Source organism: Streptomyces sp. NPDC048338 (assembly GCF_043201055.1).
Taxonomy (GTDB): Bacteria; Actinomycetota; Actinomycetes; order Streptomycetales; family Streptomycetaceae; genus Streptomyces.
The window spans coordinates 1,030-57,426 of the sequence record NZ_JBICYQ010000021.1 but is presented as its reverse complement, the minus strand read 5'-3'; the positions used below and the strand labels follow the sequence as shown (position 1 = coordinate 57,426).

Sequence of the window (56,397 nt, the reverse complement as noted above, 5' to 3'; positions counted from 1 at the left end):
CTCGCGCTCGGCGGGCACCGGCCGGGGCGCGTGTCCTCGGGGCGGCCCGGCATCGACGGGCGAGTGAGCCGTCAGCGTACGCGAGTTCAAGGCCCGAGCGCGTGGTGCAGCTCTCACCCCGGCGGGCCGCCGAGTGTGGCGTACGCCACTCCGTCCGGTCCGCGCGTCGCACGGAATTCCGTTCGGACAACCGTGTGAAGCAATTCCACGGCATACAAACAGACTTCCGAAAAACCCCCGGCGACAATAGGGCAGAAGGTCATCGGATTAGCCGACCGCGGATGGTGATATTCGCCGCGTTGAGACCTACTCCACATCACATCGTCATCACGAAGGCACGGGATCGCCCTGACTCGGTACTCACTCCCTGTAACGTCGATTGGGTGCGTACCGACATCTTTGCCCGGCTGGACCGGGAGCCGGAACCGCCGAAGATAGAGGTCCCGCGGATGACCCGCACGCGTCTCGCCCTCTTCGGCGGGACGTCGGCGTTCTATCTCGCGATCGTCGTCGCCGTACTGCTCTCCACCGGGCTGGTGACCCTCGACTGGAAGATCATGCTCTTCCGGCCGTACCAGCAGTGGCCGGAGATCCACGGTTTCCTCGACTACTACGTCGTCCTCGGCCAACGCGGCCCGACGGCCGTGATGGTGGCGGCCTGGCTGGGCTGGCGCTCCTGGCGCCAGCACACCCTGCGCCCCCTGCTGGCACTCGGCGCCGCCCTGCTGCTGCTCAACGTCACGGTCGGCGCGGTCAAGATCGGACTCGGCCGTCTCGGCCCCCACTACGCGACGCAGATCGGCTCCGCCGAGCTCTTCGCCGGCGGCGATATATTTCCGTCCGGACACACCGCCAACGCGGTCGTGACCTGGGGAATCCTGGCCTATCTGGCGACCACGCCGCGGGCCCGGCGCTATCTGTCGGCGCTGTCCGCCGTGGTCGCGCTGGGTGTCGGCCTCACCACCGTCTACCTCGGCACGCACTGGCTGAGCGACGTGGTGCTCGGCTGGGCCGCCGGCCTGCTGATCCTGCTCGCGCTGCCCTGGTGCGAGCCGGTGATCGCCCGGGCGGAGGCGCTGATCCTGGCGCTGCGCGACCGGCTCCGCGAGCGGCTGCGCGCCCGTCGCCGGCTGGTGCCGTCGCTGCCCGTCGCGACCGGTGGACCCCGTCCCGCCCTCTTCCCGCCGCGCGCGTCGGGGGCCGAGGAGCCGGTACGGGAGATCATCGGCGTGCACGGTGGCCGTGCCGGACGCGGAGAGGGGCGACTCGCTCCGCCGCTCAGCACGCCCCGCGCCCACACGGTGCGTTCCGAGCGGACTCCGGTCACTCCGGCCGGCAGTCGCCGCCCGGGCCACTCGCGGCCCCTCACGGGCGGCTGAGCGCCGCCACGACCGCAAGGGGAAGGGCCCCGGCTCCGGCCGGGGCCCTTCCCGCGTGTCCGGGGGCGCCTCCGCCCCGCCGGGCCCCCGGCCCGTGCCCGTCGGGGGTCAGCCGAGCCAGCAGCGGGTGACCGTCCCGCCGTCCACCTCGAAGTTGATGCGCCCCTCCAGGTACTCCATGGTGATGATCGATCCGGGCGGCAGCGAACGCACGACGTTCCAGCCGCGGCGCCTCGCGAGCTGTTCGGCGCGCTCCGCGTCCAGCCCCACGTAGGAGTCCGGGGAGCCGTCGTCGGTCGGTTCGTGAGAGGTCGGCTTCGGTGTCATGCGCCTCACGTTAGGCGGCGCCGGACCGTGACGGAAGCGTGGCCGGCGAGAGATGTCCCAGCAAGCCCGTGCACCGCGGCGGTCACGCTTGTGTCACAGGTTCTCGACATATGTTTGACACGAGCTTCGTCACTCGTTCGGGCAGTTTCCAGCCGATTCTCCGGCAATTCCCGGCCTCGTCCGTCACTTCCCGGAGGGGTTCACGGAATTCCGTCTCCCCGCCCGGCCAGCGAAATTGACGGGCCCACCCCGGGGATCCGGCATTCACGATTTCCTTACACGGTCCGCACACCGTCCGCCGTCCGGACCATGCCGCGGACTTCGCCTCCGTCGATCTCTCCCCCGGCGCGCGCATCATGTCCGGACGACCGGACCAGCGGAGGCAGCGATGGTGGGCACCGAGACCGCGAGCGCGGCCGTCGAATCGGCGCCCCAACGTCATGGGCGGGTCCTGATCGACTGGCTCACCACCACCGATCACAAGAAGATCGGCCACCTCTATCTGATCACCGCGTTCCTGTTCTTCCTGGCCGCCGGGCTGATGGCGATGGTGATGCGCGCCGAGCTGGCCCGGCCCGGGCTCCAGCTCGTGGACAACCAGCAGTTCAACCAGGCGTTCACCCTGCACGGCACGATCATGCTGCTGCTCTTCGCGACGCCGACCTTCGCCGGCTTCGCCAACGAACTGGTGCCGCTGCAGATCGGCTCCCCGGACGTCGCCTTCCCGCGGCTGAACATGTTCTCGTACTGGCTGTTCCTGCTGGGCGGCCTCATGGTCGTCGGCTCCCTGCTCGCACCGACCGGGCCCCCCGCCTTCGGGTGGACGGCCTACGCCCCGCTGAACGGTCTGGAGCGGTCCCCCGGCATCGGCGCCGACCTGTGGATCATGGGGCTGGCTCTCTCCGGTTTCGGGACCATCCTCACCTCGGTGAACTTCCTGGCGACGATCATCGGGATGCGGGCCCCGGGCATGACGATGTTCCGGATGCCGATCTTCACCTGGAACGTCCTGTTCACCGCGATCCTGGTGCTCCTGGCGTTCCCGGTCCTGGCGGCGGCGCTGCTGGTGCTGGAGGCCGACCGGCGCTTCGGCTCGGTGGTCTTCGACGCGGCGAACGGCGGCGCGCTGCTGTGGCAGCACCTCTTCTGGTTCTTCGGCCACCCCGAGGTCTACATCATCGCCCTGCCGTTCTTCGGCATCATCAGCGAGATCATCCCGGTCTTCTCCCGGAAGCCGATCTTCGGCTACGCGACGCTGATCGGCGCCACCATGGCGATCACCGGCCTCTCGGTGGTGGTGTGGGCGCACCACATGTTCGCCACGGGGGCGGTGCTGCTGCCCTTCTTCTCGCTGCTGTCCTTCCTCATCGCCGTACCGACGGGCGTGAAGTTCTTCAACTGGACCGGCACGATGCTGCGGGGCTCGCTCTCGTTCGAGACGCCGATGCTGTGGTCGGTGGGGTTCCTGGTGTCCTTCCTCTTCGGCGGGCTCACCGGGATCATCCTGGCCTCGCCGCCGATGGACTTCGCGGTCACCGACTCGTACTTCGTCGTCGCGCACTTCCACTACACGGTCTTCGGCACGGTCGTCTTCGCGACCTTCGCCGGCTTCCACTTCTGGTGGCCCAAGTTCACCGGCAAGATGCTGGACGAGCAGCTGGGCCGGATCCACTTCTGGACGCTCTTCGTCGGCTTCCACACCACCTTCCTGGTGCAGCACTGGCTGGGCGCCGAGGGCATGCCCCGGCGGTACGCCGACTACCTCGACGCCGACGGCTTCACCACGCTGAACACGATCTCGACCATCGGCGCGTTCCTGCTCGGCATCTCCACGCTGCCGTTCCTGTACAACGTCTGGCGGACCGCCAGGTACGGACCGAAGGTCGACGTCGACGACCCCTGGGGCTTCGGGCGCTCGCTGGAGTGGGCGACGTCCTGCCCGCCGCCCCGCCACAACTTCGACTCCGTCCCGCGGATCCGTTCCGAGGCGCCGGCGTTCGACCTGCACCACCCGGAGTTCGCGGCCCTCGAACGCGGCCGGGTCAGTCCGCCGGCCGCTCCGCTGCCCGGTCCAGGGCCCGGGACATCCGGTCCCTGATCACCCGCATCCGCCCGTCGAGCTCCCGCGGCTCGACCACCTCGAACTCGAGGCCCATCAGGGTCACGTGGAAGACCAGGTAGTCGAGACTGCCCGCGCCGGTGCGCAGGAGGCAGGCGTCGTCGCCGTCGGCCTCCAGGACGCCGTCCATCGGCCCGACCGTCCGGGCGGCCTCGGCCAGCGGCACATGGAGCCGGATCGTCGCCTCGGCGGCGTACGCCGAGGACGAGACGCCCTTCGAGACGTAGGCGGCGAGGTCCTCCGCCGGCGGTTCGCGCGGCGGGAAGCGCGGGCCGTGCGGCGGCCTCGGGTCGATCCGGTCGGCCCGGAACGTGCGCCAGTCGTCGCGGTCCACGTCCCAGGCGACCAGGTACCAGCGGCGTTCGGTGCACACCAGGCGGTGCGGTTCGACGGTGCGGCGGGTGGTGGCGCCGGTGTGGTCGCGGTACTCGAAGCGCAGCCGTTCGCCGTCCCGGCAGGCATGGGCGAGATCGGTGAGGACGGCCGGGTCGACCTGGGTCCGCGGGGTGCGCAGCATCGGCACGGTGAAGGCGTTCAGCGCGCCGACCCTGCGGCGCAGCCGGGCCGGGAGCACCTGCTCCAGTTTGGCCAGGGCGCGTACGGAGGTCTCGCCGATGCCCTCGATGCCCTGTCCGGCGGCGGTGCGCAGTCCGACGGCGACGGCGACGGCCTCCTCGTCGTCGAGGAGCAGCGGCGGGAGCTCGGCACCGGCGCCGAGCTGGTACCCGCCACCGGTGCCGGGGCTGGCGTTGACCGGGTAGCCGAGCTCGCGCAGCCGGTCGACGTCGCGTCGCACGGTCCGCGGGGTGACCCCGAGCCGGTCGGCGAGGTCGGCGCCCGACCACTCGCGGTGGGCCTGCAGCAGCGAGAGCAGACGGAGCAGTCGTGCGGAGGTCTCCAACATGGGGCCGAGTCTGCCAGCAGTCGCGGACAGCTACGGTCCGCGATCCGGGGCGGGACGGGGGCCGGGGACGGCCCGGACGGGCGTGCCTGGCCGCCCTTCTCGGCCCGCCCGTCCGGCGGAACCGGGTGGCCCCGCCGAGGGCGGCCGGTGCTCAGCGGAAGCGGCGGACCAGCCGGCCGATCCGGGCCTTCAGGGAGTAGCCGGCGTCGATCACACCGCCGGCCGCGCGGTGCAGCGCGTCGCCCAGGCGGCCGTGGGCACGCCCCGCGTGGCCACGGGTGACCAGCTCCGTCCAGATCTCCTCGTGCCGGACGGCGATCCGGGCGGGGTCGAAGCGCTCCGACGACGTGCGCGCCGCCCGCGCGGCCTTCTCCCGCAGGCCGTCGTCGTCGATGAGGTCGAGCAGGGCCCCCGCGATCGCGGACACGTCGTCGACCGGTACCAGGCGGCCGTCGACGCCGTCCTCGATGATCTCGCGGGGTCCGTGGGGGCAGTCGGTGGAGACGACCGGAAGGCCGCAGCGCATCGCCTCGACGATGGTCATGCCGAAGGACTCGCGCTGCGAGGTGACGGCCGCGATCGAGCCCTTGGCCCACTCCGGTTCCATCGGGTTGGCGGTGCCCATCAGGAAGACGTTCCCGCCCAGCCCTCGGCGCTCGATCTGCCGGTCGAGCGTCTTCCTGAGGTTGTCGGAGGCGTCGCCGGTGCCGTAGATCCGCAGCTTCCAGTCCGGGCGGGCCGCGGCGACCTCGGCGAAGGCGTCGATGAGCACGTCGTAGCGCTTGACCGGGATCAGGCGTCCCGCCGCCACGACGACCTTGGCGGCCGGGTCGGCGGGCGGCACGCTCGGCGCGGGGACGCTGTTGGGCACGGCGTCGATGCGTACGCCCGGGAGCCGCAGCCGGTTGCGGTAGGCCCGGGCGTCGGCCTCGGTGACCGTGGTGAGGGCGTCCAGGAGGGCGTACTGGTGGCCGATCTCGCGCCGCAGCCGGTAGGTGTGTCCGTCGAGGATCAGGTGCTCCTGGCCGACCAGGACCGGGCCGCCGGGCCGGGCCTCCTTGGCGAGGTGGACGTTGAGCCCGGGGCGGGTGCCGACGACCACGTCCGCCTCGACCGCGCGCAGATGCTCCCCGATCCGGGCGTCGGTGAGGGCGCTGTACTGCTTCCAGCGGCCGTCGCCGCGCGGGAAGACCTTGGCCGGCCGGGCGAAGTCGGGGTGCCCGCCGTCGTATCCCGGACTCTTCTTCCGCAGGTCGACGAGATGACGCAGGGTCACCCCCTCGGGCACGTCCAGGATCGGCTCGTCGCGGTGCCGGAAGACCGAGACGATCTCGACCTCGTGACGTTCCGCCAGCTCCTGCGCGAGGGTGAACGTCGTCCGGATGGTGCCGCCGATGTGGTAGCCGTTGTGGAGCAGAAAGGAGATGCGCATCGTGCTACCGGTTCCCCCCGGTGAAGTGTGTGGTCGCAGGCGACTGTACTGAACTCCCCGTGCGGACTTCACGGTCGGTAGCCGAGCTGGGGGACGGTGGCGCAGTCGGTGTCCATGTCCCCCTGGGTGACCCAGCCGCGGTCGTCCTGCCAACGTGCCACGGACAGGCAGGTGTGACGGGTCTTCGGCGGCTCCGGCAGCTTCTCGAAGCGCACCGGAAGCAGCAGCCCACGGGCGGTGTACGGCTCCGCCCGGTTGACGAAGCGCTCGACGCAGGCACGGGTGAGGGGGCCCTCGGCGAGGCACGAGCGCGCCGCGTCGGTGAACCACATCGCGGCCGCCCAGCCCTCCACCTGCCATTGGGAGAGCGGCCCTTGCCCCATCGCCTTGCGGAACTCCCGTACCGCGGGATGGTTCTCGTCCGCGTAGTTGCGGCTGGAGCCCGTCACCCACAGGGCGTTCCGGCACACGGGTGACTTCGCGTAGTCGCGGGACACGGTGGAGGACCAGTTCTGCACGTTGGTCACCTTCGCCGTGACGTGGACGCCGACGTCGTCCATGGCCTCGCAGAGCCGGGCGTTGCCGTGCGTGTCCAGGGCGTCGAAGACGAGGTCGGCGCCCTGCGCCTTGAGATCGGCGGCCACCGCGCGGAAGTTGGGCAGCGCGAAGTCGACCTGCTCGTCGACGACCCGGTAGCCCTCGGCCCGCAGGCCCTGGGTGACCAGGCGCGCGTACGCGGCCGACGCGGCCTGGTTGTAGGAGACGACGGCGGCGGTGCGCGCGCCCGTCTCCCGCTCGAACCAGCGGTAGACCTCGGTGCCGCCGTACAGCACCCCGTTCCAGCCCGGCGCCGCCCCGGTGCGGGGCGCGGAGCTGCCGTAGATCCCGTACAGGTGCGGGTAGGTGTCGTAGGCGGGGGTGAGCGGCTGGCCGCCGATGTCGGGGACCCCGGCCCGGGAGACGAGCGGGGCCCCGGCGTAGTCGAACGCGGTCGTGGCGACCAGGGCGAACACCTTCCGCTCGTCGATCAGCCGGTGCACGCACTCGTTGTTGCCGACGCCGCTGCCGCCGTCGTCGCAGGTGACGACCTCGACCCGGCGGCCGTCCAGGCCACCGCGGGCGTTGAGGGCGTCGAACCAGGCGCGGGCGCCGTCGCGCGGTCCGGTGAAGGCCTCACCGCCGACGGGGCTGGTGGCGCTGCTGATGATCCCGATGCGGAGCGGCTCACCGTCGGAGGGGGAGGTGGCGGTGGGCCGCGTCTCGAACGCGCTCTCCGGCAGCCGGCTGCCGCAGGCCGTGGCCAGGGCGAGCAGCGCGGCCAGGAAGAGCGCCGCCGCCGTCTCAGCAGCCCGGAACGTTCGCACCGCTGAGCTCGACGAGACCGCAGAGGGTCTTCACGGAGACCTTCCAGACGTCGTCCTGCTGGACGGCGGTGCCCTTGGTGTCGGGGAGGGCGGGGGCGCCGCCGACGAGCAGGTCGTAGGTGACGTTCGCGCCGGTGGGCGAGGTGAACTCGACGGTCTTCACCGCGGCCGAGGTCATCGCCGCGTTCCGGTCGCCCGCGAAGGCGGCGAGGACCGGCATCATCTCGGCGCCGTTCTCCAGCAGTCTCGCCTTCTCGTTCACCGGCGTCTTCGGGTCGAAGAACGCCTTCCAGTTCCGGGTGATCTCCGCCTCGGCCGCCGCCGGGTCGGCCGGCCCGTCGCTCGCCGGGGGCGGGACGGACGCGGAGGGCGTGGGCGCGGTCGAGGGCGAGCCCTCGTCGTCGCCGCATCCCGCGAGCACCGGCCCGAGCACCAGCGTGGCGACCGCCGCGAGCGCCGCGAGGCGCGAGCGTCCGCCGAGAACCCTGAGAACCATCTGGCTCACCACCGGATGTCCGTCCAGGCCGGGCGGCCTGATGATTCCAGGGTGTGCCGGTTCGGGGCATAGTGCAAGGAAGAGGGCGTCCGGGGACGAGTCGAGGGAGGCCCCCGTGCCGACATCCCGGGTACTGCTGTGGGGCGGCCTCGTGGCGGCCGCTGCGGGTGCGGTGCTGTGCGTCCTGGGCTGGTACGGCGTCTCCGGGGAGCGGTTCGCCGAGCGCCAGCTGCCCTACCTGGCCTCGTGCACGGTGCCGGGGGCGGCGCTGATCGTGGCGGGCGCGGTCCTGGTCACCGCGGCCGGCCGTGTCCCGGCGCGCCCGCGCCCCTCTCCGTACACACCCGAGGACGCACCCGCGCCCTCCTCCGACGCGCCGCCGGTGCGCGTCCCGGGCGGGACGCTCGCGCACCGCCCGGACTGCCCGCTGGTGGCCGGCAGGGCCGAGGCGGAGCCGGTGGAGGACGCGGAGCTCGACCCCTGCCCGGTGTGTGAGCCGTGGCCTCGCTGACCTACGACCTCACGCTCGCCGGCCTCGCGATCGGTGCCGCGGCCGCGCTCACGGGCATCGGGCTGATCGTCACGTACCGCGCGACCGGGGTGCTCAACCTGGCGCACGGCGCGATCGCCATGGTCTGCGCCTACGTGCTGCGCCAGCTGGTGGTGGAGTGGGGGTGGCCGCTGCCGCCGGCGGCGCTGTTCACGCTGCTCGTGGTGGGGCCGGGCATCGGTCTGGTGCTGGACCGGGCGGTGTTCCGCCCGCTCGCGCGGGCCGGCTCGCCGCCGGCGCAGACGCTGGTGGCCTCCATCGGTGTCTTCGTGCTCCTCGTGGGCGCGGCCGCGCTGGTCTGGGGGTCGGGGGCCCGGTCCGACGCCCCGGTGCTGCTCGGGGACGATCCGTGGGCGCAGCTCGCGGTGGTGGTGGCGCTGGCCGCGGCGGTGGGTGCGGTCACCCGGTGGACGCGCTTCGGGCGGGAACTGCGGGCGGTGGTCGACAACCGGCCGCTGGCGGTGCTCGGCGGGATCGACGCGGACCGGGTGGCGGCGGTGGGCTGGGCGTTCGGCGCGTTCACCGCCGGTCTGACGGGGGTGCTGCTGGCCCCGTACGTGCGCCTCGATCCCTACGGGCTGCCGCTGCTGGTCGTCGAGGTGATCGCGGTCGCGGTGGTGGCCCGGATGCGGAGCCTGCCGGTGGCGATCGTGACGGCGCTCGCGCTGGGGGTGGCGCAGGCGCAGCTGACCCGGCTCCATCCGGAGGGCTGGGCCGGGCCGCTGGTGCAGGCGGTCGGGGCGAACCTGTTCGTGGTCGCGCTGCTGGTGGCGGCGCTGGTCCTGCCGGGGGTGGGCGGCCGCGGCCAGGACGTCCTGCCGGTCGCCTCCCGGCCGCCCGGAAGCGTGCCGCGCGGGGTGTGGCTGGTGGCGGGGGTGCTGTTCCTGCTGCCTCTGGGGTTCGCGGGCACGGATCTGCACACGGCGATCCAGGTACCGGCGCTGGCCGTGATCCTGCTGTCGCTGGTGGTGGTGACCGGGCGCGGCGGGCAGATCGCGCTCGGGCAGACCGCGTACGCCGGCCTGGGCGCCCTCTTCACGGCGCTGCTCGCGGCCGGGGGCCTGCCGGAGCTGCCCGCCCTGGTACTGGCGGTGCTGCTCGTCGCCCCCCTCGGGCTGGTCACGGGGTGGCCGGCGATCCGGCGGCACGGGCTGGCCCTGGCGCTGGCGACGCTGGCGGTCGGGGTGGCGGTGAGCCGCTTCGTCTTCGCGCAGCCGTACGCGACGTCCGGCCTGGAGCTGGGGCGTCCGGCGGGCTTCGAGGACGACCGCCGGTACTACGTCCTGGAGCTCGTCGTCCTCGCCGGCTGCCTCGCGGCCGTGGCGGCGCTGCGCCGGGGCCGTACAGGCCGGGCCCTGGCGGCACTGCGGGACCACGAGGCGGGTGCGGAGGCGTCAGGGGTGCCGGTGGCCGGTCTCAAGCTGCTGGCCTTCGTCCTGGGCGCGGCCCTGGCAGCCCTGGGCGGCGGGCTGCTGGGCATGGGGCTGCGCGCCTTCGACCCGGAGGCGTACGACCCGGTCCGGGGCCTGCTGTGGTTCGCCGCGATCGTGGTCCTGGGAGCGGACGGTCTCGTGTCGCCCCTGGCGGGCGCCGCCCTGCTGGTCGCCCTCGACGCGGGTACCCGCGGGGGCGTGGCGGCGGCCGTGGTGGGTGTCCTCGCCGCGATGGTGGGCCGCGTGCCGCCGCTGACCTCGTGGCTGCCGGACCGCCGGGAGGTGCCGGGCGGCGCGCGCGGGAGCCCGGGCCGGGCGGTGTCCGGGAGCCGTCCGCCCGCCGGATCCGTACGCACGCCGGAGGCCGGACGGGCCCGCGCCGAAGCCGTCCCCGCAGGCGACGCGAGGCCGCCACGCGCCGTCCGCCCCACGGCCGCGCCGCGCACCACCCGCCCGGTGGCCCGGCCCGGCCCGCAGGCCCGGCCCAGCGCCCCGCCCCGGCTGCGCGCGCACGACGTCAGCTTCTGGCATCCGGACGGCGTCCTCGCCCTGTCCGGGGTGTCCCTCGCCCTCGCGCCCGCCCGGATCACCGCCCTCGTCGGCCCCAACGGCGCGGGGAAGAGCACCCTCTTCGACTGCCTCGCCGGCACCCTCCGCCCCGCCGGCGGGCGTGTCACGCTCGACGGCACCGACATCACCGCGCGCGCCGCCCACGCCCGTACGAGACTGGGCATCGCCCGGACCTTCCAGCAACTCGCGGTCTTCCCCACCCTCACGGTCGAGGAGAACGTCCTGCTCGGCGCCGAGCAGGGCCGCCGCCGCGGCGACGTCGAGCAGAGCCTGCGGCTGCTCGGACTCGCGGGAGCGGTCCGCCACCGTCGGGCCGCCGACCTGCCCACCGGCATCCTGCGGCGGGTCGAACTCGCCCGCGCCCTGGCCGGCGGCCCGCACACGCTCCTCCTGGACGAGCCCGCCGCCGGGCTGGACGCCACCGAGACCGACGCCCTGGCCCGGATCCTCGCGGCCCTCGCGGCCGAGGGCCTCACCGTCCTCGTCGTCGAGCACGACCCGGACCTCGTCGCCGGCATCGCCCACGTCACGCACACCATGGAAGGGGGCCGGATCGTGTCATGAGCGTCGAGATCGCCCTGCGCCGCGCCCGGGTCCGCCACGGCCCCCTGGAGGCCCTCCACGGGCTCGACCTCCTCGTCCCCCGCGCCACCGTCACCGTGCTGACCGGCCGCAACGGTGCCGGACGCACGACCGCCCTGTGCGCGCTCGCCGGGACCGTCCCGCTCGCCTCCGGCCGGGTCCTGTGGCGCGGCACCGACGTCACCGGGCTGCACGCCCACGCCCGGGCCCGCCGCGGCCTGTGCTTCGTGCCGGACCTGAGGGGCGTGTACCCGTCGCTGACCGTCGCCGAGAACCTCGGACTGGCGCCCGGCGATCCCGCCGCGGCCCTGGCCGCCTACCCCGAACTCGGGCCGCTGCTGGCCCGCACCGCCGGCACCCTCTCCGGCGGGGAGCGGCGGATGCTGGAGGTCTCCCGGGCCCTGCTGACCCCCGCCACGGTGGTCCTGGTCGACGAACCCGACCTCGGCATGTCGCCCGACGTGTCCGCCCGTACCTACCGGCTGCTCGGCGCCCTGGCCCGGGAGGGCGGCGCCGCGGTCGTGCTCGCCGAGCAGCGGCTCCCGGCCGGGCTGCCGGACGGCACCCTGGTGCACGAACTGCGGCGCGGCTCGCTGGTGTCCAGCCGGGAGGCCGCGGAGCTCACCGGGCGGTGAGCGGCGCGAAGCGCAGCATCGTCCCGACCACGAGCCGGTTCGGATCCGCCCCGACCACCGCGCGGTTCGCCGTGTACAGGGCCTTCCAGCCGCCCTTGACCCCGAAGCGGCGGGCGACCGAGCTGAGCGTGTCGCCCTGCTGGACGGTGTGGACCCGCCCGCTCAGGCCGAACCGCTTCGAGCAGACCGGCCAGGCACCCCACCCCTGGGTGCGCAGCACCTCCTCGGCGACCCTGATCTGCTGCTGACGGGTCGCCAGGTCGGCGCGCCGGGCGTAGCGCAGTCCGCCGTGCTCCTCCCAGGTGGGCTGCCAGAACTGGAGGCCGCCGTAGTAGCCGTTGCCGGTGTTGGTGTTCCAGCGCCCACCGCTCTCGCACTCGGCGACGCAGCCCCACGGCCACTGGTCCTTGGCGCAGGCGTACGCCGGGGCCGTCTCGGCGGCCACGGCGGGCGCCACGGCCAGGCCCGGGAGCAGGTCCAGGGCCATCAGTACGGCGGAACAGGCACCGGCCGTCCACCATCGGATCGTCGACATCGGGGCAGGCTAGGCAAGGGCGCCGGGCGCCCGGGCCGTGCCGCGCGGGGCGGGCGGCGCACCCCACCCGGTCGGAGTCACGGCCGGGCGGGCCACCGCTGCGGGCGCCGCCCCGTCCATGACCGCCGGGACGCCGCCCGCCTCCCCGACGGCCCGGCGGGCGCGGTGCGGACGGCGGTCGAAACGGTGTCACGAGCGGGACTCGCGCAAGTTGTCGTACGCCGACGCGTGACCCCGGCCGAGCCTCTCCCGTTGAACTCGGCATGAGACGAGCCGGGAATCCGCCCGGTGTCGCACGCAACGACTCCAGGGAGCCCCCCGTGCCGCGCATGCTCGACGTCAGCGAGGACGTACGCGCCGAGATCGGCGACGAAGAAGCCGACCGGCTGGTCGCCGGCGACAACGCCCCGGGCAGCTACGACTGCACCTCCTGCCGCACGCCGGGCGACTCCGAGCAGGAGCGCACGAGCACGGTGCTGTTCGTCGGCGAGGAGACCGCCGTCCTGGCGTTCGCCCACGCCACCTGCATTCCGTCCCAGGTCGTCCAGGTCGCCGAGGAGCAGCTCCAGGGCGCCGTCCGTTCCATCACGGCCACGGACGCGGCGGACGCGCTGGGCGCGGCCCACCCGGAGCAGGCGGTCCTCGGTGTCACCAGCGGTCTCGTCCTGATCGAGGGCGAACTGCACCCGGCGCTGGTCGTCGAGCCGACGGCCCCGGTCGCCCGCCCGGGTTCGGACGGCGACAGCGACGAGTTCCTGCCGCTCCTGATCGAGCAGGGCTTCCTGCCGGTCACCGACCTGAACCAGCGGCCGGGCACGCTGCCGGGCTGGTCCGTGCTGGTCGCCATGGGCCAGCTCCACTCCGTGCTCCAGCCGGGCACGGGCGGCAGCGGCCAGGCCGCGTGGTGGCAGGCACACCAGCCGCTCCAGGTCACCGAGGGCTGGCGCGCCGCGGCGAACAAGTCGCACACGGTCCTGGTCTTCGCGGCCCCGGTGGGCTCGATCGGCCAGCAGCCGCGCGAGGACCTGCTGCGCGACGCGCTGGAGAAGGCGGCGGCCAACGGCCGTCTGGTGGCTGCCGCGATGCCGCTGGCCGGCACGTGACCGAGGGCGGGCGGCGCAGGTCGGGGCGGGCGTACGTCCCCGGGGTTCCGACGGTTCCGCACCCCCGGCACGCGGCGCTTTCCACGGGCCGCCCGCATCCGACGGGCGACGGGGTCGTTGGCACCTACGTGCACTCCTACGAACCCTTCCGCCCGCCGTCGGGTCAGATCCCTTCCATGCGCCCGGCACAGGACGTGATGCCCGACGGTCAGTCGGCCACGCCGATCTACGACGCGCTGTACTCGGAGTACCGCCGGTCGTTCCGCACCCTGCCGGGTGATCGCAGCGGCGAGGAGGATCTGGTGTTCCGGGCCTTCGGGACCCCGGTGGGCACGGGGCTGCACGGGCACGGGCACTCCCCCCGGCACGCGGCCCATCCGGTGGCCTGGTCGGCACAGCACCACCACGTCCCGGCGGCGCTGCCGCCCGGCCCCCGCAGAGGGCTGTAGGTCCGGGGACCACGTACGACGGCCGAGGGCCGGGGCTCATCGCCCCGGCCCTCGGCCGTCGTACGTGGTCCCTGGACGCCGCCTACTTCTTGCGGCCCCGCTTCTCGCGCACCCGGACCGAGATGTGGATCGGGGTGCCCTCGAAACCGAACTCCTCGCGCAGCCGGCGCTCGACGAAGCGGCGGTAGCCGGCCTCGAGGAAGCCGGAGGCGAAGAGGACGAAGCGCGGCGGCTTGGTGCCGGCCTGCGTGCCGAACAGGATGCGGGGCTGCTTGCCGCCGCGGATCGGGTGCGGGTGGGCGGCGACCAGCTCGCCCAGGAAGGCGTTCAGGCGGCCGGTGGGAACGCGGGTCTCCCAGCCGGCGAGCGCGGCCTCGATCGCCGGGACGAGCTTCTCCATGTGGCGGCCGGTGCGCGCGGAGACGTTGACGCGGGGCGCCCAGGCGACCTGCTGCATCTCGGTCTCGATCTCGCGCTCGAGGTAGTAGCGACGCTCCTCGTCGAGGGTGTCCCACTTGTTGTAGGCGATGACGAGCGCGCGGCCGGCCTCGACGGCCATGGTGATGATGCGCTGGTCCTGCACCGAGATGGACTCGCCGGTGTCGATCAGGACGACCGCGACCTCGGCCTTCTCGACGGCGGCGGCCGTCCGCAGGGAGGCGTAGTAGTCGGCGCCCTCCTGGAGGTGGACGCGGCGGCGGATGCCGGCGGTGTCCACGAACTTCCAGGTCGTGCCGCCGAGCTTGATCAGCTCGTCGACCGGGTCGCGGGTGGTGCCCGCGAGCTCGTTGACGACGACGCGGTCCTCACCGGCGACCTTGTTCAGGAGCGAGGACTTGCCGACGTTCGGGCGACCGATGAGGGCGATGCGGCGGGGGCCGCCGACCGCGGTGCCGAAGGTCTGGGCGGGCGCCTCGGGCAGCGCCTCCAGGACGGCGTCGAGCATGTCGCCGGTGCCGCGGCCGTGCAGCGAGGAGACCGGGTGCGGCATGCCGAGACCGAGGGACCACAGGGCGGTGGCGTCCGCCTCGCCGCTCTGGCCGTCGACCTTGTTGGCGCACAGCACGACGGGCTTGCCGGCCTTGCGCAGCAGGCGGACGACGGCCTCGTCGGTGTCGGTCGCGCCCACCGTGGAGTCGACCACGAAGACGACCGCGTCCGCGGTCTCGATCGCGTACTCGGCCTGCGCCGCGACGGAGGCGTCGAGGCCGAGCACGTCCTGCTCCCAGCCGCCGGTGTCGACGACCTTGAAGCGGCGGCCGGCCCATTCGGCCTCGTAGGTCACGCGGTCGCGGGTGACGCCCGGCTTGTCCTGGACGACGGCCTCACGGCGGCCGATGATCCGGTTCACCAGGGTCGACTTGCCGACATTGGGGCGGCCGACGACGGCGAGTACGGGGAGCGGGCCGTGGCCCGCCTCCTCGATCGCCGACTCGACGTCCTCGATGTCGAAGCCCTCTTCCGCGGCGAGCTCCATGAACTCCGCGTACTCGGCGTCGCCAAGTGCCCCGTGGTCGTGCTGGTCGTTCATGAAGTCCGTTCCTTGATCATTCGTGGTCGGTGGGTGCTGACCCACTACTCAGAGTCTCACTCAGCGCCCGGTGAGGCGCCTGGCGTTCTTCAGGTGGCCGGTGAGCCGCTCCTGAATGCGTACGGTGGCCTCGTCCAGCGCCTTGCGGGTGCGCCGGCCGGTGCCGTCGCCCGCCTCGAAGGCGTCGCCGAAGACGACGTCCACGCTGCTGCGCAGCGGCGGCAGCGCCTTGACCAACCGCCCGGGGCGGTCGGTGCTTCCCAGCACGGCGACCGGGACGATCGGCGCGCCGCTGCGGACGGCGAAGTAGGCCAGGCCGGCCCGCAGGGAGGCGAAGTCGCCCTCGCCCCGGGTGCCCTCCGGGAAGATCCCGAGGACGCCGCCGTGCTCCAGCACGCCCAGGGCGTTGGATATGGCGGTCCGGTCGGCACTCGACCGGTCCACCTTCAGCTGGCCGATGCCTTCCAGGAAGCGTCCGAGGGGGCCGACGAAGGCCTCCTGCTTGATCAGGAAGTGCACGGGCCGGGGTGCGGTGCCCATGAGCATGGGTCCGTCGATGTTGTGCGCGTGGTTGACGGCGAGGATGACGGGACCGGCGGCCGGCACCCGCCAGGCGCCGAGGACGCGCGGCTTCCACAGGCCGTACATCAGCCCGATGCCGATGCCGCGCCCGACGGCGGCGCCCTTCGCGGAGGGCAGGGTCACTTGACGGCCGTCCTCGTCTCCTCGACCAGGGTGACGACGCATTCGATGACCTGGTCCAGGGTGAGCTCGCTGGTGTCGACCTCGACGGCGTCGTCGGCCTTGGCCAGCGGGGACGTCTTGCGGCTGGAGTCGGCCGCGTCGCGCTTGATCAGGGCCTGCCGGGTGGCGGCCACGTCGGCGCCCTTGAGCTCGCCGGAGCGGCGGGCGGCACGGGCCTCGGGCGAGGCCGTGAGGAAGATCTTGAGGTCGGCGTCCGGGAGGACGGTGGTGCCGATGTCCCGGCCCTCCACGACGATGCCCTGCTCGGCACCCCTGGCGATGGTGCGCTGCAGCTCGGTGATCAGGGCCCGCACCTCGGGTACGGCGCTGACCGCGCTGACCTTGGAGGTGACCTCCTCGGTCCGGATGGGCCCGGCGGCGTCGACACCGTCCACGGTGATCGTGGGACGGCCCGGGTCGGTGCCGGAGACGATGACGGGCTTGGAGGAGGCGTTGGCCACGGCGTCCGCGTCGTCGACGTCGACCCCGTTGGAGATCATCCACCAGGTGATCGCCCGGTACTGCGCACCGGTGTCCAGGTAGCTCAGTCCCAGCTTGGCGGCAACCGCCTTCGAGGTGCTCGACTTGCCCGTGCCAGAGGGGCCGTCGATGGCGACGATCACGGATTCCACGGTGGGGGACACCTTCCTGGGTACGCGGTGAGCCCCGGCGGACATGCAAGGGACCCCCACAAGGTTACCGACTGGCGGCCACCCGTTCGGCCCCACCGGTGCGGGAGCCCCCTTCCGGGCCGGATCGGGCCCGGAGTGACCGGGGGGACGGACGCCTCCCAGGGTGCGCGGCCCGTCCGCGGACGGGCCGCCGGGCGGCCCCGGCCACGGGCCGTCCCGTCGTCCTCGGCGGGGCGGCGGGACGGCCCTGAGGGCCGGCCCGGTCCCGTCGTACGCCTCCCGCGGTCAGCCCGCGCGCAGCGACCAGCCGCGTTCCTGCAGCGCGGCGCCCAGCACCGGGGCCGCCGAGGGCTCCACCATGAGCTGGACCAGACCGGCCTGCTGGCCGGTCGCGTGCTCGATGCGGACGTCCTCGATGTTGACGCCCGCCCGGCCCGCGTCCGCGAAGATGCGGGCCAGCTCGCCCGGCTGGTCGCTGATGAGCACGGCGACCGTCTCGTACTGCGCCGGAGCCGCGCCGTGCTTGCCCGGCACCCGGGCCCGGCCCGCGTTGCCGCGGCGCAGGACGTCCTCGACGCCGGTGGCACCGTCACGGCGCTTCGCCTCGTCGGAGGACTGCAGCGAGCGCAGCGCCCGCACCGTCTCGTCCAGGTCGGCCGCGACGCCCGCGAGGACGTCGGCCACCGGTCCGGGGTTGGCCGTCAGGATCTCCACCCACATGCGCGGGTCGGAGGCCGCGATCCTCGTGACGTCGCGGATGCCCTGGCCGCACAGCCGCACCGCCGTCTCGTCCGCCTCCTCCAGCCGCGCCGCGACCATCGAGGAGACCAGCTGGGGGGTGTGCGAGACGAGCGCGACGGCCCGGTCGTGGGCGTCCGCGTCCATCACGACGGGGACGGCCCGGCACAGCGCGACCAGCTCCAGGGCCAGATTCAGGACCTCCGTGTCGGTGTCCCGGGTGGGGGTGAGCACCCACGGCCGGCCCTCGAAGAGGTCCGCGGTGCCCGCCAGCGGGCCCGAGCGCTCCTTCCCCGACATCGGGTGCGTCCCGATGTAGGCGCGAAGGTCGAGGCCCAGCTCGGCGAGTTCCCGCTTGGGCCCTCCCTTGACGCTCGCCACGTCCAGGTATCCGCGCGCCAGCCCGTCCCGCATGGCCGCGGCGAGGGTGGCGGCCACGTGGGCCGGCGGTACGGCGACGATCGCGAGGTCCACGGGCCCCTCGGGGGCCTCGTCCGTACCGGCGCCGAGCGCGGCGGCGGTCCGGGCGCGCGCCGGATCGTGGTCGCGCAGATGGACGGTGACGCCCCGGCCGGCGAGCGCGAGCGCCGCGGAGGTGCCGATGAGGCCGGTTCCGATGACGAGTGCGGTCCTCACCGGGCGACGCCCTCGCTCGGGCACGGGCCGGGCGCGACTCTCCGGACACGGTCCGGGACCGCTCGTACCGCCACGTCCTCACTCCTTCACCCAAAGCGACAGTGCTCCGAACAGCCTAAGGGCTGGCCCGGCATCCGCGGCGGGCGCACGACGCCGGCTACGGCCCTCCCCCAGCCTTCGGCCGGGGGTGCCCCCACACTGCGTTGTCGGATCGCCCGAATACACCCAGTATGAGGACGACCCTCCGCCTCGCGATGCACCGCATCCGACGCCGTGCACCGACCCACCGCGGATGACGGGACAGCCCTTGAGGGCTGTCCCGGGCGCGGACCTGCGGCGACCGCCTTCCTGCGGACCCGCCCCATGTCACCCGGACCCGCCACCGGGTGTCGCCGGTGCCGGCGGGCACCCGGGGTACAACTGTGGGCATGCTGCTGCACGTCGTACCGCTGGACGAATGGTCCGCCGATCCCTCGCTCCCCTACGCCCCGCCCTCGCTCGCGTCCGAGGGTTTCGTGCACTGCTCGCCGGACGAGCCGACGGCGCTGACCATCGCCGACGCGCACTACCGGGACGTCGTCGGGCCGCTGCTGGTGCTGATGGTCGACGAGTCCCGGCTGTCCGGCGAGGTCCGCTGGGAGGGGTCGGAGGACACGCTCTTCCCGCACGTCTACGGGCCGATCGAGCGGGAGGCCGTCACCGCCGTGCTGGAGGTCCGGCGCGACCCGGACGGCCGGGCGAGGGAGCTGACCCCCTGGGTCTGAGCCCCTTCGGGCGTGTTGCCGCCCTCCGGGCGCGGGACGCCAGCAAGCTGTCCGGCATGACTCCAGACGCCACGACCCGCCGCGCCGTGCTGACAGCCGGTGCGGGAGCCGCCGCCGTCCTCGCCACCGGCTGCGGCTCGGACGGCGGCACGGACGCCGGCGCGACGACCGCCCCGGCCACGAGCGCCCCGGCCCCTCCCGTCCCCCCCGCCCCGTCCACGAAGACGACCCCGCCGACCGACGCGCCGACCTCCTCCGCGCCCTCCGGCGAGGCGCTCGCCAAGACCACCGACATCCCCGTCGGCGGCGGCACCGTCTTCAAGGAGGCGAAGGTGGTGGTGACCCAGCCGGCGGCCGGTGACTTCAAGGCGTTCTCCGCCGTCTGCACCCACCAGGGCTGCCTGGTGAACAAGGTCGCGGACGGCACGATCGACTGCCCCTGCCACGGGTCCAAGTTTCGTATCGCCGACGGTTCGGTGGCCGCGGGTCCCGCTCCCCGGCCGCTTCCCGCGGAGCAGATCACCGTGTCCGGGGACACGATCACTCTCGCGTAGCCTGACGCGCATGAATCCGGCAGATCTGGTGCGCGACCACACGATCTACTCCTGCGTCATGGGCTCGCGCGCCTTCGGCCTGGCCACCGAGAAGAGCGACACCGACCGCCGGGGCGTCTACCTCGCCCCGACACCGCTCTTCTGGCGTTTCGACAAGCCGCCGGCCCACGTGGAGGGTCCGGGCGAGGAGCAGTTCAGCTGGGAGCTGGAGCGCTTCTGCGAGCTGGCCCTGCGCGCCAATCCGAACGTACTGGAGTGCCTGCACTCCCCCGTCGTCGAGCGGATCGACGACACCGGCCGCGAACTGCTCTCGCTGCGCGAGGCGTTCCTCTCCCGTCAGGCGCACGGGACCTTCGTCCGGTACGCCGGCGGCCAGCGCCGCAAGCTCGACGCAGACGTCCGCCAGTACGGGGCGCCGCGCTGGAAGCACGCCATGCACCTGCTGCGGCTGCTGATGAGCTGCCGCGATCTGCTGCGCACCGGCGAGCTCACCCTGGACGTCGGCGACGAGCGGGACCGCCTGCTCGCGATCAGACGCGGTGAGGCGCCGTGGGACGAGGTCGAGTCCTGGATGAACCGCCTGACCGAGGAGGCCGACCGGGCCTCCGTGCGCAGTCCGCTGCCGGAGGCTCCCGACCACGCCAGGGTCGAGGACTTCCTGATGCGCGCCCGCCGGGCGTCGATCACGTCCTAGGTCCTGTCCGGGCGATCTTTGAGGACCGGCCCGCGGCGTCGGATGTGGTGTATCGCAAGGCGGAGGATCGCCCTCGTACCGGGCGTACTCGGGCGACTCCGACAACGCCGCGAGACGCCGCAGCCGTCGCCCGAGAAGATCGCCCGGACAGGACCTAGCGGGCGTCCTGCCGGGTCCGGACGAGGAAGTCGTGCAGGGCGTCGTGCGTCCCGGTGGCGGGAGCGTCGGCCAGGGCTGACGCCTCCTGCGCCGCGTCGAGGACCGTGTGCAGCGCCCCGACGTCGCCGCGGACGCGTTCCCTGTCCACCTCCGCGGGTCCGTGCTCGGCCGCCGCCTTGGCCTCGACGAGCCCGGGCAGGTGGCCGGGTGCCTCCGGCACCTCTCCGACGAGCGTGGGCAGATGCGCCTGCACCTGGCCCGCGCGCATCAGGTGGATGCCGGTGAGGAGCGCGCGGAAGGTGTAGAGCAGCGGCTTCAGCTCCCCCGTCCTCTCGAACAGCCGCCACTGCGTCGTGGCGAAGCCGCGGTAGTGGTGGGCGTGGTGGCGGGTGAGCACCCGGGGCGCGAGCGAGACCAGTTCGGCGTGCGCCTCGGTGGTGTGGACGACGAGCGGCGACAGCAGCTGCTCCAGCACGTAGCCGTTGCGGCGCAGCATCAGCAGGACGAACTTCCGCAGGTCGTGGGTGACCAGGTCCATCTCGACGCCGTCCCGGACCCACATCCGGGAGCGGGTCTCCTCCGGCTCGTGCAGGCCGATCAGGCCGGCCACCGGCAGCAGGTGGGCGCCGCGCAGATCCACGTCCGAGTCCCGGGACGGGAAGCCGTAGAGGTGCGCGCCGGAGACGGTGGCGAAGACGAGGGGGTCGGCCTGCTCCGCCACGACGGCGGAGAGGTCGACCTCGGGGATGAGGGTCCGGGTCATCGCACCAGCGTCCCAGAAGGTGTCAGACGTCCCAGAGGGCGCCCAGGGTGAGCAGTTCGCTGCGGTACTCGATCCGCTCCTCCCACTCCTTCGGCCAGGCCCCGGCCCCCAGGTGCGCCCCCGCGAACGCCCCGGTCAGGCAGGCGATCGAGTCCGAGTCGCCCTTGGTGCAGGCGGCCCGGCGCAGGGCCGTGACCGGCTCGTCGGGGAAGAGCAGGAAGCTGAGCAGTCCGGTCCCGAGCGCCTCCTCGGCGATCCAGCCGTCGCCGGTGTACTCGCACGGGTCGATCTCCGGGTCTGCGGTGCGCAGGACACCCGCCAGCCGCTCCAGGACGGCCAGGCACTCGTCCCAGCCGCGCTCGATGAAGTGCGTGGGGGTCGGGTCCTGGGAGTACGTCCACAGGTCGCCCAGCCAGCCGGCGTGGTAGCGGGAGCGGTTCTCGTAGGCGTACGAGCGGAGCTGCCCGACCAGGCCGAGCGGTTCGGCGCCCTGGGCGAGCAGGTACACCGCGCGGGCCGTCAGGTCCGAGGCCGCCAGTGCCGTGGGGTGGCCGTGGGTGAGCGCGGACTGGAGCTGGGCGGCGCCCGCACGCTGCTCCTCGCTGAGCCCGGGGACGAGGCCGACCGGCGCGACCCGCATGTTGGCGCCGCAGCCCTTGGAGCCGATCTGGCTGGCCTGCTGCCAGGGCCGGTCGCCGTCGAGGAGCATGCAGGCCCGCATACAGGTGTTTCCGGGGGCGCGGTTGTTGTCCGGGGAGTGGTACCAGTCGACGAACTCGTCCCGGACGGGCCGGGCCATGCGCAGCGGGGCGAGCACGCCGCGGTCCATGGCGGTCCTGATGCCGCGGCCGAGCGCGAGCGTCATCTGGGTGTCGTCGCTGACGTGCGCCGTCGTGCGGCCCTGGAGTTCCAGCTGCCGCCAGGGGCCGAACTTCGCGAGGATGGCGGGCACGTCGTTGAACTCGGTGGGGAAGCCGAGGGCGTCCCCGAGGGCGAGTCCGATCAGGGAACCGGTGGCGGCCTGCTTCGTCACCGTACGGGTGAGGGTCACGTGGATCTTCCTTCCGGTCGCAGCAGCGGCGGGTGGAGGGCCGTGGCCTCGCCCGCCCGGTAGAGAGCGGCCGGTTTCCCCCGTCCGCCGGTGAGACGCGGCGGCCCCTCCACGGCCCGGACGAAGCCGGGCGTGGCGAGGACCTTGCGTCGGAAGTTGGGGCGGTCCAGCTCGACGCCCCAGACGGTCTCGTACACCTGCCGCAGCTCGCCGAGGGTGAACTCGGGCGGGCAGAAGGCGGTGGCGAGACAGGTGTACTCGAGCTTGGCGCCGACCCGTTCGTGCGCGTCGGCGAGGATCCGGTCGTGGTCGAAGGCGAGCGGGCCGTGGGTCCCGTAGGGGACCCAGCGCGCCTGGGCGGCGTCGCCGCCGCCGCGCGGCTCGGGCGGGTCGGGGACGAGCGCGGTGTAGGCGACCGACACCACCCGCATCCTCGGGTCGCGGTCCGGCTCGCTGTAGGTGCGCAGCTGTTCGAGGTGGAGTCCGGCGACGGTGCCCGCGGACAGGCCGGTCTCCTCGGCGAGTTCGCGGCGGGCGGCCTGTCCGGCGGACTCGCGGGGCAGCACGAAGCCGCCGGGCAGGGCCCAGGTTCCGGAGTACGGCTCCTGGGCCCGCTCGACGAGGAGCACGTGCAGGCGCTCCTCGCGCAGCGTGAGGACGGCGAGGTCGACGGTGACGGCGAAGGGCTCGAAGGCGTGCGGGTCGTAGCCCTCGGGGGCGCGGGGACCGGTCATCGGCGCTCCGGAAGGGGGTCGGCGAGGTGGCTGCCCTCGGCGAGCAGGGCGTCCACGGCGGCGACGGCCGCCGCGAGCCGCTCCTCGTGCGGACCGGTGAGGACGGCCGTCCTGCGGCCGGTGTGGGCGAGCTGGGTGAAAAAGCGGGCGGTCATCCACGGGCGCAGGTGCTCGCCGTCGCGGAGCCCGTCGTCCTCGAAGTCGACGCCCCGGTGGTCGGTGAGCAGCCAGAGGTGCTGCCGGCCGCGTGCGGCGACCTGGCCCGTGGCGGTGCTCGTGGTGCCCATGTAGCGCTCGTGCCAGATGGTGGTGGCGAAAGCGTCGGTGTCGCAGAAGAGGACGGGCGAGCCGGTCCGCGCGGCCTCCTCCTCCAGCTCGGCCTGGCGCTGGGCGATGACCGGGAAGTCGCCGGACCGGAAGGTGACGTCCTGCCAGGTGGCGCCGGGGCGCCGGGCGCGCAGGTCGGCGAGCTTGAGTTCGCTGTACTCGCGCCCGTACTCCGGGACGTACCGGGTGGCGGCCCAGACGCCCCCGCGCCGCCGGTAGTGGTCGGCCAGCGCGAGGGCCATGGTGGTGGTGCCGGTGGACTCGGCGCCGAGGACGACGACCCGGCGGGTCAGGGCGGCCCGTACGGGCGCCTCCAGGAACTCCCAGCAGCCGGTGAGGTCCTTGCGGACGGCGGTGCCGGAGACGGGGAAGCGCGTACGGTCCGGGTCGACGCACACCGCGTCGGCGCCGAAACGGCGGCCGAGTTCCTCCCCGTACGGCTCCGAGGTGAAGACGGCGTCGACGGCCTCGGGCACCGCGGCCCGGAAGACGGCCATGTGCGCGGCCCACACGTCCGGGTCGTGGAGGTCCACGGGGATGTCGTCGACCGCGCCGACGACGAGGACGTCGGGGTGGATCTCACGCATCCAGGCGACCCGGTCCTCGAGGGTCAGGCTCTCCACGGAGGAGGCGCAGACGAGCACCGTGAGGCGCTCGCAGCGGTCGCGGGCGGTGCGGACGAGGTGGTGGTGGCCGGCGTGCGGCGGGTAGAACTTGCCGAGGACCAGGCCGTGTCCGTAGCGCTTCATGCCGTCGCCCCCACCGGGACCGCGCGCACGGCGGCCAGGTCCCTGGTCCAGCCGCGCAGGCCGAGGACGCAGAGCGTCATGAAGCCGACGTACAGCAGCGAGGTCAGGTAGAGGTCCTTGTAGGCGTAGAGCGGCACGTAGACCACGTCGGCGGCGATCCACAGCCACCAGGACTCCAGCCGCTTGCGGCACTGGCCGTAGGTGGCCATGAGGGAGAGCGCCGTCGTCAGCGCGTCCCAGAAGGGGACCGTGGAGTCGGTGGCACGGTCGAGCAGCAGCGTGAGCGCGAGGGTCCCCACCGCCCCCGCCGCGAGCAGCCACGTCCACTCGGTGCGCGAGGTGCGGCGCACCGGGAGAGCGTCGGAGCCTGGTCCACCCCCGTGGGTCCAGGTCCACCAGCCGTACGCGGCGAGGGCGATGAAGACGAGCTGGAGGCCGGCGTCGGCGTAGAGGCCGGCCTGGGTGAACAGCAGGACGAAGAAGAGGTTGTTGGCGATGCCGATCGGCCAGTTGGCCAGGTGCTGGCGGGCGACCAGCCAGACGCAGAGCGCGCCGCTGCCGAAGCCGAGGACCTCGGTCCAGCTGACCGGGGTGTCAAGGACGGTGAAGAGCGGCTGCTGCAGGGGTTCGAGAACGTTCGCGAGGCTCACGCCCGCCTCCTTAAGAGTCATGTTGACTATAAAGGGTCGCGGGCCGCGCCCACAAGGCCGAATCGGCGGACGGCACGGGGCCGGGGAACACGAAGGCCCGTGACCGCCGGGTGGCGGTCACGGGCCTTCGCGGGGTGCGGCGGGCGCTACATGCCGACTTCCTTCATCAGCATGCCGACCTCGGTGTTGGTCAGGCGGCGCAGCCAGCCCGACTTCTGGTCACCGAGGGAGATCGGGCCGAAGGCGGTGCGGACCAGCTTCTCGACCGGGAAGCCCGCCTCGGCGAGCATCCGGCGCACGATGTGCTTGCGGCCCTCGTGCAGGGTGACCTCGACCAGGTAGTTCTTGCCGGTCTGCTCGACGACCCGGAAGTGGTCGGCGCGGGCGTAGCCGTCCTCCAGCTGGATGCCGTCCTTGAGGCGCCGGCCGACCTCGCGCGGCAGCGGGCCCGTGATGGCGGCCAGGTAGGTCTTCTTCACGCCGTACTTCGGGTGCGTGAGGCGGTGGGCCAGCTCGCCGTGGTTGGTGAGCAGGATGATGCCCTCGGTCTCGGTGTCGAGCCGGCCGACGTGGAAGAGACGGGTCTCGCGGTTGGTGACGTAGTCGCCGAGGCACTGGCGGCCGTCCGGGTCCTCCATGGTGGAGACGACGCCGGCCGGCTTGTTCAGCGCGAAGAAGAGGTGCGACTGGGTGGCGACGGTGAGGCCGTCCACCTTGATCTCGTCCTTCTCCGGGTCGACCCGCATGCCCTGCTCGATCACGACCTGGCCGTTGACCTCGACCCGGCCCATGTCGATCAGCTCTTCGCAGGCGCGCCGCGAGCCCATGCCGGCGCGCGCGAGCACCTTCTGCAGCCGCTCGCCCTCCTGCTCGGCGCCGGGGAAGGTCTTGGGGGTCTTCACCTGGGGCTTGTCGGCGTACCGCTCCCGGTTGCGCTCCTCGGCGCGGGCGTCGTACTCGCGCGAGCGGGCCGGCGCCGTACGGCCGCCGCCGCGCTGCGGGGACTGCCGGGGGCCGCCCTTGGCGCCACCGCGGGCGGCGGAGCCGCGACCGCGCTTGGGACCGTCGGAGGGGCCGCCGACCTCGTAGCTGCGCTCCTCGGGGCGCGGCTTGCGCGGCTTGCCGCCGCCCTGCCGGTCGTCGCGGCCGCCGCCGGCGCCGCGGTAGTTGCCGCGACCTCCGCCGCCACCACCGCTGCTGCCTCCGCGGCCGCCGCTGCTGCCGCCGCGGCCGCCGCTGTTGCCACCACGGCTCCCGCCGTTGTTTCCGCTGCTGTTCCTGCCGCTGCTGCTTCGCATCAAATGTCCGTCTTGTCGTCTGCGTCCTCGGAACCCGGTGCCTCTGGCGCGTCCGGGTCGAACGACGGCACCCCTTCCAGCGTCTCCGCCTCGATCGCGTCCGCCTCGGGGAGGAAGGGCGCGAGTTCGGGGAGTTCGTCCAGGCCGCGCAGGCCCATCCGCTCCAGGAAGTAGTTCGTCGTCCTGTACAGGATCGCACCTGTTTCGGGTTCCGCGCCCGCCTCCTCCACGAGACCGCGCTGCAGCAGGGTCCGCATGACCCCGTCACAGTTCACTCCGCGCACGGCCGAGACCCGGGAACGGCTGACCGGCTGGCGGTACGCGACGACCGCCAGGGTCTCCAGGGCCGCCTGGGTGAGCCGGGCCTGCTGGCCGTCGAGGACGAAGCGCTCGACGGCCGCGGCGTGCTCCGGCCGGGTGTAGAACCGCCAGCCGCCCGCGACGAGCCGCAGCTCGAAGCCGCGGCCCTGGACGGTGTACTCGTCGGCGAGCTCGCGCAGTGCGTCGCCGACCTCGCGCCGGGTGCGCTCCAGGACCTTGGCGAGGTGCTCCTCGGTCGCGGGCTCGTCGACGACCATGAGGACGGCTTCGAGGGCGGGCTTGAGGTCGCTCATGCCGTGTCCTTCGTGACGGGTGCGGACTGGTCGAACTCGTCGGTGACGCGGGTCTCGCCGTCCCCGCCGGTCCAGGTGACGGTCAGGTCCCCGAGGGCGTCCTCCTGGTCGAGGGCGACGGCCTTCTCCCGGTACAGCTCCAGCAGGGCGAGGAAGCGGGCGACGACGGTCAGGGTGTCCTCGGCGCTCGCGGCGAGCTCCCGGAAGCTCACGGTGCCGCGCTCCCGGAGGAGGGCGACGACGATCCCGGCCTGTTCGCGGACGCTGACGAGCGGGGCATGGATGTGGTCGACGTACACCTGCGGCTTGGCGCGCGGCTGCATGGCCTTGACGGCCAGCTTGGCGAAGCCCTCGGCCCCGATGCTGATCACGACCTCGGGCAGCAGCTCGGCGTGGTGCGGTTCGAGGCCGACGGTGCGGGGGAAGCGCCGCCCCTCCGCCTCCCACCGCTCGTGGAGGATCTCGGCGATCCGCTTGTACGCGCGGTACTGGAGCAGTCGCGCGAAGAGCAGGTCCCGCGCCTCCAGGAGGGCCAGGTCGGCCTCGTCCTCCACCTCGGCGGCGGGAAGCAGCCGGGCCGCCTTGAGATCGAGCAGGGTGGCGGCGACGACGAGGAACTCGGTGGTCTGGTCGAGGTCCCAGTCGGGCCCCATGGCGCGGATGTGCGCCATGAACTCGTCGGTGACCCGGGAGAGGGCGACCTCGGTGACGTCGAGCCGGTGCTTCGAGATCAGCTGCAGCAGCAGGTCGAAGGGGCCTTCGAAGTTCGCCAGCCGCACGGTGAAGCGCCCGTCGTCGACGGGGGCGCCGTCGGGGGCGGGCACCGCGGCGGGCCGGTCGGCGCCGTACCGGGCCGCGTGGGCGCCCTCCGGCCGCGCCTCGGCGCTCTCGGCCGCCAGGGGGCCGTCCGGGGCCGTGGCGGGGGCGGAGAGGCCGCCGGGGCCCTCGGTGGGCGCCACGGCCGGCAGACCGGCGGGTACGGCCTCCGGGGCCGCGGCCGGCGTGCCGACCGGGACGTCCGGCGGCCCGTCGGGCTCTTCGGCCGGGGTCCGCGGCGGCACGGCCGCGGGTACGGCCTCCAGGGCGTCCTCACGGGCGTCCGGCGCCGCTGCGCCGTCGGGCCGGTCCTCGCCTTCCGCTTCCGCGGCCCCGGGACCCACCGGGGACGCGCCCGGTCCGCGCCCGAGGACGCGGCGGCGGGAGGGGCGGGACGATTCGGCGGGCGGCGGGGGCATCGGGGTCCAGGGAGAAGCGGGAGAGCGGCAGGCCCGCAGGCTACCCTCAGCGGCCCCGCAGCCGTCGTACGAGGATGCTCGCGTCGCCCCGGGACTCCAGGTCCGCCAGGACCACCGCCACCGCCTCGCGGACGATGCGGCCGCGGTCCACGGCGAGGCCGTGTTCCCCCCGGAGCACCAGACGCGCGTGCTCCAGGTCCATCAGCTCCTCGGCGGAGACGTAGACCGTGATCTTCTCGTCGTGCCGCTCACGGCCGCTCGGCCGCCGGTTCGGCGACCTGCCCCGCCGCCGCGCCTGTGCCGGCGTGGCGGCGGCCGGTGCGGCGGGCTCCGCCGTCCTGGCCCGCGGTTCCGCCGGCGGCTCCGACTCCGCCGCCGCGTGCTCCGCGGACGCCGAGCCCTCCGCCGCCTCCGTGTCGCTCTCGCCCGCGGGGGCCGGCACCCGGGCCTCGCCCCGCCGCGGCGACGACGCCTGCAGCGCCATCCCCCCGGTCGTACGGAAGAGTTCGTCGGCGCCGGGCAGACTCACTCGGCGTGACACCGGGCGAGCACCTCCCTGGCGAGCTGGCGGTAGGCGGCGGCGCCCACGGAGTTGGAGGCGTACGTCGTGATGGGCTCACCGGCGACCGTGGTCTCCGGGAAGCGCACGGTCCGGCCGATCACCGTGTGGTAGACGTGGTCGTCGAATGCCTCGACGACGCGCGCCAGCACCTCACGGCTGTGCACGGTCCGGGAGTCGTACATCGTGGCGAGGATGCCGTCGAGCTCCAGGTCGGGGTTGAGCCGCTCCTGGACCTTCTCGATCGTCTCGGTCAGCAGGGCCACACCGCGCAGCGCGAAGAACTCGCACTCCAACGGAACGATGACCTTGTGAGCCGCCGTCAGGGCGTTCACGGTCAGCAGTCCGAGCGAGGGCTGACAGTCGATCACGATGTAGTCGTAGTCGTTCATCAGCGGCTTCAGGGCGCGCTGGAGCGTCGACTCGCGCGCGACCTCGCTGACCAACTGCACCTCGGCGGCCGAGAGGTCGATGTTGCTCGGCAGCAGGTCCATGTTGGGCACGGCGGTCTTGAGCAGCACCTCGTCCGCCGACATGCCCCGCTCCATGAGCAGGTTGTAGACGGTGAGGTCCAGCTCCATCGGGTTCACACCGAGACCGACCGACAGGGCTCCCTGCGGGTCGAAGTCGACGAGCAGCACCCGCCGCCCGTACTCCGCGAGCGCGGCACCCAGGTTGATGGTCGACGTGGTCTTGCCGACGCCGCCCTTCTGGTTGCACATCGCGATGATCTTCGCGGGTCCGTGATCGGTCAGCGGGCCCGGGATCGGGAAGTACGGCAGGGGCCGTCCGGTGGGGCCGATCCGCTCGCGGCGCTGCCGGGCAGCGTCGGGTGCGAGGGTGGCCGCGTACTCCGGGTCGGGCTCGTACTCGGCGTCGGGGTCGTAGAAGTGCCCCTCGGGCATCTCGTCGTAGGCGGCGAAGTGGGTGGACTCTCGGCCACTCTCGTTGCCGGCCGTGGCGTTCACGTGTAGGCCGTCCATCATCTTCATCGTGTGGGCTGTCGTCATGGGCTGATTGGCCGCGTTGGTCGCGAAGGTTCGGACAGCGACGGAGCCGACAGGGATTCCTGGCTGTCCACCCCCGGGAGTAAATGTCGACTCATTCACAAGTCGTCTTACCTCCTTGGATGTGACCAGGAACATTTATCGATAGGTCAGCGTGGCACCATGCCGACGGTTGGCGACTCTATGGCGTGTCACCGGTCCGCAGCAACACAATCCGCCGGACCCGGCACGATGTGTCGGCAACCGAACACCCCTCTGTCAAGGGTGCACAGCCATGCATCCGCACGTTTCAGGGGTGTGCGAAACGGTTAAAGGGTTACGTTCGAGGCGAGTTGAACAAGGCGCGCGAAGTGGCCGGATACACATCCGGCCGGACCTTGCTCGACAAGGTCCGGCCGGATGCGTGAGGTTGACGGGGCGCATTGACGCCGCGCCCGCGGGGGTCAGCCCAGGAGGGTGCTCAGCTCGACGTGCTCGAGACCGTGCGCCTCGGCGACCTCCTTGTAAACCACCTTGCCGTCATGGGTGTTGAGACCCAGGGCCAGGGACGCGTCGCGGCGCAGCGCCTCGGCCCAGCCGTTGTTCGCCAGCGACACGATGTAGGGCAGCGTGGCGTTGGTGAGCGCGTAGGTGGAGGTGTTCGGCACCGCGCCCGGCATGTTGGCGACGCAGTAGAAGACCGAGTTGTGGACCTGGAAGGTCGGCTCGGCGTGGGTGGTCGGGTGGGAGTCCTCGAAGCAGCCGCCCTGGTCGATGGCAATGTCGACAAGGACACTTCCGGGCTTCATCTTGGCGACGAGCTCGTTGGTGACCAGCTTCGGGGCCTTCGCGCCCGGGATGAGGACGGCGCCGATGACGAGGTCGGCCTCGACGACGGCCTTCTCCAGTTCGAAGGCGTTGGAGACGACCGTCTTCACCTTCGTGCCGAAGATCTTGTCGGCCTCGCGGAGCTTGTTGATGTCGCGGTCGAGCAGCGTCACGTGGAAGCCCATGCCGACGGCGATCTGGGTGGCGTTCCAGCCGGAGACGCCGCCGCCGATGACGACGGCCTCGCCGGCGTGGGTGCCGGGGACGCCGCCGGGCAGCACGCCGCGGCCGCCGACCGAGCGCATCAGGTGGTAGGCGCCGACCTGCGGGGCCAGGCGGCCCGCGACCTCGGACATCGGGGCGAGCAGCGGGAGCGCGCGGTTCGCGGTCTCGACCGTCTCGTAGGCGATGGCGGTGGTGCCGGACTCGAGGAGGGCGTCCGTGCACTCGCGGGAGGCGGCGAGGTGCAGGTACGTGAAGAGGGTCTGGTCCTTGCGGAGGCGGTGGTACTCCTCGGCGATGGGCTCCTTGACCTTGAGCAGCAGGTCGGCGGTGGCCCAGACCTCGTCGGCGGTGGGCAGGATCTGCGCACCGGCGGAGACGTACTCCTCGTCCGTGATCGAGGAGCCGAGACCGGCGTTCTGCTCGACGAAGACCTGGTGGCCGTGGCGGACGAGCTCGTGGACACCGGCGGGGGTGATGGCCACGCGGAACTCGTTGTTCTTGACCTCGCGGGGGATGCCGACCTTCATCGTCGATCACGGTCCTTGAATCAGGGGGAAACTGGGGGCAAAGCGATACATACCCGGATGCACGACGGCGCACCGGGGCAGACCGCGTTCGATTGCGGCTCAACCAGTCTAATGAAGGAGTTCCTGCTGTCTAGCCTTGCAAAGCATTAATCTTCGACAGAAGCACTGCGGATTTCGCAGGCGGAGGAGTCGGTTCCCAGGAGTCTCTCCGCAGCCGAGCGGTGCAGCCGGGCCGCCGCGGGGTCGCCGAGCCGGTCGAGGGTGTCGGCCAGCCTGAGCTGCAGCGCCGCCTGGAGGCGCGTGTCCTTCGCCCGCCGCGCCCACTCGACCGCCTCCTCGCACGTCCGCAGGGACTCCTGGGGCCGTCCGGCGTACTCCTGCACCCGCGCGGCCTCGCTCAACGCCCGCGCGTAGCCGGGCAGATCGGCCTGGCGGCGGTAGCCGGCGGCGGCGGCCCGCCAGTTCCGCAGCGCCTCCCCGTAGCGGCCGGCGTAGGTCTGCACCGCGCCGAGCCGGGCGTAGAGCCGGGCCTGGTCGGCCCGCTCGTCGCGGGCGAGGCGCTGGGCGAGGGCGCGGCCGTACCAGTCGCCGGCCCGCTGCCAGTCCCCCAGCTCCTGGTAGGAACCACCTACGGATTCCATCGCCCGGCCGACCGCGTACGGGTCGTTCGCCGCGCGTCCGGCGTCGAGCGCGGTCCGGTAGCGGGCCAGGGCCTCCCGGGTCCGGCCGCTGCCGGCGTCGAGGTCGGCGAGGTTCAGCAGGGCGGCGGCCCGCTCCCGGTGCAGCCCGCGCCGCTCGGCCACGTCCAGGACGAGGCGGTGCAGGCCGTACAGCTCGGGCGCCGCGGCCTGCGCGCCGCGGTGCGCGGTGAGCGCCCTGACCAGTGCGGCGATCAGCCGGCGGGCCAGGGTGTCGAGCTCCCCGTCGGCGACGGCGAGCCGGGCGGAGGCGAGCAGCACGGGCAGGCGGCTGTCGAGCCATTCGGCGGCGGCCGGAGCGGTCGGGAAGCGCAGCGCGCGGGGCAGTCCGGCGAGCTTGCGCTGCGCGGGTGCCCCCTCGGGCTCGGTCACCGCGCGGCAGGACTGGAGGAGCCGTACGGTCCGCTCCAGCATCCGGGCCCGGGCGAGCTGCACCTCGGCGGGGCGGTCGCGCTCCGCCAGTTCGGTCCGGAGCAGGGGGACGAGGTGTCCGGGCACCTCGTACTGGCCGTCGTCCGCCTCCGTCACGAGGTTCAGGGCGACGAAGCCTTCGAGCGTGGTGGCCGCCGCGGAGACCGAGCAGCCGGCCAGCGCGGAGGTCGTGTGGGCGTCGACGCGGCCGAGCGGGGCGAGCGCGAGATGGCGCAGCGTCCGGGCGGCCGGCGCGGCGAGGGAGTCGTGAACCAGCCGGAACGCCCTGGTCAGCGGGTCGCCGGACAGGGCGCGCAGCCGCTTGGCGAGGTCGGCGACCGAGGCCTTGGGGCGGGCGGCGAGCCAGGCGCCGGCGAGCACGACGGCCGCGGGCTGGCCACCGCACTCCTCGGCGAGGGTCTCGGCGGCCTGCGGGTCGACCGTGACGCGGACCGAGCCGGTGAAGGTGGTGAGCAGTTCGATGGCGGACTTCGGGTCGATGCCGCCGAGGGTGCACGGACGGACGTCGGGGATCCCGGTGAGCGGGCCGCGGGCGACGGCGAGGACCAGGGCGTCGGGGTTGTCCGGGATCAGCGGATCGACCTGCGCGGCGTCGACGGCGTCGTCGAGGAGGAGGACGGTGCGGCGGTCGGCCAGGGCGGCGCGGACCAGTTCGGTCAGTTCGTCCTCGCCGGCGCCCGGGGGTTCGTCGACGCCGAGGTCCCGGAGGAGCGCCTGGGCGACCTGGGCGGTGGGGACGGGGGTCCCGCCGGGCTCGGTGAGCCGGCCGCGGTACACCCCGTCGGAGTACTGCCCGGCGAGTCCGGCCACGAGCTCCTCGGCGAGCGCCGTCCGGCCCGATCCGGGGCGCCCGGCGATGAGCAGGACGCGGGCGCGGGGTGCCTTGCGGCCGGCGAGGGTGTCGAGACCGGTCCGTTCGATGTCGGCGCGCAGGGCCTTCAGTTCCCTCTGCCGGCCGAAGAACTGCCGTACTCCGCCCGCTGCCACCGCCTGATCCGTCACGGGCCACGCTCCCGTCCACCTGCGCACGAGCCGATCCCGCGGGGGGCTCCGCACGGGTGATCCCGAGCGTAGTTCAGGGCGCGGGCACGACCCGGCGGAGCACGGCGGACGGTTCCCTCGATCGGATCAACAGATCGTCATACTGCAACCCTCACGGGTGTCCTACGCCACGAACGGGCGCGCCGGCCAGGGCGAGTCGGCCGGGCGCAGCGCGTCGACGCCGTCTCCGGTCCGCGCGGCCATCAGCGAAAGCACACCCACCACCAGGCAGTTGTTGTGCACGTCCCCGGCGAGCACGCGGCGCACCAGTTCGGTGAGCGGGACGCGCGCCAGCTCCATGTCGGCCTCCTCCTCGGAGACCTCGAAGCGCTCGCCCTCCGCTTCGGAGAGATCGCGCGCCAGGAAGATCCGTACCGCCTCGTCGCAGCCGCCGGGCGTCGTGTAGACGTCCGTGAGGACTTTCCAGTCCGCGGCCTTGACGTGCGCCTCCTCGTACAGCTCGCGCTCCGCGGCGTGCAGCGGGTTCTCGCCCGGCACGTCGAGGAGCCCGGCCGGGATCTCCCAGAGCTTCTGCCGCACCGGGTGCCGGTACTGCTTGAGCAGCAGCACCCGGTCCTCGTCGTCCAGGGCGACGATCGCCACCGAGCCCGGGTGGACCTGGTAGTCGCGGCGCGCGACCGTGCCGTCCGGCATGACGACGTCGTCCGTGCGCACGCTCGTCTTGTTCCCCTGGAAGGGGGTCGTCGTCGCGACGACCTGCCACTCCTCGGGGGTGTCCCTCAGCTCCATCTGCGTCCTCCCACGACACGGCACACGTCCGCACACACGAAAACCGGGGTACCGGTCCCGGCGGGACCCGTACCCCGGCAACGTTAACTCCTGTGACTACTTGCCCGTCTTGCGCTCGACGGCGGCCTTGACCAGGCCGGCGAACAGCGGGTGCGGACGCGTCGGACGCGAGCGCAGCTCCGGGTGGGCCTGGGTGGCGACCAGGTAGGGGTGCACGTCGCGCGGGTACTCGACGTACTCGACGAGCTTGTTGTCCGGGGACGTGCCCGAGAAGACGAGGCCCGCCCTCTTCTCCAGCTCCGCGCGGTAGGCGTTGTTCACCTCGTAGCGGTGACGGTGGCGCTCCTCGACGTACGGCTGGTCGTCGTAGACCTCGCGGACGATCGAGCCCTCGGCGAGCTTCGCCGGGTACAGGCCCAGGCGCATCGTTCCGCCCAGGTCGCCGGCGCCCTCGACGTACGCGAGCTGCTCCTCCATGGTCGAGATGACCGGGTGGGCGGTCGCGGCGTCGAACTCGGTGGAGTTGGCGTCCGGGATGTCGGCCAGATTCCGGGCGGCCTCGATCACGATGCACTGGAGGCCCAGGCAGATGCCGAGCAGCGGCACCTTGTTCTCACGGGCGTACTGGATCGCGCCGATCTTGCCGTTGACACCGCGGTCGCCGAAGCCGCCGGGGATCAGGATCGCGTCGACGTCGCCGAGCTGCTTCTTCGCGCCCGCGGCGGTCTTGCACTCGTCGGAGGTGACCCACTTCACCTTGACCCGCGCCTTGTTGGCGAAGCCGCCGGCGCGCATGGCCTCGGTGATCGACAGGTACGCGTCGGGCAGGTCGATGTACTTGCCGACGAGCGCGACGGTGACCTCGTGCTCCGGGTTGTGGACGCGGTCCAGCAGGTCGTCCCAGGTGGACCAGTCCACGTCACGGAACGGCAGGTCGAGCTTGCGCACGACGTAGGCGTCCAGGCCCTCGGTGTGCAGCACCTTCGGGATGTCGTAGATCGACTTGGCGTCGATCGCGGCGACGACGGCGGCCTCGTCCACGTCGCACATCAGCGAGATCTTGCGCTTGATGGCGGTGGGGACCTCGCGGTCGGCGCGCAGCACGATCGCGTCGGGCTGGATGCCGATGTTGCGCAGGGCCGCGACCGAGTGCTGGGTCGGCTTGGTCTTCAGCTCACCGGAGGGGCCGATGTACGGCAGCAGCGAGATGTGGACCACGAAGACGTTGTCGCGGCCGACCTCGTGGCGGACCTGCCGGACGGTCTCCAGGAACGGCAGCGACTCGATGTCGCCGACCGTGCCGCCGACCTCGGTGATGACCACGTCGACGTCCTCGGTCGCCATGCGGCGGATCCGGGACTTGATCTCGTTGGTGATGTGCGGGATGACCTGCACGGTGTCGCCGAGGTACTCGCCGCGCCGCTCCTTGGCGATCACCTGCGAGTAGACCTGGCCGGTGGTGACGTTGGCCGAGCCGTCGAGGTCGACGTCGAGGAAGCGCTCGTAGTGACCGATGTCCAGGTCCGTCTCGGCGCCGTCGTTCGTGACGAAGACCTCACCGTGCTGGAAGGGGTTCATCGTGCCGGGGTCGACGTTCAGGTACGGGTCGAGCTTCTGCATCGTGACCCGCAGGCCCCGCGCCTTGAGGAGCGCACCCAGGCTGGAGGCGGTCAGGCCCTTGCCGAGGGAGGAGGCGACACCCCCGGTGACGAAGATGTGCTTGGTCGTCGTGGTTTTGGGCGGCATCGCCAAGAGGGGGCTCCCGTGGTCGCGTTCTGGAGGTGCGTTCCGGCGTGCCCTCCGGGAGAATCGGGGGGTGCCGTCGCTGCGGTTTCGGGGGTCTCGGCTCTCGCCGTTTCCCACCGGTCCACGGGGTACCAGGGTATCAGCGACATCGGGAGACCGCTTCCGGCCACACGGGGCAGTCGGGTGCACACGGACGGCGACACGCCCTCCGGCGCACGCGCCACGCCGCGGGAATCGCGGCGTCAAGCCCTCCTCGCCCGAAAGGAGTACCCGCGTTACACAGGCGACACTGCAGCCCCAGGGGGTGCGTCGTATCCTGCTCGGACACTCGCTGCCGATCGTCAACGATCAGTTGACCGCTGACTTGTAGTAAGCGCCCCGCGGGGCGGACGTGGCCGTTCGACTGGAGATTGCACGTGGCCGGGCGCATCGAGGATTACGCACTCATCGGAGACATGCAGACCGCAGCGCTGGTCTGCCGGGACGGCAGTGTCGACTGGCTCTGCCTGCCACGCTTCGACTCGCATGCCGTCTTCGCAGGACTCCTCGGTACCGAGGAACACGGGTTCTGGCGGGTCGGTCCGGCGGGCCCCGACGGCTCCACCCCGCCGCCGGCCGACCGGCGGCGCTACCGCGGCGACTCGCTCGTACTGGAGTCCGAATGGGACACCCCGCAGGGCACGGTCCGGGTCACCGACTTCATGCCGCCGCGCGACGGCGCGCCGCAGCTCATCCGGATCGTGGAAGGCGTGTCGGGCCGGGTCCACATGCGCTCCGCGCTGCGGATGCGCTTCAGCTACGGCCGGGTCGTGCCCTGGGTCCACAAGGTCGGGGACCGCACCGTCGCCGTCGCGGGACCGGACTCGGTGTGGCTGGACACCGACGCCGAGACGCACGGCGAGGACCTGACGACGTACTCGGACTTCACCGTCTCGCCGGGCGACCGGATCACCTTCACGATCAGCTGGCAGCCCTCGCACCGGGAGCCGCCCGCCCTGCCGGACCCGGAGGGCTCGCTGGAGGCGACCGAGGACTTCTGGCGGGAGTGGGTCGACCACTGCACGTACCACGGCCCCTACCGCGAGGCCGTCGTCCGCTCGCTGATCACGCTGAAGGCCCTGACGTACGCGCCCACCGGCGGCATCGTCGCCGCGCCGACCACCTCCCTGCCGGAGGAGATCGGCGGCGTACGGAACTGGGACTACCGCTACACCTGGCTCCGCGACGCGGCGATCACCCTCTCCTCGATGCTGCGCACCGGCTACCGCGAGGAAGCCCGTGCCTGGCGGGACTGGCTGCTGCGCGCGGTCGCCGGCGACCCGGAGAACCTGCAGATCATGTACGGCATCGCGGGCGAGCGCGAGCTCGGCGAGGCGGAGCTGGACTGGCTGCCCGGGTACGAGAACTCCGGCCCGGTCCGGGTCGGCAACGGCGCGGCCAACCAGCTCCAGCTAGATGTGTACGGCGAGGTCACCGAGGCCCTGCACCTGGCCCACATGACGGGCCTGTCGCGCAACGACTACGCCTCGCTGCTCCAGCTCAAGCTGATCAAGTACCTGGAGACGCACTGGGACCAGCCCGACGAGGGCATCTGGGAGGTGCGCGGCCCGCGCCGCCACTTCGTGCACTCCAAGGTGATGGCCTGGGTGGCGGTGGACCGCACCATCAAGCTGATCGAGTCCGGCGACGCGGACGGCCCGCTGGAGCGCTGGCGCGAGCTGCGCGACGACATCCACCGCGACGTCTGCGAGAAGGGCTACGACAAGGAGCGGAACACCTTCACGCAGTCCTACGGCTCGAAGGAACTGGACGCCTCGCTGCTGCTGATCCCGCAGATGGGCTTCCTGCCGCCGGACGACAAGCGGGTCATCGGCACCATCGAGGCGATCCAGCGGGAGCTGTCCACCGAGGACGGCTTCGTCCTGCGCTACCCGACGGCCGGCGAGGAGGCCGGGGTCGACGGGCTGGAGGGCGACGAGGGCGCCTTCCTCGCGTGCTCCTTCTGGCTCGCCGACGACCTGGCCATGATCGGTCGGGTGGACGAGGCGCGCCGGCTGTTCGAGCGGCTCCTGTCGCTCCGCAACGACCTGGGCCTGCTCGCGGAGGAGTGGGACCCGCGGCTCCAGCGGCAGGTGGGCAACTTCCCGCAGGCCTTCAGCCACGTGCCGCTGATCGACACGGCGCTGCGGCTGACGGCGAGCGGGGCGTACGGAGGCTGAGGGGCGGGGGACCGGCCGCCGACCTACGATGAAGGTGTCCTGTCCCCCCCACCGAAAGGGGGGCATCCCATGGCTCCCCACACCACCGTCCCCGACAGCGCCCTTGCCGGACTCCGCGAGGATCTGGCCGGAGACGTGTTCGTACCGGGCGATCCCGGATACGACGAGGCCCGGATCGTCTTCAACGGGATGATCGACCGCCGGCCCGCCGTGATCGCCCAGTGCGAGACCCAGGACGACGTCTCCAACGCGGTGCTCTTCGGCCGCGAGGCCGGGCTCCCCATCGCCGTGCGCGGCGGCGGGCACAGCGTCGCCGGCCTGGCGCTCAACGACGGCGGTCTCGTGGTCGACCTGCGCCGGATGCACACGGTCGTCGCCGATCCGGAGAACATGACCGTACGGCTCGGCGGCGGCTCCACGATGAGCCACCTGGACCGGGCGTGCCAGCCGTTCCACGTCGCGGTGACCGGGGGGCGGGCGTCCACGACCGGCGTCGGCGGGTTCACGCTGGGCGGCGGATCGGGCTGGCTGGAGCGGAAGTTCGGGCTCGCCTGCGACAGCCTGCTGGGCGCGGAGCTGATCACGGCCGAGGGCAAGCACGTGCACGCCGACGCGGAGCGAAACCCCGAGTTGTTCTGGGCCCTGCACGGCGGTGGCGGCAACTTCGGGGTGGTGACCTCGCTGACCCTGCGGGTGCACCCGCTGCCGGAGTTCAGCGTCGTCCTGCTGTTCTTCGACCGCGACGCCGGGCCCCAGGTGGTCCGCGCCTACCGTGACCTGCTCGCCGACGCGCCGGACGAGGCCGGCGGCGGCGTCATCTACCTCACCGCGCCACCCGAGCCCTTCATGCCGGAGGAGCTCGTGGGCGGTCTGGTCACCGGAGCGCTGGTGACCTGGGCGGGGCCGGTGTCCGAGGCCCGTGCCTTCGCCGCGCCGCTGTTCGCGCAGGGGCCGCTGGCGGAGGTCGTCATGGACGTGCCGTACGCCGACTTCCAGTGCATGCTCGACGACCCGCCGGGGATGCGGAACTACTGGTCCGCCGAGTACCTGGCCGGCCTGCCCGACGAGGCCGTGGCGGCCTTCTGCGCCCGTGCCGACGACATGATCGTGCCCTCGGGAACCCAGCACGTGCTGTTCCCGATGGGCGGGCAGGTCGCCCGGGGCCCGGCGGACCACCCGGTGCCGTGGCGCGACGCGCCCTGGGCCGTTCACCCCTTCGGGGTCTGGGAGGACCCGGCGGACGACGAGCGCGCGGTCCGCTGGGTCCGCGACGTGCGGGCCGACGCGAAGCCGTGGTCGACCGGGGCGGTGTACCTGAACTTCATCGGATCCGAGGGAGAGCAGCGGGTCGTCTCCGGTTTCGGCGCGGAGAACTACCGGCGGCTCGCGGCGGTGAAGGCCGAGTACGACCCGGAGAACGTGTTCCGCTTCAACCACAACATCGCGCCGGCCGGCTGAGCTTCACCGCAGCGCGTCGATCACCTCCCGGGCCGCCCGCTCCCCCTCCGTGGCGCCGCCTTCCATGAAGCCCTGGAAGTCGTAGCTGCAGTGTTCGCCGCCGATGTGGATCCGGCCCTGGGCGGTTCCCTCGTACCCCGCGTACCGGTGCAGGTAGCCGACCGGCCAGCAGGAGTACGCGCCGAGCGCGTACGGATCGCGGTGCCAGGCGGAGAGCTGCGCGCGGCCCGTGTACGCCTTCGACGTGCCGGGGAAGAAGGCGTCGACGCCCTGGAGGCGGCGGGTCACGAGGCTGCGCACGTACGGGTCGGCCTCCGTGGAGAACGGCCCGGCGGGGGTGAGCGACCGGGCGAGGGCGCCGCCGCCGTACTGGAGCAGGATGCCGCCGGTGCCGCCCTGGATCTTGGTGGTGTCCCAGGTCTGCTGGACCTCGGTGTCGGTGAAGCAGTCGCCCGCCGAGACGCCGGGCCAGGGGCCGGTGCCACGCCAGGGGCGGGTGGCGAACTGCATGCCGAGTTTGGTGCAGTAGCCCATCCGCGCGTCCCGCAGGAGGTTCTTCATGAGCGGGTCGAACCCGGCCCGGGTGAGGTCGAGCCGCTGGAGGATCGGCAGGGGCAGGCACAGGATCGTGTGGTCGGCCGTGACGGTCCGGGTGGCGCCGGCTTCGGTGAAGGTCAGCGTCTGGGTGCCGTCCGTCTCGGCCCGTACGGCGGTCAGGGACCAGCCCTGGCGCAGGGTGCCGGGGGCGAGCGCCCCGGCGACGGCGTTCGGGAGCCGGTCGTTGCCGCCGACGACGTGGTACCGCTCGTCGGACAGGCCCCACACGTTGAAGTGGCCGGGATTGGTCTGATAGCCCATCAGCAGGACCAGGGCGAGCGAGGACTGCTCGGTGGTGTCGGCGCCGTACTCGACGTTGTAGGCCACGTCGATGAATCGACCCAGTGGCGAGTCGTGGCCGCCGGGGACCCGGGACTCGATCCACGCGTGTATCGACATGTCGTCGAGGGCGGTGCCGGCGGGCGTCGTCCGGTTCCACCGGACCTCCCCCGCTTCGGACAGGTCGCGTCGCAGGGCCTGGTGGACGGCTTTGAAGTCCTCGTCGGCGCGGGCGCGGGGGTAGTACGCGCCGTCGAACCAGAGGACCTCCTCGGCTCCGTTGGGGCCACCGCCGAGGAAGTCCTCCACGGGCAGGTCGAAGCGGCGGCAGAGCTCCAGGATCTTCTTGTGGCTGGTGTCGATCAGTTCGCCCCCGATCTCCGAGGTCTGCCCGTACGCCCAGTGGGCGCGCTGGGTCCACATCCGGCCGCCGACGCGTGCGGGGTTGGCCTCGTAGAGCACCGGGCTCAGACCGGCGTCCTGGAGGGTGAGGGCGGCGGTGAGGCCGGAGATCCCGGCGCCGACGACCGCGATCCTGGCCGTGCCCCCGGCTCCGGGCGCGGGGGTGGCGGCCCGGGCGGGCGCGGGCCGGGCCGCTGCCGCGGCCGTGCCGGCGGCGATGCCGGCCGCGGCGGCGTACTTCAGCAGGGAGCGGCGGCCGAGCGGGTCGGACCGCATGTCGCGGAGTTCGGCGACGGGGAGACCGAGCCGTCGGGCGTCGGCGTGTTCGGCGGCGAGGCGGTTCAGGAGGTGCATCGGATTCGTGCGTGCCATGGGGCGCTCCTGGGGATGTGGGGTCAGCTCTGGGGTACGGGCGCGGGGGCGGGGCTGTCGTCGTCGGTGCGCTCGGCCGCGTCCTCCAGGACGATCCGGCCGATGATCTCGTAGCGCTCGGGACGCCGGTGCTTGAGGTGGAGACCGAGGGCGAGGCCCCCGAAGAAGACCGCCCCGACGATCCACGGGATCGCCTCGAAGAAGAGCGAGTCGGCGGCCAGACCCGCCGCGGTCTCCATGTTCATGATCAGCAGGACGACGACGGCGATCATCCCGATGCCGCCGAGCAGCGGGGCCGTGAAGGTCCTGAACCAGTGCCGGTCCTCCGGGTGGTTCCTGCGGAAGTACCCGATGACCGCGAAGGAGCACAGCGTCTGGACGATGAGGATGGCCATCGTGCCGAGGATCGCGAGCAGTGTGTAGAGGTGGATGTAGGGGTCCTGGCCGGTGAGCCAGAAGGCGCCGACCAGGACGACGGCGATGGCGCTCTGGACGTAGGAGGCGATGTACGGGGAGCCGTGCCGTGCGTGGGTGCGGCCGAGGGCCGGGTGCAGGAAGCCCTCGCGGCCGATGGCGTAGAGGTAGCGCGAGGCGCACTGGTGGAAGGCCATGCCGCAGGCGAACGAGCCGGTGAGCAGCAGCCACTGGAAGGCGTCGACGGCCCAGGCGCCGATGAAGGACTGGGTGGGGGCGAAGAAGAGGTCGAGGGGCGAGCTGGAGGAGGAGAGTTCCACCGAGCCGGTGAGGCCGTTTCCGGCGATCGTCATCCAGGACACGTAGATGTAGAAGAGGCCGACGCCGACGACGGAGACGAGGGTGGCGCGCGGGATGACCCGCTTGGGGTCGCGGGACTCCTCGCCGTACATCGCGGTCGACTCGAAGCCCACCCACGACCAGAAGGCGAAGAAGAGGCCGAGGCCGGCGGAGGCGCCGGTGAACGCGTTCCTCGGGTCGACGGGCTCGAAGGGGATGCCGTCCGGCCCGCCGCCGGCGATCAGGACGGCGGTGGCGACGGCGAAGAGGACCGCGATCTCGGCGACGAGCATCACGCCGAGCGCCTTGGCCGTGAGGTTGATGTCGAAGTACGCCAGGACGCCGGTGACCGCGAGCATCGCCGCCGCGTACACGATCCACGGCAGGTCCACGCCGAGCTGGTCGGCGACCGTGGTCCGGGTGAAGTAGGCGAACACGCCGACGATCGAGGCCTCGAAGACCACGTACGCGAGGACCGCGAGCATGCCGGAGGCCATGCCCGCGATCCGGCCGAGGCCGTGCGAGATGTAGCCGTAGAAGGCGCCGGCGGCGGTGATCCGCTTCGCCATGGCGACGTAGCCGACCGAGAAGACGGTCAGGACGACCGTCGCGAAGAGATAACCGGCGGGCGCGCCGGTGCCGTTGCCGAAGCCGACGGCGATGGGGAGGTTGCCGGTCATCGCCGTGATCGGGGCGGCGGTCGCGACGGCCATGAACACGACGCCGACGAGGCCGACCGAGTTCGCCTTGAGCCGCTGCACCGCTGGGGTGGGGTTCTCTGCCATGGCGGGAGAGCATCCTCCCGGGTGATGTACGCCACAATCGACATGCGGTCGCGCAAATGCCGTTCAGAGGCGACGAGTTGTCGCCCCGATGGCCCAACCGTCCGGCCCTGTGACCGGCGGGTGATGTTGCCGCGACACCGGCGGAGGTAGCGTCCGGGCCCATGGACAATCAGGGCGGGATCACCGTGCAGCGGGCGCTGGAGCTGCCCGGACTCCGCAGCGGGCTCCCCGAGGTCGTCGTGGGTGCCGACCGGCTGCACCGGCGGGTGCGCTGGGTGCACGCGGGCGAGGTGCCGAACATCGCGTCGCTGCTCAAGGGCGGTGAACTGCTGCTGACCACCGGACTGGGTCTGGGCACCCGCCCGGCGGAGCAGCGCGCCTTCGTCCGCCGGCTCGCGGACCGGGGAATCGCCGCGCTGGTGGTGGAGCTGGGACCGCGCTTCTCGCGGCTTCCCGCGGCGATCGTGGAGGCGGCACGGTCGGCGAACCTGCCGCTCGTGCAGCTGCACCGCGAGGTGCCGTTCGTGACCGTCACCGAGGAGATCCACACCGAGATCGTCAACGGGCACTACGCGCTGCTGCGGCAGGCGGAGGAGGTGCACCGGCAGTGCACGGAGGCGCTGCTCGGCGGTGGCGGCGTGCCGCAGGTGCTGCGGATCCTGGCCGACTTCACGGCCAATCCGGTCTTCCTGGAGACCCCGGACGGCCAGCTGCTCTACGCGGCGGGCGCCGAGTCCGCCCCGGCGGACCCCCTGCAGGTGTGGGACGGGCTGCGCGGTCAGCGGGCGGCACGCGAGTCCGGGCCGCCGGCCGGCGCGGTGCTCGTCGACGTGCCGGGCGGCGGTCCGGGTACGGGTTCGGTCCGTGCCCGCCTGGTGCTGCTGGCGGTCTCCGCTCCCCTGTCCCCCGTCCACCGCATGGCGGCCGAGCGGGCGGCGGGCATCCTGGCGGTCGTGCTCATGCAGGCGCGGCAGGAGGAGGAGCTGGCGGCCCGGGGCCGGGGCGACTTCCTGACGGATCTCGCGGAGGGCCGGATCACCCCGGAGGACGCACCCGCCCAGGCCCGGGTCCTCGGCTTCAAGCCGGGGGACGGCCCGCTGCTCCCGGTGGTGATGCGGCTGGCGTCGGAGTTGTCCCCGTCGGGGAACTGGGCTCTCCTCGCCCGCGCGGTCCTGGAGGAGCTGTCCTCGGTCGGCGTGCCGGTCCTGCTGGGCGTGCGCCCGGTGGAGGGCCGGGTGCCGCTGCTGCTGGGCCTGCGGTCGGAGTCCGAGCGCACGGCGGTGGCCGACCGGGTGGCGGCGGCGCTCAGGGCCGGGGTCGAGCGGGCGGGCCTGGGAGCGCCCGCGGGAGGAGCCCTGGGGCGGGGCGGGGCGCAGCACCCGGTCGTGGTGGTCGGCGTCGCGGGCGGCTGGGCGGCCGCGTCCGCCTCGCTGCGGCACGCCGGGGAGACCGCGACGGCGGCGCAGGGGCTGACGGACCGGCCCTGGTACGACGCGCGGCGCCTGGACATCGACCTGCTGCTGTGGCGGCTGCGGGACCACCCGGACCTGGCGGCCTTCGTGGACCGCGCGATCGGTCCGCTGCGGGACCACGACCGCACGTCGCGCCCGCCGCTGCTGCCCACCCTGGAGACCTATCTGGCGCACGCGGGCCGGAAGGCGGAGACCGCCCGGGAGCTCCATCTCAACCGCCAGACGCTCTACAACCGCCTGGCCCGCATCTCCGAGCTGCTGGGCACGGACCTGGACGACCCGCAGACGGTCCTGGCCCTCTCCCTGGCCCTGCGGGCCCGGCGGCACACGACGTGACGGGACGGGCGCCGGGGCCGGCGCCCCGGTGGCCCCGGACGGGCTGCGTGACGTGGACGGGGTGGCGGGCACGGCCCGCCGGCGTCTACCGGCCCGTGAGCTCGTCGTACACGCTCAGGACGTGGGCGATCGTCTCGTCCTCCGTGGGCCACGTGCCCGCCTGGACCCGGCCCGCCGCCGCCAGGTCCATCCGGCGGTCCACGTCCTGCAGCAGGCGGCGCACCGCCTCCGCGAGCGCCCGCGCGTCGCCCCACGGGACCAGCTCCGCCGCGTCACCGACCAGTTCGGGCACACCGCCCACCGCCGTCGCGACCAGGGGCACTCCCAGCCGGAGCGCCTCCTGCGCCAGCAGGGACCGGGCCTCCCAGCGCGACGGAAGCACCGCGACGTCCGCCGCCGCCAGCAGCTCCGCCACGTCGTCGCGGCGGCCGATCAGCCGGACCGCGAGCCCTTCGACCTCGATCCGCCGCTGCAGCAGGGCCCGTTCACGTCCCTCGCCCGCGATGACCAGCAGCGGCTGCGGGTCGAGGTCCCGCCACTCCCGCGCCGCGTCCAGCAGCATCCCGTATCCCCGCTCGGGCACCAGGGCGCCGACCGCCATCAGCAACGGACGGTCCACCGAGCCCAGTTCCGCCCGCGCCTTGCCGTCGTGCAGGCAGACCGGCGCGCGGGAGGCGGGCACGGTCACCGGTGCGAGCCGGGCGTCGCGCGCCCCGCGCCGGCGCGCCCGGTCCACCAGCTCCGAAGAGGTGCCGAGCACGACGTCGGCGGTCCGCGCCGTCCTGCGTTCGAGCAGCCGCAGCAGTCCGCCGCGCGCGCCGTCCACGTGGTTGCGGGTGTGCCAGGTCGTCACGAGCGACGGCGTCCGCGCCCCGCCGGACAGCGCCAGCGTCGCCCGGACCGAGGCGTGCAGGCCGTGCGCGTGCACGACGTCCGCGCCGACGCACGCGTTGCGCAGCACGGCGACCGTCGCGGGGTCGTTGCGGCGCGGCACCGGCACGAAGTGCGCGCCGGCGCCGATGAAGTCGTAGGCGCGGTCGAGTTCGACCGGGGCGCACACGGTCACGCGTACGCCCCTCGCCACGAGCCCCGCGGCAAGTGATCGGACGTGCGCGCTGCTGCCCGCGCTGCCGCCGCCCAGCACTTGGACCGTACGGAGCTGTGTCACACGCCCAAGGATGCCAGCCCGCACGCACGTTCCGGCACCGAAGTCGCCTCGTTCCCGCCCATCGCGTCCCAACTCCCCCGCCGGTATCACTCACACGGGTGAGCGCACCAGCTCGCTGATCCGGTCCCCGCACGCCGCGGCGGCGACCAGTCCGGCCGCGTGGACGGCCAGTCCGAAGCGTCCGTTCCCGGCGGCGATCGCGCCGCCGACGGCCGCGCCCAGGGCGTGCGCGCCGGTGTCGCCCAGCATGGTGCGCTCGCCGAGGTCGTCGCCGAGCACGGCGAGCGCGGCGCCCATCGGGGCGGCGGCGAGCGTGCCCCGCAGCAGCCCCGGTGCCGCGATCCCGAGCACGGCGAGCGAGGCCCGCCCGGGCGCCACGTCCACGAGGTTGACGAGATGAGCCGCCCCCGCGATCACGACGCCCGCCAGGAGCCGGTCGACCGGCCGTTCCTTGAGCAGCGCCCCGGCGGCCAGCCCGGCGGCACCGATCCCGAACAGCTTCACGGCCCCGCTGGTCACCTCGCCGTCCCGCAGCGCCCCGAGGTGCGCCCGGAATCCGCGCCGCCCGTCACCGGCGCCCACCACGTCGTCGTAGGCCCCGCAGGCGCCGGAGGCCAGCACGGCGAAGGCGACCGGCCCGTTCCCCGCCCCGAGCGCCCCCGCCGCCACGCCGAGGGCGGTCGCGGGCCCGGCGTACAGGTCGACGGTCCGCCCCGCGTGATTGGTCCGCCGCAGCCGCTCGTCCGGACGCCGCCTGCGCAGTCCGGCGTACACGGCGCGGGTCACCCCGGCCGCCACACCGAACGACACGGCCGTCCCGGCCAGTCTCCCGATCATGCGGGCCAGCCTAAGGGCTGTCCCGTCATCCCCGGCGGGCGCACGAGAAGGCCCGGGACGGCCCTCGGCGGCTGTCTCCGCCCGCGCCCCGGTGACCGTCGGCCGTCGGGGCCGTCAGCCGTCGGCCCGTGCCGTCGCGAGCAGTTCCTCCGCGTGCGCCCGCGCCGTCTCGGAGTCCTCCTGGCCGGCGAGCATCCGGGACAGCTCCCGCACCCGGTCCTCGCCCTCCAGCACGGTCACGCCGGAGCGGGTCACGGACCCGTCGTTCGTCTTCTCGACCAGCAGCTGCCGGTCGGCGAAGGCCGCGACCTGCGGGAGGTGGGTGACGACGACGACCTGCGCCGACTTGGCGAGCTTGGCGAGACGGCGGCCGATCTCGACGGCCGCCTTGCCGCCGACACCGGCGTCGACCTCGTCGAAGAGGTACGTCGGCACCGGGTCGGTGCCCGCGAAGACGACCTCGACCGCGAGCATGACGCGCGACAGCTCGCCCCCGGAGGCGCCCTTGGCGATCGGCCGCGGCGGGGCACCCGGGTGCGGGGCGAGCAGCAGCTCGACCTCGTCGGCGCCGGAGGGCCCGTACAGCACGGACCGTCCGCCGACCTCGACGCCCGCGGCCTCGTCGGCGGTCTCCGTCTGACGGATGTCGAAGGACACCCGCGCGTGCGGCATGGCGAGCGAGGCGAGTTCGGCGGTGACGGCCTCGGCGAACCGCGCCGCCGCCTCCGTACGGGCGTCGGTGAGGGCCTGCGCGAGCGCCGAGAGGCCGGTGCGCAGCTCGTCGCGTTCGGCCGTCAGCTCGCCGATGCGCTCGTCGTCGCCGTCCAGCTCGGTGAGCCGGCCGGCGCTCTCCTCCGCCCAGGCCAGTACACCGGCGACGTCGGCGCCGTACTTGCGGGTGAGCTGGGTCAGCGCCGCACGGCGCTCCTCGACGGCGGCGAGCCGCCGCGGGTCGGCGTCCAGGTCGTCGGCGTATCCGGCGAGCTCCCCGGCCACGTCGGACAGCAGGATGGAGATCTCGCCCATGCGGTCCGCGAGCCCGGCGAGCGCCGGGTCGTGCGACCGTACGGCCTCCAGCGCGCGCCCCGCACCCGCGACCAGGGTCGTCGCGTCGACGCCCTCGGGGTCCTCCGGATTGCCGGCCAGCGCGCCGTGCGCGAGGGCGGCGGCGGAGGCGAGGGCCTCGGCGTGCCCGAGCCGCTCGGCCTCGGCGGCCAGTTCGACGTCCTCGCCGGAGCGCGGCGCGACGGCCTCGATCTCGGCGAGGCCGAAACGCAGCAGATCGGCCTCCTGGGCGCGTTCACGCGCGCGGGTGGTGATCTCGTCGAGTTCGGTGGCGACGGCGCGCAGCCGCCGGTACGCCTCTCCGTACGCGGCCAGCGGTACGGCGACGGCGTCGCCCGCGTACCGGTCGAGGGCGCCACGCTGCCGGGCCGGCTTGAGCAGTCCCTGCTGGTCGGTCTGGCCGTGCACGGCGACGAGTTCGTCGGCGAGCTCGGCGAGCAGGCCGACGGGCACGGAGCGCCCGCCGAGGTGGGCCCGTGAGCGCCCCTCGGCCGAGACGGTCCGGCTGACGAGCAGCACACCGTCGTCCAGCTCGGCGCCCGCCTCCGCGGCCCGTACGGCGGCGGCCGCGCCCGCGGGCACGCTGATCCGCCCCTCGACGACGGCGGACGCCGCGCCGATCCGCACCAGGGCAGGGTCGGCACGCCCGCCGAGCAGCAGCCCCAGGCTGGTCACGACCATGGTCTTGCCCGCACCGGTCTCGCCCGTCACCGCGGTGAAACCGGGTGACAGCTCGACGACCGCGTCGTCGATGACCCCGAGCGACCGTATCCGCATCTCCTCCAACACGGGGAAGACCTTACGAGGTCCGGGCCCCGCTGTGCGACGGACCCTGCCGGAACACGGCGAATCCGCAGGTCAAAGGCGCGGCTGTCACCCGTGGGAGTGGGGACGGGCGGCGGGCCGGGCAGGGAGCCGCCCCGGCCCGCGCGCCGACCGGGGCCGGGAACGCGCCCCGGACACCCCCGGAACGCCCCCTAGGGCCTGTCTTCAAAGTAGCGCCGGTCGGGCTCGCGGTGTCCGGTGCCGTGCATCGCAAGGCGGAGGAGCGTCCGCGTACTGGACGTACTCGGACGCTTCGACAACGCAGCGAGGCGCGGTACCGGGCGCCGCGAGCCAGGCGGGACTTTGAAGACAGGCCCTAGTGCGGTGCGCCCCGCCAGCCCGAGACCGGCAGGGCGAACTTCGCCACCAGCCGGTCCGTGAACGACGCGTGGTGCAGGCGCGCCAGCCGCACCGGAACGGCTCCCCGCCGGACCTCCACCCGGGCCCCGGCCGGGAGTTCCACGGTCCGCCGCCCGTCGCACCACAGCACGCCGTGCGGGGTGTGCGGCTCGACCTCGACGGCGAGCACCGACTCCGGCGTCGTCACCAGAGGCTTGGCGAAGAGCGCGTGCGCCCCGATCGGGACCATCAGGAGCGCCTCGACCTCGGGCCAGATCACCGGGCCGCCCGCCGAGAACGCGTACGCCGTCGAGCCGGTCGGCGTCGCGCAGATCACGCCGTCGCAGCCGAACCCGGTCACCGGCCGTCCGTCGATCGCGAACACGACCTCCAGCATCCGCTCCGGCGAGACCTTCTGCACGGCCGCCTCGTTGAGCGCCCAGTCACGGTGCAGGACGTCGCCGTTCTCGTACACGACGACGTCGAGGGTCATCCGCTCCTCGACCTCGTACGCCTTGGTGACGACGCGGTCCACGACCTTGTCGAGGTCGTCGCGTTCGGCCTCGGCGAGGAAGCCGACCCGGCCCAGGTTGACGCCGAGCATCGGTACGCCCGAGGCCCGGGAGAACTCGGCGCCGCGCAGCAGCGTGCCGTCCCCTCCGAGCACGACGAGCAGCTCGCAGCCCTCCAGCGCGTCGGAGCACGCCTCCGGGACCGACTCCACGGACGGCGGCAGCGGCAGGTCGGCCGCCTCCGCCTCCAGGACGCGGACGCCGATCCCGCTGCGCAGCAGTCCGAGGACGACGAGTTCGGCGCTGCGCACAGCGGCCGGCCGGCCTGTGTGTGCGAGCAGGAAGACGGTACGAGTGTCAGATGGTGCGATCGCTGAGCTCAACGAGGTCCTTCCGCCACGGCGCGGTCGACATCCGCCGGATCCAGAGCGGGCGCCCCTGCCCGCAGCCACAGAAAGTACTCGACGTTGCCCGAAGGGCCGGGCAGCGGGCTGGCCGTGACCCCCAGGACCCCGAGTCCCAGCCCTGCCGCCTGCCGCGCCACGTTCCGTACGGCGTCGGCCCGCAGCTCGGAGCTGCGCACGACACCGCCGGTGCCGAGCCGCTCCTTGCCCACCTCGAACTGGGGCTTCACCATCAGGACGAGGTCGGCGTCCGGGGCGGTGCAGCCGGCCAGCGCGGGCAGGACGAGGCCGAGCGGGATGAAGGAGAGGTCACCCACGACCAGGTCGACGGGCTTTCCGTCGATCAGGTCGAGCGTCAACTCGCGTACGTTAGTACGGTCCTTCACGATGACGCGTTCATCGCTCTGCAGCGACCAGGCGAGCTGGCCGTAGCCGACGTCCACGGCGACGACCTCGGCCGCGCCCGCACGCAGCAGGACGTCGGTGAACCCGCCGGTCGAGGCACCGGCGTCGAGGGCCCGCCGGCCCTCGATCGCCAGTCCCTGGGGCACGAAGGCGGCGAAGGCGCCGGCCAGCTTGTGACCCCCGCGCGAGACGTAGTCGGGGTCGTTGTCGTCCTTGGCGACGACGATGGCCGCCGCGGTCTCGACCTGGGTGGCGGGCTTGGTCGCGACGGTCTTGCCGACGGTCACCCGCCCGGCGGCGATCAGCTGGCCGGCGTGCTCGCGCGAGCGCGCGAGCTTGCGGCGTACCAGCTCGGCGTCGAGACGGCGGCGTGCCACTCCTGCCACGTTCGGTTCAGCTCCTGTGGTTGTACGGGTCGGGTGCGGGGCCGGGCCCCGGGCGGACGGCGTCGAGCGAGGTCAGCTCGTCGCGCAGCCCACGGTGTACATCCTCGTACACCTCCAGGTGTCCGTCCGCCGCGAGGTGGTCGGCATCCCCGAGCCGGTCGAGGAGGGGGTCGACCCGCGGGTGTCCGGTGGGCACGCGCACCACCCCGAGGGGCGCGGGGGCGGCGGGCTCGAAGGCCGCGTCCCCTCCGGGACCGGCCGGTTCCTCGCCGGGACCCGCCTCCGCGCCGGCGGGCACGGGACGATCCCGATCGGTACCGGTGTCGCCGGGGACCTGCCCGGCGTTCCCGGAGTCCTGCCCGGTGTCGCCGGGGACCTGCCCGGCGTTCCCGGAGTCCTGCCCGGTGTCGCCGGGGACCTGCCCGGTGCTCCCGGAGTCCTGCCCGGTGTCCTCCGGGCCGGTTCCGCTGCCCTCCGGGTCCGGCGTCGCGTCGCTCATGCCCCGACGCTATCGCGAAGCCCTGCGGTACGGTCGAGCGCGATGGCGACGATCACGGAGTGCCGCAGCGCGCTCGACAGACTTTCGGACAACCTGGCGCGGGCGGACGGCGAGGTGCGCGGCGCGGCCGCGTTCGACCGCACCCTGAGCTGCCACATCACGGACCTGGACACGACGTTCACCGGCCGTCTCGCGGACGGCCGGATCGAGGTCCAGGACACGGTGGCGGGCCCGCCGCGTTCCAAGGCGCAGATCCGGCTGGCCATGACGGGGGACGACCTCGTGGCGATGGTCGGCGGTGAGCTGAACTTCGCGAAGGCGTGGGCCTCGGGCCGGGTCAGGCTGGAGGCGGGCTTCCGCGATCTCCTGCGGCTGCGGTCGCTCCTGTAGCCGCCGTCCTTGCCGCGGAGCACCGGGAAAGCGCACGGCGCTCAGGACCGCAACCCGGCCCGCCCTCGCGTCCGCGAGGAGCCGACGGCGCCTGCTGTCACGAACCCGAGGGACCGGCCGCGGCTCGCCCGCCGGCCCCGGGGGCCGTCACTTCCGCAGCGCCGGTTCCGGCACCCGCTTGACGGCCGGCTCGGGCTGCCGGGCACGGGCCTTGCGGCCCGCCGGAACGACCAGCGGCGTGCCCGTCTCCGGGTCCTCGATGACCTGGCAGCGCAGCCCGAAGACCCGCTCGACGAGCTCGGCCGTCACGACCTCCGACGGCGGTCCCTCGGCCACCACCTCGCCGTCGCGGACGGCGATGAGGTGGGTGGCGTACCGGGCGGCCTGGTTCAGGTCGTGCAGCACGGCGACGAGGGTCCGGCCCTGGGTCTCGTGCAGTTCGGCGCACAGGTCGAGGATGTCGATCTGGTGCTGGATGTCGAGGAAGGTCGTCGGCTCGTCGAGCAGGAGCAGCGGGGTCTGCTGGGCGAGCGCCATCGCGATCCACACGCGCTGGCGCTGACCGCCGGAGAGCTCGTCGACGTACCGGTCGGCCAGCTCGGCGACGCCGGTCGCCGCCATCGCCTCCTCGACGACCCGCTGGTCCTCCGCGGACCACTGCCGGAGCAGGCCCTGGTGCGGGTAGCGCCCACGGCCGACCAGGTCGGCGACCGTGATGCCGTCGGGCGCGACGGACGACTGGGGAAGCAGGCCGAGGGTCTTCGCGACCTTCTTGGCCGGCAGGGAGTGGATGGACTGGCCGTCGAGCAGGACCCGTCCTTCGGACGGCTTGAGCATCCGGGACAGGGCGCGCAGCAGCGTCGACTTGCCGCAGGCGTTGGGGCCGACGATGACCGTGAAGGAGTGGTCGGGGATCGCCACGGACAGGTCGCGGGCGATGGTCCGCCGGTCGTACGCGAGGGTGACCGCGTCCGCGCTGAGCCGCTGAGGCTGACCGTTCATGCCCGTACTCCCGACGTTCTTCTCGGCTTCTTCCCGACGGCGTTCCCGGCGGCGTTCCCGGCGTGCGCGGTGTTCTTGGCGTGCTCGACGTGCTCGACGTGCTCGACGTTCCGGCCGGCCGCGTTCCCGATCGCGCCCACCACCAGCGCGGTTAGGTTAGCCTACCCTCCGATCTTCGGCCGGAGCGCGTGCGCCCCAGCCCTCCCGCATGTGCCGGAAGGGAAGGGGGCGCGCTTCGGCATCCCGCTCAGAGTTCCAGCCGCTCCAGCGCCTTCCCCGCGTCCAGGCCGCACGCTCCCGCGCCCGCGTCCGTCCAGGCCGCCGCGCACAGCGCCCGTACGCCGTCCAGCGCGTCACCGCCGCCCTCCAGGACGAGCGCTCCGCCGCTCACCGAGGCCGTCCAGCCCCCGCACACGAACCCGTCCCCGCCCGCGTCGACCTCGGGCTGCCCGGTCAGCAGCCCGCGCAGGTCGGCGTCGACGTACGTCGGCCGGTGCTCCGGCACCGCCGCCAGCAGCTGGGCCACGTCCGTCACCCCGGTCAGCACCAGCAGGGAGTCCACGCCGCCGTTGAACGCGCCCTCGATGTCGGTGTCCAGCCGGTCCCCCACCACGAGCGGGCGCTCCGCGCCGGTCCGCAGCACCGTCTCGCGGTGCATGGGGGGCAGGGGCTTGCCCGCCACCTTCGGCTCGGCCCCGGTGGCGATCCGCACGACCTCCACCGCCGCCCCGTTGCCCGGCCCGATCCCGCGCGCCCCGGGAATCGTCAGGTCCGTGTTCGAGGCGTACCACGGCACACCACGCGCCACGGCGTAGCTCGCCTCCGCGAACCGCCCCCACGGCAGCTCGGGACCGCCGTAGCCCTGCACCACCGCCGCCGGATCGTCGTCCGCCGACTCCACCGGCTCCAGGCCGCGCTCGCGCAGCGCCACCCGCAGCCCCTCCCCGCCGATCACCAGCACCCGCGAGCCCGCCGGCACCTCGTCGGCGATCAGCCGGGCCACCGCCTGCGCCGACGTGATGACGTCCGCGCCCACGGCGGGCACGCCCAGCTCGGTCAGGTGCGCCGCCACGGCGTCCGGCGTCCGCAGCGCGTTGTTGGTGACGTACGCCAGATGCATCCCGCCGGTCCGCGCCGCGCCCAGCGCCTCGACCGCGTACGGGATGGCCTCCCCGCCCGCGTACACCACCCCGTCCAGGTCCAGCAGAGCCGTGTCGTACGCCTCGCTCAGCGCCCGCGCGCTGCCGCCCGTCCGCTGCCTGCCCTGCCGACCCCGGCCGACGTCACCCATGACCTCGTACTCCTCACATCACCGCGCTGGTACCCCGCCGCCCCCGATCATCGCTCATTGCCACCCCGCACTTACGATTGCGTAATGAACACCTCAGGTCCCGCGGCCGATGACGTCCGCGCCGACGGTCTGCGTCTCGTCCCGTTCCGGGGGCTCCGCTACGTGCCCGAACGGGTCGGCAGCCTGGCCGCCGTGACCTCCCCGCCGTACGACGTCGTGGTGCGGCCCGACGGACTGCACCACCTGGAATCGGCCGATCCGCACAACATCGTCCGGCTGATCCTTCCGCAGGCCATCACCGCAGGCACCCGTCACCGCAAGGCCGCCGTCACCCTGGACCGCTGGCTCGCCGACGGCGTCCTGGCCCCGGACCCCGAACCCGCGCTCTACGTGTACGAGCAGAGCGGCGACGGCATCCTCCAGCGCGGAGTCATCGGCGCCCTGGAGCTGTCCACCCCGGACGAGGGCCTCGTGCTCCCGCACGAGGACGTCATGCCGCACGTCGTCGAGGACCGGGCCGCGCTGATGCGGACCACGGCCGCCAACCTGGAGCCGCTCCTCCTCACGTACCGCGGCAACGGCGACGCGGCCGCCGACGTCATCGAGCGGACCGTCCGCGGCGAGCCCCTGCTCGCCACGACCACCGAGGACGGCTTCAGCCACCGGCTCTGGTCCATCACCGACCCTGCCGAGCTGGCGGCGGTCTCCGCGGGCCTCGCCGGCCACCAGGCCCTGATCGCCGACGGCCACCACCGCTGGGCCACGTACCTGCGGCTGCGCGAGGAGCACGTCTCCCCCAGCCCGTGGAACTACGGCCTCGTCCTCCTCATCGACACGGCGCGGTACCCGCTGCGGGTCCGCGCCATCCACCGCCTCCTCAACCGCCTTCCGGTCGCCGACGCTCTGGCGGCCCTCGGCGACGACTTCCGGGTCCGGCGGGTCGAGGGGCCGCTGTCCACCGCCGTGGAGTCCCTGGCCGCCGCCGCGGCCGACGGCAACGCCTTCCTGCTCGCGGGCGACGGCGCCTTCCATCTCGTCGACCGGCCGGCACCCGAACTGCTCGCCCGGACGGTCCGTACCGACCGTCCCGAGGCCTGGCGGACCCTGGACGCCACGGTGCTGCACGCCACGCTCCTGGACCACGTCTGGCGCATCCCGGACGCTCCCGAGGACATCAGCTACATCCACGACACCGAGGCGGCCGTCGCCCAGGCCGAGCGGCGCGGGGGCACGGCGGTGCTCATGCACCCGGTCCGCGAGGAGGTCGTACGGGACCTGGCACGACAGGGCGTCACCATGCCCCGCAAGTCGACCTCCTTCGGCCCCAAGCCGGCGACGGGCCTGGTCCTCAGAAGCCTGGCACTGGACTAGGTCCCCCGGACGGGACCCCGGACACGGCCCCGGACACGGCCCCGGACACGACGAAGGGCGGCACCCCTGAGGGGGTGCCGCCCTTCTGTCACACGACGTCAGCTCCTGCGGTCCGCGTCGTCCTCACGGTCGCCGTCGGCGTCGCGCTCGTCGTCGCGCTCGTCGTCCTGGTCGTCCGCGTCGCGGTACTCGTCCCGGTCGTCGGCGTCGCGCTCGTCGGCGAGCACCTCGAGGACCTCCTCGTCGAGGCCCTCCTCGTCGCCGAGGTCGCCGACCTGCTCGGCCTCGTCGGCCTCGTCGGCCTCATCGAGGTCGTCGAATTCGTCGGTCCCGACAGCGTCCTCGGACGCGTCCAGCTCGTCGATGGCGTCGACGAACTCGACACCGTCCATCTCGGCGAGGCGGTCGGAGGCGTCCGTGGCACCGTCCTTGTCGGACTCCAGCGCCTTGGCGAACCACTCACGCGCCTCGTTCTCACGCCCGGCCGCCAGCAGCGCGTCGGCGTAGGCGTACCGCAGCCGCGCGGTCCACGGGTGCACGGCGCTGGAGGCGAGCTCGGAGCTCTGCAGGGTCACGATGGCGGCGTCGAGCTGCCCCAAGTCCCGGCGGGCACCCGCGGCCACCAGCCTCATCTCGACCTGTCCGGCCTTGTCCAGCTTCTGCACCTCGGGCTCGCCGGCCATCGCCAGCGCCCGCTCGGGACGGCCCATGCCGCGCTCGCAGTCGGCCATGACGGGCCACAGCTCGACACTGCCGGACATCCGCCGCGCGGCCCGGAACTCGGCCAGCGCCTCGGAGTACTTCTGCGTCGCGTAGGCGGCGAAGCCGGCGGCCTCGCGGACGGCGGCGACACGGGACGCGAGCCGCAGGGCGATGCGGGAGTACTCGTACGCCTGCTCGGGGTCCTCGTCGATCAGGTTGGCGACCATGACGAGGTTGCGGGCGACGTCCTCGGCAAGACCCTTGGGCAGGCTCAGCAGCTCCTGCCGCACGTCCTGGTCGATCTCCTCACCGGTGACCTCCGCGGGGATCGGCAGCCGCTTGATGGGCGCGCGCTCCGGACGGTCCCGGTCGCGGTCGTCCCGACGCCCGTAGCCACCCCGGTCGTCGCGCCCGCGGTAGCCGCCACCACGGCTGTCGTCCCGACGGTCGTCACGGCGGAAGCCACCACCGCGGCTGTCGTCACGACGGGGACCGCGGGGGCGGTCGTCACGGCGCTCGTCACGACGGAACGACGGACGGTCGTCCCGACGGTCGTCACGGGGACGGTCATCGCGACGGAACGACGGACGCTCGTCACGGCGGTCGTCACGGGGACGGTCATCGCGACGGAACGACGGACGATCGTCCCGACGCTCGTCACGGGGACGGTCATCGCGACGGAAGCCGCCACCGCGGTTGTCGTCACGCCGGTCGTCACGGGGACGGTCGTCACGGCGGAAGCCACCGCCACGGCTGTCGTCCCGACGGAAGCCGCCACCGCGGTTGTCGTCACGACGGTCATCACGGGGGAACGACGGACGGTCGTCACGGCGGAAACCGCCACCACGGTTGTCGTCACGACGGTCATCACGACGGAACGACGGACGCTCGTCACGCCGGTCGTCACGGGGACGGTCGTCACGGCGGAAGCCACCGCCACGGCTGTCGTCCCGACGGAAGCCGCCACCGCGGTTGTCGTCACGAC

The 56,397-nt window shown here is 73.3% G+C and carries 51 protein-coding genes and 1 pseudogene; 15 read left to right on the top strand and 37 right to left on the bottom strand.

Annotated elements, in window-relative coordinates:
- The first annotated feature begins 383 nt into the window (after window positions 1-383).
- Window positions 384-1,379, top strand: coding sequence for a phosphatase PAP2 family protein (locus ACGFZF_RS35925; RefSeq protein WP_393561279.1), 996 nt, complete (start codon window positions 384-386; stop codon window positions 1,377-1,379).
- A gap of 108 nt (window positions 1,380-1,487) precedes the next feature.
- Here ACGFZF_RS35925 and ACGFZF_RS35920 read toward each other — a convergent pair whose 3' ends face one another.
- Window positions 1,488-1,706, bottom strand: coding sequence for an I78 family peptidase inhibitor (locus tag ACGFZF_RS35920; protein ID WP_393561277.1), 219 nt, complete (start codon window positions 1,704-1,706; stop codon window positions 1,488-1,490).
- A 391-nt stretch (window positions 1,707-2,097) separates the two neighbouring features.
- On the opposite strand from ACGFZF_RS35920, the gene ctaD reads away from it, so the two are divergent.
- On the top strand, window positions 2,098-3,804 hold the full coding sequence (ctaD, locus tag ACGFZF_RS35915) for a cytochrome c oxidase subunit I (RefSeq protein ID WP_393561317.1): 1,707 nt from the start codon (window positions 2,098-2,100) through the stop codon (window positions 3,802-3,804).
- On the opposite strand, the gene ACGFZF_RS35910 is transcribed toward ctaD, so the two are convergent.
- The 4 genes from ACGFZF_RS35910 to ACGFZF_RS35895 all read right to left on the bottom strand — a co-directional run bounded on the left by ACGFZF_RS35910 (window position 3,749) and on the right by ACGFZF_RS35895 (window position 8,021).
- On the bottom strand, window positions 3,749-4,729 hold the full coding sequence (locus ACGFZF_RS35910; RefSeq protein ID WP_393561275.1) for a helix-turn-helix transcriptional regulator: 981 nt from the start codon (window positions 4,727-4,729) through the stop codon (window positions 3,749-3,751). The genes ctaD and ACGFZF_RS35910 overlap by 56 nt on opposite strands.
- Before the next feature lie 151 nt (window positions 4,730-4,880).
- A complete protein-coding gene (locus ACGFZF_RS35905) occupies window positions 4,881-6,161 on the bottom strand; it encodes a glycosyltransferase family 4 protein (RefSeq protein WP_393561273.1) in 1,281 nt (426 codons plus the stop codon).
- Window positions 6,162-6,229: 68 nt separating this feature from the next.
- Window positions 6,230-7,525, bottom strand: a complete 1,296-nt coding sequence (locus tag ACGFZF_RS35900) for an ABC transporter substrate-binding protein (RefSeq protein WP_393561271.1) — start codon at window positions 7,523-7,525, stop codon at window positions 6,230-6,232.
- Entirely contained in the window at window positions 7,503-8,021 is a 519-nt protein-coding gene (locus tag ACGFZF_RS35895; RefSeq protein WP_393561269.1) for a hypothetical protein, read from the bottom strand. The genes ACGFZF_RS35900 and ACGFZF_RS35895 overlap by 23 nt, the downstream gene beginning before the upstream one ends.
- 115 nt (window positions 8,022-8,136) lie before the next feature.
- Between ACGFZF_RS35895 and ACGFZF_RS35890 the strand changes: the two genes are divergently transcribed.
- Genes ACGFZF_RS35890 through ACGFZF_RS35880 form a run of 3 tightly spaced genes read left to right on the top strand, consistent with a single transcriptional unit; the run spans window position 8,137 to window position 11,791 of the window.
- Window positions 8,137-8,532, top strand: a complete 396-nt coding sequence (locus ACGFZF_RS35890) for a hypothetical protein (protein WP_393561267.1) — start codon at window positions 8,137-8,139, stop codon at window positions 8,530-8,532.
- Window positions 8,520-11,138 carry an ATP-binding cassette domain-containing protein gene (locus ACGFZF_RS35885; RefSeq protein WP_393561265.1) on the top strand — a complete coding sequence of 873 codons (2,619 nt, stop codon included), beginning with the start codon at window positions 8,520-8,522 and terminating at the stop codon, window positions 11,136-11,138. Before ACGFZF_RS35890 ends, ACGFZF_RS35885 begins: the two co-directional genes overlap by 13 nt.
- On the top strand, window positions 11,135-11,791 hold the full coding sequence (locus ACGFZF_RS35880; RefSeq protein WP_393561263.1) for an ATP-binding cassette domain-containing protein: 657 nt from the start codon (window positions 11,135-11,137) through the stop codon (window positions 11,789-11,791). The genes ACGFZF_RS35885 and ACGFZF_RS35880 overlap by 4 nt, the downstream gene beginning before the upstream one ends.
- Here ACGFZF_RS35880 and ACGFZF_RS35875 read toward each other — a convergent pair.
- The gene (locus ACGFZF_RS35875; protein ID WP_393561262.1) at window positions 11,778-12,326 is read right to left on the bottom strand and encodes a transglycosylase family protein; all 549 of its coding nucleotides are present in this window, start codon (window positions 12,324-12,326) and stop codon (window positions 11,778-11,780) included. The genes ACGFZF_RS35880 and ACGFZF_RS35875 overlap by 14 nt on opposite strands.
- Window positions 12,327-12,646: 320 nt before the next feature.
- Here ACGFZF_RS35875 and ACGFZF_RS35870 point away from each other — a divergent pair, with 320 nt between their 5' ends.
- Both ACGFZF_RS35870 and ACGFZF_RS35865 read left to right on the top strand, forming a co-directional pair.
- Complete coding sequence (locus ACGFZF_RS35870) at window positions 12,647-13,429, top strand: hypothetical protein (protein WP_393561260.1); 783 nt, start codon at window positions 12,647-12,649, stop codon at window positions 13,427-13,429.
- 176 nt (window positions 13,430-13,605) lie between these two features.
- Window positions 13,606-13,878, top strand: a complete 273-nt coding sequence (locus tag ACGFZF_RS35865; RefSeq protein WP_393561258.1) for a hypothetical protein — start codon at window positions 13,606-13,608, stop codon at window positions 13,876-13,878.
- 82 nt (window positions 13,879-13,960) lie between these two features.
- Here the strand turns inward: ACGFZF_RS35865 and der are convergent, their stop codons facing one another.
- The 4 genes from der to ACGFZF_RS35845 form a co-directional block, all read right to left on the bottom strand.
- Entirely contained in the window at window positions 13,961-15,409 is a 1,449-nt protein-coding gene (gene der / locus ACGFZF_RS35860; RefSeq protein ID WP_393561256.1) for a ribosome biogenesis GTPase Der, read from the bottom strand.
- Between the two features lie 60 nt (window positions 15,410-15,469).
- Window positions 15,470-16,156 (bottom strand): lysophospholipid acyltransferase family protein, encoded by a 687-nt coding sequence (locus tag ACGFZF_RS35855; protein WP_393561254.1) that lies wholly within the window; start codon window positions 16,154-16,156, stop codon window positions 15,470-15,472.
- Window positions 16,111-16,830, bottom strand: coding sequence for a (d)CMP kinase (cmk, locus tag ACGFZF_RS35850; protein ID WP_393561252.1), 720 nt, complete (start codon window positions 16,828-16,830; stop codon window positions 16,111-16,113). Before cmk ends, ACGFZF_RS35855 begins: the two co-directional genes overlap by 46 nt.
- Window positions 16,831-17,070: 240 nt before the next feature.
- Window positions 17,071-18,159, bottom strand: a complete 1,089-nt coding sequence (locus tag ACGFZF_RS35845) for a prephenate dehydrogenase (protein WP_147977343.1) — start codon at window positions 18,157-18,159, stop codon at window positions 17,071-17,073.
- Window positions 18,160-18,587: 428 nt separating this feature from the next.
- Here ACGFZF_RS35845 and ACGFZF_RS35840 point away from each other — a divergent pair, with 428 nt between their 5' ends.
- The 3 genes from ACGFZF_RS35840 to ACGFZF_RS35830 are packed head-to-tail and all read left to right on the top strand — an operon-like array spanning window position 18,588 to window position 20,171.
- Entirely contained in the window at window positions 18,588-18,923 is a 336-nt protein-coding gene (locus ACGFZF_RS35840; protein ID WP_393561250.1) for a DUF952 domain-containing protein, read from the top strand.
- Between the two features lie 56 nt (window positions 18,924-18,979).
- Window positions 18,980-19,477 (top strand): Rieske (2Fe-2S) protein, encoded by a 498-nt coding sequence (locus ACGFZF_RS35835; protein ID WP_393561248.1) that lies wholly within the window; start codon window positions 18,980-18,982, stop codon window positions 19,475-19,477.
- A gap of 10 nt (window positions 19,478-19,487) precedes the next feature.
- On the top strand, window positions 19,488-20,171 hold the full coding sequence (locus tag ACGFZF_RS35830) for a DNA polymerase beta superfamily protein (protein WP_393561246.1): 684 nt from the start codon (window positions 19,488-19,490) through the stop codon (window positions 20,169-20,171).
- Between the two features lie 154 nt (window positions 20,172-20,325).
- Here the strand turns inward: ACGFZF_RS35830 and ACGFZF_RS35825 are convergent, their stop codons facing one another.
- The 14 genes from ACGFZF_RS35825 to ACGFZF_RS35760 form a co-directional block, all read right to left on the bottom strand.
- Window positions 20,326-21,093 carry a DNA polymerase beta superfamily protein gene (locus tag ACGFZF_RS35825; protein ID WP_393561244.1) on the bottom strand — a complete coding sequence of 256 codons (768 nt, stop codon included), beginning with the start codon at window positions 21,091-21,093 and terminating at the stop codon, window positions 20,326-20,328.
- A 22-nt stretch (window positions 21,094-21,115) separates the two neighbouring features.
- On the bottom strand, window positions 21,116-22,144 hold the full coding sequence (locus ACGFZF_RS35820; RefSeq protein WP_393561242.1) for an ADP-ribosylglycohydrolase family protein: 1,029 nt from the start codon (window positions 22,142-22,144) through the stop codon (window positions 21,116-21,118).
- Complete coding sequence (locus ACGFZF_RS35815; protein ID WP_393561240.1) at window positions 22,141-22,878, bottom strand: NUDIX domain-containing protein; 738 nt, start codon at window positions 22,876-22,878, stop codon at window positions 22,141-22,143. Before ACGFZF_RS35815 ends, ACGFZF_RS35820 begins: the two co-directional genes overlap by 4 nt.
- Window positions 22,875-23,954, bottom strand: a complete 1,080-nt coding sequence (locus ACGFZF_RS35810) for an AAA family ATPase (RefSeq protein ID WP_393561238.1) — start codon at window positions 23,952-23,954, stop codon at window positions 22,875-22,877. Before ACGFZF_RS35810 ends, ACGFZF_RS35815 begins: the two co-directional genes overlap by 4 nt.
- Window positions 23,951-24,604 carry a nicotinamide riboside transporter PnuC gene (pnuC, locus tag ACGFZF_RS35805; protein WP_393561236.1) on the bottom strand — a complete coding sequence of 218 codons (654 nt, stop codon included), beginning with the start codon at window positions 24,602-24,604 and terminating at the stop codon, window positions 23,951-23,953. Before pnuC ends, ACGFZF_RS35810 begins: the two co-directional genes overlap by 4 nt.
- 146 nt (window positions 24,605-24,750) lie before the next feature.
- Window positions 24,751-25,902 (bottom strand): pseudouridine synthase, encoded by a 1,152-nt coding sequence (locus ACGFZF_RS35800; RefSeq protein WP_393561234.1) that lies wholly within the window; start codon window positions 25,900-25,902, stop codon window positions 24,751-24,753.
- Entirely contained in the window at window positions 25,902-26,516 is a 615-nt protein-coding gene (scpB, locus tag ACGFZF_RS35795; protein WP_147977349.1) for an SMC-Scp complex subunit ScpB, read from the bottom strand. The genes ACGFZF_RS35800 and scpB overlap by 1 nt, the downstream gene beginning before the upstream one ends.
- Entirely contained in the window at window positions 26,513-27,751 is a 1,239-nt protein-coding gene (locus tag ACGFZF_RS35790) for a segregation/condensation protein A (protein ID WP_393561231.1), read from the bottom strand. Before ACGFZF_RS35790 ends, scpB begins: the two co-directional genes overlap by 4 nt.
- Before the next feature lie 46 nt (window positions 27,752-27,797).
- On the bottom strand, window positions 27,798-28,292 hold the full coding sequence (locus tag ACGFZF_RS35785; RefSeq protein ID WP_356609771.1) for a hypothetical protein: 495 nt from the start codon (window positions 28,290-28,292) through the stop codon (window positions 27,798-27,800).
- A complete protein-coding gene (locus ACGFZF_RS35780) occupies window positions 28,277-29,320 on the bottom strand; it encodes a ParA family protein (protein ID WP_261992073.1) in 1,044 nt (347 codons plus the stop codon). Before ACGFZF_RS35780 ends, ACGFZF_RS35785 begins: the two co-directional genes overlap by 16 nt.
- Before the next feature lie 440 nt (window positions 29,321-29,760).
- On the bottom strand, window positions 29,761-30,876 hold the full coding sequence (gene ald / locus ACGFZF_RS35775) for an alanine dehydrogenase (protein WP_393561228.1): 1,116 nt from the start codon (window positions 30,874-30,876) through the stop codon (window positions 29,761-29,763).
- A gap of 146 nt (window positions 30,877-31,022) precedes the next feature.
- The gene (locus tag ACGFZF_RS35770; protein WP_393561226.1) at window positions 31,023-33,008 is read right to left on the bottom strand and encodes an AAA family ATPase; all 1,986 of its coding nucleotides are present in this window, start codon (window positions 33,006-33,008) and stop codon (window positions 31,023-31,025) included.
- Window positions 33,009-33,170: 162 nt separating this feature from the next.
- Window positions 33,171-33,797 carry an NUDIX domain-containing protein gene (locus tag ACGFZF_RS35765; protein WP_393561224.1) on the bottom strand — a complete coding sequence of 209 codons (627 nt, stop codon included), beginning with the start codon at window positions 33,795-33,797 and terminating at the stop codon, window positions 33,171-33,173.
- Between the two features lie 96 nt (window positions 33,798-33,893).
- Window positions 33,894-35,543 (bottom strand): CTP synthase, encoded by a 1,650-nt coding sequence (locus ACGFZF_RS35760; RefSeq protein WP_393561222.1) that lies wholly within the window; start codon window positions 35,541-35,543, stop codon window positions 33,894-33,896.
- A 416-nt stretch (window positions 35,544-35,959) separates the two neighbouring features.
- On the opposite strand from ACGFZF_RS35760, the gene ACGFZF_RS35755 reads away from it, so the two are divergent.
- Complete coding sequence (locus ACGFZF_RS35755; RefSeq protein WP_393561220.1) at window positions 35,960-37,762, top strand: glycoside hydrolase family 15 protein; 1,803 nt, start codon at window positions 35,960-35,962, stop codon at window positions 37,760-37,762.
- Between the two features lie 69 nt (window positions 37,763-37,831).
- Entirely contained in the window at window positions 37,832-39,220 is a 1,389-nt protein-coding gene (locus tag ACGFZF_RS35750; RefSeq protein ID WP_393561218.1) for an FAD-binding protein, read from the top strand.
- 3 nt (window positions 39,221-39,223) lie between these two features.
- On the opposite strand, the gene ACGFZF_RS35745 is transcribed toward ACGFZF_RS35750, so the two are convergent.
- Both ACGFZF_RS35745 and ACGFZF_RS35740 read right to left on the bottom strand, forming a co-directional pair.
- The gene (locus ACGFZF_RS35745; RefSeq protein WP_393561216.1) at window positions 39,224-40,870 is read right to left on the bottom strand and encodes a flavin monoamine oxidase family protein; all 1,647 of its coding nucleotides are present in this window, start codon (window positions 40,868-40,870) and stop codon (window positions 39,224-39,226) included.
- Between the two features lie 23 nt (window positions 40,871-40,893).
- Complete coding sequence (locus ACGFZF_RS35740; RefSeq protein WP_393561214.1) at window positions 40,894-42,408, bottom strand: APC family permease; 1,515 nt, start codon at window positions 42,406-42,408, stop codon at window positions 40,894-40,896.
- 161 nt (window positions 42,409-42,569) lie between these two features.
- Between ACGFZF_RS35740 and ACGFZF_RS35735 the strand changes: the two genes are divergently transcribed.
- Window positions 42,570-44,216, top strand: a complete 1,647-nt coding sequence (locus ACGFZF_RS35735) for a PucR family transcriptional regulator (RefSeq protein WP_393561212.1) — start codon at window positions 42,570-42,572, stop codon at window positions 44,214-44,216.
- A gap of 85 nt (window positions 44,217-44,301) precedes the next feature.
- On the opposite strand, the gene ACGFZF_RS35730 is transcribed toward ACGFZF_RS35735, so the two are convergent.
- The 6 genes from ACGFZF_RS35730 to ACGFZF_RS35705 all read right to left on the bottom strand — a co-directional run bounded on the left by ACGFZF_RS35730 (window position 44,302) and on the right by ACGFZF_RS35705 (window position 50,455).
- Window positions 44,302-45,384, bottom strand: coding sequence for a glycosyltransferase family 4 protein (locus tag ACGFZF_RS35730; protein ID WP_393561210.1), 1,083 nt, complete (start codon window positions 45,382-45,384; stop codon window positions 44,302-44,304).
- 90 nt (window positions 45,385-45,474) lie between these two features.
- Window positions 45,475-46,221 (bottom strand): hypothetical protein, encoded by a 747-nt coding sequence (locus ACGFZF_RS35725; protein ID WP_393561208.1) that lies wholly within the window; start codon window positions 46,219-46,221, stop codon window positions 45,475-45,477.
- Between the two features lie 114 nt (window positions 46,222-46,335).
- Window positions 46,336-48,063, bottom strand: a complete 1,728-nt coding sequence (recN, locus tag ACGFZF_RS35720) for a DNA repair protein RecN (RefSeq protein ID WP_393561315.1) — start codon at window positions 48,061-48,063, stop codon at window positions 46,336-46,338.
- 364 nt (window positions 48,064-48,427) lie between these two features.
- The gene (locus ACGFZF_RS35715; RefSeq protein ID WP_393561206.1) at window positions 48,428-49,345 is read right to left on the bottom strand and encodes an NAD kinase; all 918 of its coding nucleotides are present in this window, start codon (window positions 49,343-49,345) and stop codon (window positions 48,428-48,430) included.
- Complete coding sequence (locus ACGFZF_RS35710; protein ID WP_393561204.1) at window positions 49,342-50,157, bottom strand: TlyA family RNA methyltransferase; 816 nt, start codon at window positions 50,155-50,157, stop codon at window positions 49,342-49,344. Before ACGFZF_RS35710 ends, ACGFZF_RS35715 begins: the two co-directional genes overlap by 4 nt.
- A gap of 7 nt (window positions 50,158-50,164) precedes the next feature.
- The gene (locus tag ACGFZF_RS35705; RefSeq protein WP_356780251.1) at window positions 50,165-50,455 is read right to left on the bottom strand and encodes a hypothetical protein; all 291 of its coding nucleotides are present in this window, start codon (window positions 50,453-50,455) and stop codon (window positions 50,165-50,167) included.
- Between the two features lie 243 nt (window positions 50,456-50,698).
- Between ACGFZF_RS35705 and ACGFZF_RS35700 the strand changes: the two genes are divergently transcribed.
- Window positions 50,699-51,046 carry an SCP2 sterol-binding domain-containing protein gene (locus ACGFZF_RS35700; RefSeq protein ID WP_393561202.1) on the top strand — a complete coding sequence of 116 codons (348 nt, stop codon included), beginning with the start codon at window positions 50,699-50,701 and terminating at the stop codon, window positions 51,044-51,046.
- A gap of 147 nt (window positions 51,047-51,193) precedes the next feature.
- Here ACGFZF_RS35700 and ACGFZF_RS35695 read toward each other — a convergent pair whose 3' ends face one another.
- From ACGFZF_RS35695 to ACGFZF_RS35685, 3 genes are all read right to left on the bottom strand, one after another.
- Window positions 51,194-52,048 carry an ABC transporter ATP-binding protein gene (locus tag ACGFZF_RS35695; protein ID WP_393561200.1) on the bottom strand — a complete coding sequence of 285 codons (855 nt, stop codon included), beginning with the start codon at window positions 52,046-52,048 and terminating at the stop codon, window positions 51,194-51,196.
- The gene (locus tag ACGFZF_RS35690; RefSeq protein ID WP_393561198.1) at window positions 52,045-52,191 is read right to left on the bottom strand and encodes a hypothetical protein; all 147 of its coding nucleotides are present in this window, start codon (window positions 52,189-52,191) and stop codon (window positions 52,045-52,047) included. The genes ACGFZF_RS35695 and ACGFZF_RS35690 overlap by 4 nt, the downstream gene beginning before the upstream one ends.
- Before the next feature lie 104 nt (window positions 52,192-52,295).
- On the bottom strand, window positions 52,296-53,339 hold the full coding sequence (locus ACGFZF_RS35685; protein WP_393561196.1) for an HAD-IIA family hydrolase: 1,044 nt from the start codon (window positions 53,337-53,339) through the stop codon (window positions 52,296-52,298).
- An 84-nt stretch (window positions 53,340-53,423) separates the two neighbouring features.
- Here ACGFZF_RS35685 and ACGFZF_RS35680 point away from each other — a divergent pair, with 84 nt between their 5' ends.
- Window positions 53,424-54,710, top strand: a complete 1,287-nt coding sequence (locus ACGFZF_RS35680) for a DUF1015 domain-containing protein (protein WP_393561194.1) — start codon at window positions 53,424-53,426, stop codon at window positions 54,708-54,710.
- 98 nt (window positions 54,711-54,808) lie between these two features.
- Here ACGFZF_RS35680 and ACGFZF_RS35675 read toward each other — a convergent pair whose 3' ends face one another.
- Window positions 54,809-55,756, bottom strand: a complete 948-nt coding sequence (locus tag ACGFZF_RS35675; RefSeq protein ID WP_393561313.1) for a hypothetical protein — start codon at window positions 55,754-55,756, stop codon at window positions 54,809-54,811.
- A gap of 21 nt (window positions 55,757-55,777) precedes the next feature.
- Window positions 55,778-56,397 (bottom strand): annotated as a pseudogene (locus ACGFZF_RS35670) (RNA helicase); the annotation flags it as partial.

Coding starts and splice junctions, on each gene's coding strand:
- ACGFZF_RS35920 (WP_393561277.1), bottom strand. CDS start 1,706: ATGACACCGAAGCCGACCTCTCACGAACCGACCGACGACGGCTCCCCG.
- ACGFZF_RS35910 (WP_393561275.1), bottom strand. CDS start 4,729: ATGTTGGAGACCTCCGCACGACTGCTCCGTCTGCTCTCGCTGCTGCAG.
- ACGFZF_RS35905 (WP_393561273.1), bottom strand. CDS start 6,161: ATGCGCATCTCCTTTCTGCTCCACAACGGCTACCACATCGGCGGCACC.
- ACGFZF_RS35895 (WP_393561269.1), bottom strand. CDS start 8,021: ATGGTTCTCAGGGTTCTCGGCGGACGCTCGCGCCTCGCGGCGCTCGCG.
- ACGFZF_RS35880 (WP_393561263.1), top strand. CDS start 11,135: ATGAGCGTCGAGATCGCCCTGCGCCGCGCCCGGGTCCGCCACGGCCCC.
- ACGFZF_RS35875 (WP_393561262.1), bottom strand. CDS start 12,326: ATGTCGACGATCCGATGGTGGACGGCCGGTGCCTGTTCCGCCGTACTG.
- ACGFZF_RS35865 (WP_393561258.1), top strand. CDS start 13,606: ATGCGCCCGGCACAGGACGTGATGCCCGACGGTCAGTCGGCCACGCCG.
- der (WP_393561256.1), bottom strand. CDS start 15,409: ATGAACGACCAGCACGACCACGGGGCACTTGGCGACGCCGAGTACGCG.
- ACGFZF_RS35855 (WP_393561254.1), bottom strand. CDS start 16,156: ATGCGTCGTCACCCTGGTCGAGGAGACGAGGACGGCCGTCAAGTGACC.
- cmk (WP_393561252.1), bottom strand. CDS start 16,830: ATGTCCGCCGGGGCTCACCGCGTACCCAGGAAGGTGTCCCCCACCGTG.
- ACGFZF_RS35840 (WP_393561250.1), top strand. CDS start 18,588: ATGCTGCTGCACGTCGTACCGCTGGACGAATGGTCCGCCGATCCCTCG.
- ACGFZF_RS35835 (WP_393561248.1), top strand. CDS start 18,980: ATGACTCCAGACGCCACGACCCGCCGCGCCGTGCTGACAGCCGGTGCG.
- ACGFZF_RS35830 (WP_393561246.1), top strand. CDS start 19,488: ATGAATCCGGCAGATCTGGTGCGCGACCACACGATCTACTCCTGCGTC.
- ACGFZF_RS35825 (WP_393561244.1), bottom strand. CDS start 21,093: ATGACCCGGACCCTCATCCCCGAGGTCGACCTCTCCGCCGTCGTGGCG.
- ACGFZF_RS35815 (WP_393561240.1), bottom strand. CDS start 22,878: ATGACCGGTCCCCGCGCCCCCGAGGGCTACGACCCGCACGCCTTCGAG.
- ACGFZF_RS35810 (WP_393561238.1), bottom strand. CDS start 23,954: ATGAAGCGCTACGGACACGGCCTGGTCCTCGGCAAGTTCTACCCGCCG.
- ACGFZF_RS35800 (WP_393561234.1), bottom strand. CDS start 25,902: ATGCGAAGCAGCAGCGGCAGGAACAGCAGCGGAAACAACGGCGGGAGC.
- scpB (WP_147977349.1), bottom strand. CDS start 26,516: ATGAGCGACCTCAAGCCCGCCCTCGAAGCCGTCCTCATGGTCGTCGAC.
- ACGFZF_RS35790 (WP_393561231.1), bottom strand. CDS start 27,751: ATGCCCCCGCCGCCCGCCGAATCGTCCCGCCCCTCCCGCCGCCGCGTC.
- ACGFZF_RS35780 (WP_261992073.1), bottom strand. CDS start 29,320: ATGACGACAGCCCACACGATGAAGATGATGGACGGCCTACACGTGAAC.
- ald (WP_393561228.1), bottom strand. CDS start 30,876: ATGAAGGTCGGCATCCCCCGCGAGGTCAAGAACAACGAGTTCCGCGTG.
- ACGFZF_RS35765 (WP_393561224.1), bottom strand. CDS start 33,797: ATGGAGCTGAGGGACACCCCCGAGGAGTGGCAGGTCGTCGCGACGACG.
- ACGFZF_RS35760 (WP_393561222.1), bottom strand. CDS start 35,543: ATGCCGCCCAAAACCACGACGACCAAGCACATCTTCGTCACCGGGGGT.
- ACGFZF_RS35750 (WP_393561218.1), top strand. CDS start 37,832: ATGGCTCCCCACACCACCGTCCCCGACAGCGCCCTTGCCGGACTCCGC.
- ACGFZF_RS35745 (WP_393561216.1), bottom strand. CDS start 40,870: ATGGCACGCACGAATCCGATGCACCTCCTGAACCGCCTCGCCGCCGAA.
- ACGFZF_RS35740 (WP_393561214.1), bottom strand. CDS start 42,408: ATGGCAGAGAACCCCACCCCAGCGGTGCAGCGGCTCAAGGCGAACTCG.
- ACGFZF_RS35735 (WP_393561212.1), top strand. CDS start 42,570: ATGGACAATCAGGGCGGGATCACCGTGCAGCGGGCGCTGGAGCTGCCC.
- ACGFZF_RS35725 (WP_393561208.1), bottom strand. CDS start 46,221: ATGATCGGGAGACTGGCCGGGACGGCCGTGTCGTTCGGTGTGGCGGCC.
- recN (WP_393561315.1), bottom strand. CDS start 48,063: ATGCGGATACGGTCGCTCGGGGTCATCGACGACGCGGTCGTCGAGCTG.
- ACGFZF_RS35700 (WP_393561202.1), top strand. CDS start 50,699: ATGGCGACGATCACGGAGTGCCGCAGCGCGCTCGACAGACTTTCGGAC.
- ACGFZF_RS35695 (WP_393561200.1), bottom strand. CDS start 52,048: ATGAACGGTCAGCCTCAGCGGCTCAGCGCGGACGCGGTCACCCTCGCG.
- ACGFZF_RS35685 (WP_393561196.1), bottom strand. CDS start 53,339: ATGGGTGACGTCGGCCGGGGTCGGCAGGGCAGGCAGCGGACGGGCGGC.
- ACGFZF_RS35680 (WP_393561194.1), top strand. CDS start 53,424: ATGAACACCTCAGGTCCCGCGGCCGATGACGTCCGCGCCGACGGTCTG.